51 protein-coding genes and 2 pseudogenes (1 of these 53 running past the window's edge) are annotated in these 55,709 nt (G+C 74.0%); 31 read left to right on the forward strand and 22 right to left on the reverse strand.

Annotation, left to right across the window (positions count from 1 at the left end):
• The 3 genes from IF09_RS0116225 to IF09_RS0116235 all read left to right on the forward strand — a co-directional run.
• The coding region (locus IF09_RS0116225; protein WP_030296270.1) for an RICIN domain-containing protein at positions 1 to 838 on the forward strand (838 nt) is incomplete at its 5' end.
• A 119-nt stretch (positions 839 to 957) separates the two neighbouring features.
• Positions 958 to 1,608, forward strand: coding sequence for a hypothetical protein (locus IF09_RS45655; protein WP_030296271.1), 651 nt, complete (start codon positions 958 to 960; stop codon positions 1,606 to 1,608).
• Between the two features lie 107 nt (positions 1,609 to 1,715).
• On the forward strand, positions 1,716 to 2,615 hold the full coding sequence (locus IF09_RS0116235) for a pirin family protein (RefSeq protein ID WP_051832531.1): 900 nt from the start codon (positions 1,716 to 1,718) through the stop codon (positions 2,613 to 2,615).
• Positions 2,616 to 2,669: 54 nt separating this feature from the next.
• Here the strand turns inward: IF09_RS0116235 and IF09_RS45660 are convergent, their stop codons facing one another.
• Complete coding sequence (locus IF09_RS45660) at positions 2,670 to 2,816, reverse strand: hypothetical protein (RefSeq protein ID WP_158709990.1); 147 nt, start codon at positions 2,814 to 2,816, stop codon at positions 2,670 to 2,672.
• A gap of 324 nt (positions 2,817 to 3,140) precedes the next feature.
• Here IF09_RS45660 and IF09_RS0116245 point away from each other — a divergent pair, with 324 nt between their 5' ends.
• Entirely contained in the window at positions 3,141 to 3,500 is a 360-nt protein-coding gene (locus IF09_RS0116245; RefSeq protein ID WP_030296275.1) for a DUF6204 family protein, read from the forward strand.
• Between the two features lie 4 nt (positions 3,501 to 3,504).
• Here the strand turns inward: IF09_RS0116245 and IF09_RS0116250 are convergent, their stop codons facing one another.
• Entirely contained in the window at positions 3,505 to 3,789 is a 285-nt protein-coding gene (locus IF09_RS0116250; RefSeq protein ID WP_030296276.1) for a hypothetical protein, read from the reverse strand.
• Here IF09_RS0116250 and IF09_RS41780 point away from each other — a divergent pair, their 5' ends adjacent.
• Positions 3,790 to 4,548: a hypothetical protein gene (locus IF09_RS41780; RefSeq protein WP_030296278.1), complete on the forward strand. Its 759-nt coding sequence runs from the start codon at positions 3,790 to 3,792 to the stop codon at positions 4,546 to 4,548.
• A 65-nt stretch (positions 4,549 to 4,613) separates the two neighbouring features.
• Here the strand turns inward: IF09_RS41780 and IF09_RS0116260 are convergent, their stop codons facing one another.
• Entirely contained in the window at positions 4,614 to 6,122 is a 1,509-nt protein-coding gene (locus tag IF09_RS0116260) for an MFS transporter (protein ID WP_030296279.1), read from the reverse strand.
• Between the two features lie 137 nt (positions 6,123 to 6,259).
• Here IF09_RS0116260 and IF09_RS0116265 point away from each other — a divergent pair, with 137 nt between their 5' ends.
• The 8 genes from IF09_RS0116265 (at position 6,260) to IF09_RS0116305 (ending at position 15,698) form a co-directional block, all read left to right on the forward strand.
• On the forward strand, positions 6,260 to 6,700 hold the full coding sequence (locus tag IF09_RS0116265; protein WP_030296281.1) for a MarR family winged helix-turn-helix transcriptional regulator: 441 nt from the start codon (positions 6,260 to 6,262) through the stop codon (positions 6,698 to 6,700).
• A gap of 403 nt (positions 6,701 to 7,103) precedes the next feature.
• Positions 7,104 to 8,501: a glycoside hydrolase family 16 protein gene (locus IF09_RS0116275; protein ID WP_030296283.1), complete on the forward strand. Its 1,398-nt coding sequence runs from the start codon at positions 7,104 to 7,106 to the stop codon at positions 8,499 to 8,501.
• A gap of 28 nt (positions 8,502 to 8,529) precedes the next feature.
• A complete protein-coding gene (locus IF09_RS0116280; protein ID WP_051832532.1) occupies positions 8,530 to 9,744 on the forward strand; it encodes a glycoside hydrolase family 64 protein in 1,215 nt (404 codons plus the stop codon).
• A gap of 114 nt (positions 9,745 to 9,858) precedes the next feature.
• Positions 9,859 to 10,902, forward strand: coding sequence for a LacI family DNA-binding transcriptional regulator (locus IF09_RS0116285; protein ID WP_106975076.1), 1,044 nt, complete (start codon positions 9,859 to 9,861; stop codon positions 10,900 to 10,902).
• A gap of 236 nt (positions 10,903 to 11,138) precedes the next feature.
• Positions 11,139 to 12,452, forward strand: coding sequence for an extracellular solute-binding protein (locus tag IF09_RS0116290; RefSeq protein ID WP_030296288.1), 1,314 nt, complete (start codon positions 11,139 to 11,141; stop codon positions 12,450 to 12,452).
• Positions 12,439 to 13,407 carry a carbohydrate ABC transporter permease gene (locus tag IF09_RS0116295; RefSeq protein WP_030296289.1) on the forward strand — a complete coding sequence of 323 codons (969 nt, stop codon included), beginning with the start codon at positions 12,439 to 12,441 and terminating at the stop codon, positions 13,405 to 13,407. The genes IF09_RS0116290 and IF09_RS0116295 overlap by 14 nt, the downstream gene beginning before the upstream one ends.
• Entirely contained in the window at positions 13,404 to 14,237 is an 834-nt protein-coding gene (locus IF09_RS0116300; protein ID WP_030296291.1) for a carbohydrate ABC transporter permease, read from the forward strand. The genes IF09_RS0116295 and IF09_RS0116300 overlap by 4 nt, the downstream gene beginning before the upstream one ends.
• A gap of 42 nt (positions 14,238 to 14,279) precedes the next feature.
• Entirely contained in the window at positions 14,280 to 15,698 is a 1,419-nt protein-coding gene (locus tag IF09_RS0116305; protein WP_030296293.1) for a GH1 family beta-glucosidase, read from the forward strand.
• On the opposite strand, the gene IF09_RS0116310 is transcribed toward IF09_RS0116305, so the two are convergent.
• The 3 genes from IF09_RS0116310 to IF09_RS0116320 all read right to left on the reverse strand — a co-directional run bounded on the left by IF09_RS0116310 (position 15,670) and on the right by IF09_RS0116320 (position 18,262).
• Positions 15,670 to 16,278 carry a HutD family protein gene (locus tag IF09_RS0116310; RefSeq protein ID WP_030296296.1) on the reverse strand — a complete coding sequence of 203 codons (609 nt, stop codon included), beginning with the start codon at positions 16,276 to 16,278 and terminating at the stop codon, positions 15,670 to 15,672. The genes IF09_RS0116305 and IF09_RS0116310 overlap by 29 nt on opposite strands.
• 399 nt (positions 16,279 to 16,677) lie before the next feature.
• On the reverse strand, positions 16,678 to 17,241 hold the full coding sequence (locus IF09_RS0116315) for a hypothetical protein (RefSeq protein ID WP_158709991.1): 564 nt from the start codon (positions 17,239 to 17,241) through the stop codon (positions 16,678 to 16,680).
• A gap of 358 nt (positions 17,242 to 17,599) precedes the next feature.
• On the reverse strand, positions 17,600 to 18,262 hold the full coding sequence (locus IF09_RS0116320) for an NAD(P)-binding domain-containing protein (protein ID WP_030296300.1): 663 nt from the start codon (positions 18,260 to 18,262) through the stop codon (positions 17,600 to 17,602).
• Positions 18,263 to 18,694: 432 nt separating this feature from the next.
• Here IF09_RS0116320 and IF09_RS0116325 point away from each other — a divergent pair, with 432 nt between their 5' ends.
• Positions 18,695 to 19,165, forward strand: coding sequence for a hypothetical protein (locus IF09_RS0116325; protein WP_030296303.1), 471 nt, complete (start codon positions 18,695 to 18,697; stop codon positions 19,163 to 19,165).
• An 84-nt stretch (positions 19,166 to 19,249) separates the two neighbouring features.
• On the opposite strand, the gene IF09_RS0116330 is transcribed toward IF09_RS0116325, so the two are convergent.
• Positions 19,250 to 20,611: an FAD-dependent oxidoreductase gene (locus IF09_RS0116330; protein WP_030296305.1), complete on the reverse strand. Its 1,362-nt coding sequence runs from the start codon at positions 20,609 to 20,611 to the stop codon at positions 19,250 to 19,252.
• 183 nt (positions 20,612 to 20,794) lie between these two features.
• Between IF09_RS0116330 and IF09_RS0116335 the strand changes: the two genes are divergently transcribed.
• The gene (locus IF09_RS0116335; protein ID WP_030296307.1) at positions 20,795 to 21,847 is read left to right on the forward strand and encodes a PHP domain-containing protein; all 1,053 of its coding nucleotides are present in this window, start codon (positions 20,795 to 20,797) and stop codon (positions 21,845 to 21,847) included.
• A 25-nt stretch (positions 21,848 to 21,872) separates the two neighbouring features.
• Here IF09_RS0116335 and IF09_RS0116340 read toward each other — a convergent pair whose 3' ends face one another.
• Complete coding sequence (locus tag IF09_RS0116340) at positions 21,873 to 22,649, reverse strand: UbiA family prenyltransferase (protein WP_234321024.1); 777 nt, start codon at positions 22,647 to 22,649, stop codon at positions 21,873 to 21,875.
• 253 nt (positions 22,650 to 22,902) lie between these two features.
• On the opposite strand from IF09_RS0116340, the gene IF09_RS0116345 reads away from it, so the two are divergent.
• From IF09_RS0116345 to IF09_RS0116355, 3 genes are read left to right on the forward strand one after another with little or no spacing between them, the layout of a single operon-like run.
• Positions 22,903 to 23,964: a type III polyketide synthase gene (locus tag IF09_RS0116345; protein ID WP_030296311.1), complete on the forward strand. Its 1,062-nt coding sequence runs from the start codon at positions 22,903 to 22,905 to the stop codon at positions 23,962 to 23,964.
• Between the two features lie 28 nt (positions 23,965 to 23,992).
• The gene (locus IF09_RS0116350; RefSeq protein ID WP_051832572.1) at positions 23,993 to 24,544 is read left to right on the forward strand and encodes an isoprenylcysteine carboxyl methyltransferase family protein; all 552 of its coding nucleotides are present in this window, start codon (positions 23,993 to 23,995) and stop codon (positions 24,542 to 24,544) included.
• Positions 24,541 to 25,569, forward strand: coding sequence for an NAD(P)/FAD-dependent oxidoreductase (locus IF09_RS0116355; protein ID WP_030296315.1), 1,029 nt, complete (start codon positions 24,541 to 24,543; stop codon positions 25,567 to 25,569). Before IF09_RS0116350 ends, IF09_RS0116355 begins: the two co-directional genes overlap by 4 nt.
• Positions 25,570 to 25,813: 244 nt before the next feature.
• On the opposite strand, the gene IF09_RS0116360 is transcribed toward IF09_RS0116355, so the two are convergent.
• Positions 25,814 to 26,227, reverse strand: coding sequence for a hypothetical protein (locus IF09_RS0116360; RefSeq protein WP_030296317.1), 414 nt, complete (start codon positions 26,225 to 26,227; stop codon positions 25,814 to 25,816).
• A 233-nt stretch (positions 26,228 to 26,460) separates the two neighbouring features.
• On the opposite strand from IF09_RS0116360, the gene IF09_RS0116365 reads away from it, so the two are divergent.
• From IF09_RS0116365 to IF09_RS0116375, 3 genes are all read left to right on the forward strand, one after another.
• A complete protein-coding gene (locus IF09_RS0116365) occupies positions 26,461 to 26,649 on the forward strand; it encodes a DUF6381 family protein (RefSeq protein WP_106975077.1) in 189 nt (62 codons plus the stop codon).
• Positions 26,650 to 26,768: 119 nt separating this feature from the next.
• A complete protein-coding gene (locus tag IF09_RS0116370; RefSeq protein WP_030296320.1) occupies positions 26,769 to 27,278 on the forward strand; it encodes a mycothiol transferase in 510 nt (169 codons plus the stop codon).
• Positions 27,279 to 27,372: 94 nt separating this feature from the next.
• A complete protein-coding gene (locus IF09_RS0116375; protein ID WP_234321025.1) occupies positions 27,373 to 29,001 on the forward strand; it encodes a carboxylesterase/lipase family protein in 1,629 nt (542 codons plus the stop codon).
• A 1-nt stretch (position 29,002) separates the two neighbouring features.
• Here IF09_RS0116375 and IF09_RS41785 read toward each other — a convergent pair whose 3' ends face one another.
• Positions 29,003 to 29,731: a hypothetical protein gene (locus IF09_RS41785; protein WP_158709992.1), complete on the reverse strand. Its 729-nt coding sequence runs from the start codon at positions 29,729 to 29,731 to the stop codon at positions 29,003 to 29,005.
• Between the two features lie 76 nt (positions 29,732 to 29,807).
• Between IF09_RS41785 and IF09_RS0116385 the strand changes: the two genes are divergently transcribed.
• Together IF09_RS0116385 and IF09_RS46360 are read left to right on the forward strand one after the other, a co-directional pair.
• Positions 29,808 to 30,332, forward strand: coding sequence for a hypothetical protein (locus tag IF09_RS0116385; RefSeq protein ID WP_030296326.1), 525 nt, complete (start codon positions 29,808 to 29,810; stop codon positions 30,330 to 30,332).
• 81 nt (positions 30,333 to 30,413) lie between these two features.
• Entirely contained in the window at positions 30,414 to 30,800 is a 387-nt protein-coding gene (locus IF09_RS46360) for a hypothetical protein (RefSeq protein WP_051832536.1), read from the forward strand.
• Positions 30,801 to 31,009: 209 nt separating this feature from the next.
• On the opposite strand, the gene IF09_RS0116395 is transcribed toward IF09_RS46360, so the two are convergent.
• From IF09_RS0116395 to IF09_RS0116415, 5 genes are all read right to left on the reverse strand, one after another.
• Positions 31,010 to 32,956 carry an SWIM zinc finger family protein gene (locus IF09_RS0116395; protein WP_051832538.1) on the reverse strand — a complete coding sequence of 649 codons (1,947 nt, stop codon included), beginning with the start codon at positions 32,954 to 32,956 and terminating at the stop codon, positions 31,010 to 31,012.
• Positions 32,953 to 36,876 carry a DUF5682 family protein gene (locus IF09_RS0116400; protein WP_078613291.1) on the reverse strand — a complete coding sequence of 1,308 codons (3,924 nt, stop codon included), beginning with the start codon at positions 36,874 to 36,876 and terminating at the stop codon, positions 32,953 to 32,955. Before IF09_RS0116400 ends, IF09_RS0116395 begins: the two co-directional genes overlap by 4 nt.
• Complete coding sequence (locus IF09_RS0116405) at positions 36,873 to 38,036, reverse strand: ATP-binding protein (protein ID WP_030296333.1); 1,164 nt, start codon at positions 38,034 to 38,036, stop codon at positions 36,873 to 36,875. The genes IF09_RS0116400 and IF09_RS0116405 overlap by 4 nt, the downstream gene beginning before the upstream one ends.
• A gap of 111 nt (positions 38,037 to 38,147) precedes the next feature.
• A complete protein-coding gene (locus IF09_RS0116410) occupies positions 38,148 to 43,109 on the reverse strand; it encodes a hypothetical protein (RefSeq protein ID WP_051832540.1) in 4,962 nt (1,653 codons plus the stop codon).
• Positions 43,106 to 43,975 (reverse strand): DUF4132 domain-containing protein, encoded by an 870-nt coding sequence (locus tag IF09_RS0116415; RefSeq protein ID WP_030296336.1) that lies wholly within the window; start codon positions 43,973 to 43,975, stop codon positions 43,106 to 43,108. The genes IF09_RS0116410 and IF09_RS0116415 overlap by 4 nt, the downstream gene beginning before the upstream one ends.
• A gap of 242 nt (positions 43,976 to 44,217) precedes the next feature.
• On the opposite strand from IF09_RS0116415, the gene IF09_RS0116420 reads away from it, so the two are divergent.
• Both IF09_RS0116420 and IF09_RS0116425 read left to right on the forward strand, forming a co-directional pair.
• On the forward strand, positions 44,218 to 44,952 hold the full coding sequence (locus IF09_RS0116420; protein WP_106975078.1) for an HNH endonuclease family protein: 735 nt from the start codon (positions 44,218 to 44,220) through the stop codon (positions 44,950 to 44,952).
• A complete protein-coding gene (locus tag IF09_RS0116425; RefSeq protein ID WP_030296338.1) occupies positions 44,949 to 45,230 on the forward strand; it encodes a hypothetical protein in 282 nt (93 codons plus the stop codon). The genes IF09_RS0116420 and IF09_RS0116425 overlap by 4 nt, the downstream gene beginning before the upstream one ends.
• 37 nt (positions 45,231 to 45,267) lie before the next feature.
• On the opposite strand, the gene IF09_RS0116430 is transcribed toward IF09_RS0116425, so the two are convergent.
• From IF09_RS0116430 to IF09_RS0116445, 4 genes are all read right to left on the reverse strand, one after another.
• Positions 45,268 to 45,801, reverse strand: a complete 534-nt coding sequence (locus IF09_RS0116430) for a GNAT family N-acetyltransferase (RefSeq protein ID WP_030296340.1) — start codon at positions 45,799 to 45,801, stop codon at positions 45,268 to 45,270.
• Between the two features lie 85 nt (positions 45,802 to 45,886).
• Positions 45,887 to 46,897 (reverse strand): isopenicillin N synthase family dioxygenase, encoded by a 1,011-nt coding sequence (locus IF09_RS0116435; protein ID WP_051832542.1) that lies wholly within the window; start codon positions 46,895 to 46,897, stop codon positions 45,887 to 45,889.
• A gap of 158 nt (positions 46,898 to 47,055) precedes the next feature.
• The gene (locus tag IF09_RS0116440; protein ID WP_030296344.1) at positions 47,056 to 48,129 is read right to left on the reverse strand and encodes a GNAT family N-acetyltransferase; all 1,074 of its coding nucleotides are present in this window, start codon (positions 48,127 to 48,129) and stop codon (positions 47,056 to 47,058) included.
• A gap of 64 nt (positions 48,130 to 48,193) precedes the next feature.
• Complete coding sequence (locus IF09_RS0116445; protein WP_030296346.1) at positions 48,194 to 48,406, reverse strand: hypothetical protein; 213 nt, start codon at positions 48,404 to 48,406, stop codon at positions 48,194 to 48,196.
• A 185-nt stretch (positions 48,407 to 48,591) separates the two neighbouring features.
• Here IF09_RS0116445 and IF09_RS0116450 point away from each other — a divergent pair, with 185 nt between their 5' ends.
• Positions 48,592 to 49,155, forward strand: a complete 564-nt coding sequence (locus IF09_RS0116450; protein ID WP_030296348.1) for an HPP family protein — start codon at positions 48,592 to 48,594, stop codon at positions 49,153 to 49,155.
• A gap of 124 nt (positions 49,156 to 49,279) precedes the next feature.
• Positions 49,280 to 50,431, forward strand: a complete 1,152-nt coding sequence (locus IF09_RS0116455) for a serine hydrolase domain-containing protein (protein ID WP_030296350.1) — start codon at positions 49,280 to 49,282, stop codon at positions 50,429 to 50,431.
• 19 nt (positions 50,432 to 50,450) lie between these two features.
• Here IF09_RS0116455 and IF09_RS0116460 read toward each other — a convergent pair whose 3' ends face one another.
• Positions 50,451 to 51,818 carry a M64 family metallopeptidase gene (locus IF09_RS0116460; protein ID WP_030296353.1) on the reverse strand — a complete coding sequence of 456 codons (1,368 nt, stop codon included), beginning with the start codon at positions 51,816 to 51,818 and terminating at the stop codon, positions 50,451 to 50,453.
• 151 nt (positions 51,819 to 51,969) lie between these two features.
• Between IF09_RS0116460 and IF09_RS0116465 the strand changes: the two genes are divergently transcribed.
• Together IF09_RS0116465 and IF09_RS46365 are read left to right on the forward strand one after the other, a co-directional pair.
• A complete protein-coding gene (locus IF09_RS0116465) occupies positions 51,970 to 53,304 on the forward strand; it encodes a helix-turn-helix domain-containing protein (protein ID WP_030296355.1) in 1,335 nt (444 codons plus the stop codon).
• A 436-nt stretch (positions 53,305 to 53,740) separates the two neighbouring features.
• Entirely contained in the window at positions 53,741 to 53,905 is a 165-nt protein-coding gene (locus IF09_RS46365) for a DUF6126 family protein (protein ID WP_168724203.1), read from the forward strand.
• A gap of 58 nt (positions 53,906 to 53,963) precedes the next feature.
• Here the strand turns inward: IF09_RS46365 and IF09_RS0116475 are convergent, their stop codons facing one another.
• Positions 53,964 to 54,206, reverse strand: coding sequence for a DUF6158 family protein (locus IF09_RS0116475; RefSeq protein WP_030296356.1), 243 nt, complete (start codon positions 54,204 to 54,206; stop codon positions 53,964 to 53,966).
• 93 nt (positions 54,207 to 54,299) lie between these two features.
• Between IF09_RS0116475 and IF09_RS0116480 the strand changes: the two genes are divergently transcribed.
• Entirely contained in the window at positions 54,300 to 55,418 is a 1,119-nt protein-coding gene (locus IF09_RS0116480) for a M20 family metallopeptidase (RefSeq protein ID WP_030296358.1), read from the forward strand.
• Positions 55,419 to 55,426: 8 nt separating this feature from the next.
• Here the strand turns inward: IF09_RS0116480 and IF09_RS0116485 are convergent.
• Positions 55,427 to 55,693: pseudogene (locus IF09_RS0116485) on the reverse strand (TetR/AcrR family transcriptional regulator); the annotation flags it as partial.
• A gap of 2 nt (positions 55,694 to 55,695) precedes the next feature.
• On the opposite strand from IF09_RS0116485, the pseudogene IF09_RS48490 reads away from it, so the two are divergent.
• A pseudogene (locus tag IF09_RS48490) lies at positions 55,696 to 55,709 on the forward strand (hypothetical protein); its annotated part runs 390 nt beyond the window's last position; the annotation flags it as partial.

Raw genomic sequence — 55,709 nt, forward strand, 5'->3', positions numbered from 1 at the left:
CGGAAGCTACCTCGCCACGCACTGGAACATCGCCGACAACCAGTTCCTGATGAAGGGCAAGGGCGGCAACCCGAACCCCGACCCCAACCCCAAGCCCACGCCGAGCCCCACGCAGAAGCCCACCCCGACGCCGACCAAGAAGCCCACGGGCGGCCCCAAGGTGACGGCCGCGCAGATCCAGTCGAACTCCGTCGTGGTGAGCTGGCCGAAGGTCGACGGCGCCGCCTGGTACCAGGTCCAGCTGAACGGCAAGCACCTGACCTGGGTCCAGTCCCAGGCCCTGCGCATCTACAACCTCCAGCCCGGTACGGAGTACAAGGTCGCGGTCTCGGTCCGCGACGGCTCCGGCCGTGACAGCGGAGCCGGCCCGACCACGGCCTTCCGTACGACCGGTGCCGGCGGCGGCACCACCACGCCCGGCACCCGCTACACGCTCGGCAACGGCAGCACCGGCATGGCCGCCGAGCTGTGGGGCGGCCGCAGCGCCGACGGCACGGTGCTCGTCGGAGGCCGCTCCAACGGCTACGCCCAGCAGCAGTGGCTCTTCGACGACGCGGGCGGCGGCCTCGTCCGCATCAAGTCCGCGGTCTCCGGCAAGTGCCTGCAGACGGGCGGCGCCCCGGCCGCCGGCATGTGGATCGCGCAGCAGCCGTGCGGCAACAACGCCGCGCAGCAGTGGAAGCTGTCGTCCCGCGGCGGCGGTGTGACCGTCACGGACTCCAGCGGCGGCTACGCCCTGACCGTGAGCAACCGCCCGTACTACGGCGCCTGGCTGCTCGACCTCCAGCGCGCGGACGGCCGCGCGTCGCAGGTGTGGACGGTCCAGAAGGTCGGCTGACCTTCCGGATCCGATCCCGCCTCCCGCCGGTGGGCGGCCGCCCCGTGCGGCCGCCCACCGGCCCCCTCATCTCCCGCACCACAGCTCATCGCATCCCACCGCACCAGGAGCACCCCACGATGCGTACACGCCCCGCCTTCCCGGTCCGCACCGGACTCGGCTTCCTGTTCCTGTTCCTCGCCCAAGCCCTGGCCGTACCCACGGCCGCCCACGCCCACGGCGACACCGTCAAGGTCGTGGTCACCGGGCAGCGGGAAGGCCATGTCACCACCGAGATCACCTGGGAGAACGACGGGGACGCCATCGAGGAGGCGGTCGCCGCCACGGTGAACTCGACCAGCCCCGACGGCTCCCGCACCATGGGCCCCTGGCGGCTGGTCCGTGACGCGGGCACGCGCACCGGCTGGACCACCGCCGAGGTGCTGCCGCCCGGCAACTGGAAGGTCACCGTCGACGTGGGGTTCCCGTCCCTCGGCCACGGGGAGAAGGAGATCGCCGTGCCGGTCGTCGACCCGGCGCCGTCCGCGGCCACGCCGAGTGCAGCCGCGCCGTCCGCGCCCTCCACTGCCTCGGTCCCGCCGGTGTCGTCCGCGACGCCGAGCCCCGGGCAGGCGCAGAGCCCGTCGCCCGCGAGCGGCCCGTCCGCGGCCCCGGCCGGCGAGGACGAGGACAGCACCGTCTGGTGGACCACGGCGGGTGTGGCGGTGATCGCCCTGGCCGGCGCCGCCGCCGGTGTACTGCTGCGGCGCGCCCGGGCCCGCAGGCGCTGAGTCCGGCGGAGGAAGGCAGGCGGAAGAGGGGGCCGGGAGACGGATCGGCTGATGCCGTCGGTACGACCTGACAACCAAACAGGTCCGCGTTGACAGTGGAATTCGCCGTGCCGTTCATTCGGTACATGGACATCACCACCGCCGCCGTGCGCTCCACCACCCGCGTCGTCCGCCCCTTCCACACCTTCGAGGGCGAGGGGTTCCCGGTCCGTCGCCCCTTCCCGCAGCCGGAACTTCCCCTGGTCGACCCCTTCCTGATGGTCGACCAGGTCGGCCCGCACGTGCTCGGCCCGGGCGAGGCCAAGGGCGCGCCGCCGCACCCGCACCGCGGATTCGAGACCATCCAGTACGTCATCGAAGGCGCGATGGAGGACATCGACTCCGAGGGGCACAAGCGCGTCATGAACCCCGGCGAGGTGCAGTGGCTCACCGCCGGGTCGGGGCTCGTCCACCTCGCCCGCCCCACCCCCGGACTGCTCGCCGACGGCGGCCCGCAGCACCTGCTGCAGATCTGGGTCAACCTGCCGGCCCGCCTCAAGGCGACGCCCCCGCGCGTCCAGTACGGCTCCGCCCCCGGCGACATCCCCACGGTCGCCACCGAGGACGGCGGCGCGGAGCTCACCGTGATCACCGGGACCACGCACGGAGTGAGCGGTCCGTTCGAGACCCACACCCCGGTGCTCGTCGTACACGCCCGCCTCCGGGCCGGCGGCCGCGCCGAGTTCACCGTCCCGGCCGGCCACAACGCCATGCTGTACGTGCTGTCCGGCACCGCCGCGACTCCCGACGCCCAGCTCCCCGACGGGCACCTCGCGATCCTCGGCCGGGACGCGGAGCGCTTCACGGTCGAGGCTCCCGGCGATGCGGCCGAGGTGCTGGTCCTGGCCGGCGAGCCGATCGGCGAGCCGGTGGCGCGCAGCGGCCCGTTCGTCATGAACACCGCCGCCGAGATCCGCCAGGCGCAGCTGGACTACCAGCACGGCCTGATGGGGCACATCGACATCTGAGACGGGACGGGGCCGCCCCGGGCGGGGCGGCCCCGTCCTGCCGTGGTCAGCGGCTCACGGCTGCCGGCACTGGCCGGAGCGCGGGCCCTCCACCGTGGTGCCGCCCTGCTGCGGAGCCGGGACGTTGGCGTCGCAGCGCAGCGGGCCGACGACCGTGTTGGCCGAGAACACGACGCCTCCGCTGTTGCCGTACAGACTCACCGGCCCCGGATCGTGTTGCCCGCGCAGCCCGCGGCGCCATCGTCCGAACCGATCAGCACGGAGCCGGTGGTCCGGCCGACGGTGACCGGGCCAGTGAGCTACGACCCGCAGAACGCGAAGGCCGGCGCGCCGTCGCCGGAAACGGGGGCCGGTGATCTCGGCGCCCGGCACGGCCGGGCCGTCTGCGGTGTCCGGCGACCTCCGACGCGGGGGTGCGGGGGCACACACGGAGACGCGCGTGTCCCCGTTCACTCCGGCGCATGTGCCCCCCGGCCCGCAGAAATGCCGGTGCGCCGGCCGGTCCGTCGTGCCTAGGCTTCCGGGATGAGCACTCGCACCTTCCGGATCACCGTCCGCGGCTCCTTCGACGCCCTCACCGCCGACCAGCACGCCGAGCTGCTCGCCGCCGCGCCGGAGCACGACGTCCTGCACGCGGCCCACACCGCCGAGGGCCACCTCGCGTACGACCTGTCCTTCGGCCCGTTCTTCACCTTCCGCTTCCTCGACTCTGGCGAGGCCGAGGAGGACATCCTCGACGCGACGGCCCGTGCCGAGCTGGCGGCCGAGAGCTGGCTCACCGAGCGGGGTTACGGCTTCAAGCGCCTCACCTCCCGGGCCCAGGACCTCTCGCTGGCTCCGCTGAGCAAGCGCCAGCGTCAGGCGGCCGCCCGCGGCAACGCGTGAGCCGTCAGGGGATGTTCTTCTCGCCCCCGCGGGCGACGGAGCGGAGGATCGAGCGGTCCTCCGCTCCGTCGCCCGCGGGGGCGAACAGGTCGGCGGTCATGCCCTTGGCCCGGTCGCCCGGCGACTGCAGCATCACCATCGCCTCGCGCAGCCTGCCGTCCGCATCGATGCGGCGCAGGGCGTCGACGTGGTGGAGGACCGGCTCGGGCGGGAGCTGCGGCCCCGCCCGGTATACCGCCGCGGCCTGCGATAATCGCGTTTTCCACACGAGCTCGGGGGACGGCGGCACATGTACGGGGTGGGGAACGAGCAGCGGTTCCGGCGCGCGGCAGGGGCCGTCATCGGCGCCGCCGCACTGCTGGCGGGTTCGACGGGATGCAGTGGTTCCGGGACCGGGGAAGCCGCGGCCGGTGCGCCGACCGGCAGCGCCGTCGCGGGCCCGGGCGGTACGCCGGGGCCGGGAGTCGATCGGCTCAAGGAGCTCGTCGTCGCAGAGGGCGAGAAGTTCGGCCCGTACGAGGTCACGGATCCGCTGCTCGACGAACCGATGAGCGAGCTCTACGAGGCGCAGCCGACGGCCTGCCAGCCGCTGACCAGTCTCGGCAAGGCGGGCCACACGGCCCAGGCGTACGCCAAGGCGGGCGTCCCGGGGCAGTTCCAGGCGGTGGGCACGGAGATCCTGCTGCGCTCGTACCCGGACGCTGGCGCCGCGGCCGGCGCCGTGAAGTCGCTGGCGGACGCGGGCGGCCGGTGCGCCGGCGGCTATACGGAGGACCGTGCGCTCGCCGAGGCGAAGGTGCTCAGGGTGGAGCCGGTCCCGGCTCCGGCACTGGGCGACGAGGCGCGCGCGTACCGCATCGTGACGCAGGACGTGAAGGACCCCGCCATCTCGCTGTACAAGTACCTGACGCTGGTCCGTTCCGGGTCGGTCACGCTCGCGTTCCGGTCCGACGTCATCGACACCAAGGACTTCGGCGGGGTGCCGCAGGAGATCCTGACGGGGCAGTGGGAGCGGTTCGCCGGGGGAACCGCCGCGTCCCCCTCGTAGGGCTCGCCCAGACGCGCGCGAGGGGACGGCATCCGCGAGCGGTGCCGTCCCCTCGAAGGGCCGGGTCAGACGGCGTCGGCCGGCTCCGGCTCCTTCTCCGGCGCCTTCACGGCGGCGGGCGTGCTCACCTCGACGGTGCGCGGTCCGTGCGCTCCGCGCAGGCCGATCCAGCTGATCACCGCGACCAGGGCGAAGGCGACGGCCCCGATCCAGAAGGTGAGGGTGAATCCGGACTCGGCGGGCAGCGCCGGGACGCCGGCGGGCAGGTGCTCGATGGTCTTCGACGCCAGGATCGTGGTGACGATGGCGCTGCCGATCGCGCTGCCGGTGGAGCGGGAGATCGAGTTGATGCCGTTGGCGATGCCGCTCTGGTGGTGCGGGACGCTGGCCATGATGACGGCGGGCATGGCCGCGTAGCCGAAGCTGACGGCCGCGCCGACGACCAGGCCCGCGCCGATCACCGAGAGGCTGTGCTGGTGGTCGAGCGCGAGCCAGCCGAAGCCGACGGCGCCGAGTGCTGCGGCCAGGCCGAGGGCCACGCGCGGGCCGCGGTGGCGGACCAGCTGGCCGCCGACGGGCGAGGCGAGCAGCGAGACGATCGCGCCGGGCAGCAGGAACTGCACGGAGGCACGCAGGATGGACGCGTCGAACCCGTAGCCGGTGAGCTTCTCCGGCATCTGGACGAGGTACGAGACGCCGAGGAAGTTCGCGAACATGCCGAAGCCGACGAGGATGCCGGCCAGGTTGGCCATGAGCACCGGGCGGTGGACGAACATCCGCATGTCCACGAGCGGCTCGCGCACCTTGAGCTCCGTGAAGACCCAGACGGCGGTCATGACGACGGCGCCGGCGAAGCTGCCGAGCGTACGGCCGGAGGTCCAGCCCCACTCGTGGCCCTGCGAGATGGGCAACAGGAGCAGCAGGAGGGTGATGCCGAGGGTCAGCGCGCCCAGGAAGTCGGTGCGGCCGCCGGTCTTGTGCCGGGTCGCGGGGACCAGGAAGGCGACGGCGAGCAGGGCGAGGGTCGCGAAGCCGGTCGCCATCCAGAACGCGTTGCGGTAGTCGGCGCCGGAGCCGGAGGTGAGCAGGCCGGTGGCGACGAGCGCCAGGCCGCTTCCGAACGCGAGGGTGCCGCTGACCAGGGCCATCGCGCCGGGCAGCTTCTGCGGACGGACTTCCTCGCGCAGCACCGAGAGGGCGAGCGGGAAGATCGCGGTGGCGGCGCCCTGCAGGACGCGGCCCAGGATCAGCAGCGGGAGCGAGGTCGCGACGGCGGCGATGACGGAGCCGACGACCATGACGCCGAGCACGGCCACCAGCGTGGGCTTCTTGCCGTGCTGGTCGCCGAAGCGGCCGAGCAGGGGGGTGAAGACGGCGGCGGACAGCAGCGTGGCGGTGGTCACCCAGCTCACGTTGGCGGTCGAGGTGCCCAGGTCGGTGCGAATGAGGCCCAGGATCGGGACCGGCAGGGTCTGCATCATCGACACGACCATGGCGGCAAGGCTCAGGGCGAAGACGATGACCGTCTCGTTCCCGGTCTTGGCCTCGGCGGGTATGGGGGCGGCGGTGCTCATGGCTGGCAGGACCTTCTTAGTGCTTCAGATCGCTGATGTTTGATGTCATCAAGTAACTCCGTAGACGGTAGACGTCAATAGTTAAGGAGGTCAAGTAAACAATTGACAATGTCAAGCACCCGAGTACGCTCGACGGCATGAGCGCCACCACCCCCCGCACCCCCACCAAGCTCCAGCTCCTGGAGCTGCTCGCCGCCATCGGAACCGCCCAGTGGCGCGACTTCGCGGCCGCCGCGGCCCACTACGGGCTCACCTCCACGCAGGCCCGCGTCCTCGCCCAGCTCGACGGCCCGCTGCCGATGCGCGGCCTCGCCACCCTCCTGGTGTGCGACGCATCGAACGTCACAGGGATCGTGGACCGGCTGGAGGCCCGCGAGCTGGTGCGCCGCGAGCCCGACCCCGCCGACCGCCGCGTCAAGAACGTCGTGGCCACGGACGCGGGCCGCGAGATCATCCGCCGCGTGCGCGAGGAGATGCAGGCGACCCACGGCGCCCTGGACACCCTCGACGAAACCGAGAGCGCGACGCTCTACGCCCTGCTGGAGCGGCTGCGCCCGACCATGGAGAAGGACGCGTAAGGACGCCGCGCACCGGGAGGCGGCCGTCAGGCCCCGCGCAGTGCCGCGGCCGCGCGCTCGGGTGCGAAGTCGTTGATGAACCGGCCCCTCCCGGACTCGGTCCCGCCCGGGTGCTTGAGCCTGCCGGCGGCCCGCCGGGTGGTGAACGGCTCCAGGTGGAGGGCCCTCGGCGGCTGCCTCCTGGCGGCCGGCAAGGGCGGGGTCGGGGGCCGGCAGGAAGGGCGGCGGCGCGCTCGCCCGCCGCATCCTCGCACCACCCTTCAAGGAGTGAACCCCCGCTCCACATATGCCCGTTGCCGGTTCGAAGTCTTGACGCCCATGGACGCTGGGAGCACAGTGGCCAGCGGCTCCGCTTGAGAGCGCTCTCACACAGCGGGCCCTTCCCCCCAGAGAGGGCACACCCATGCGTCACACATCCGGTAGAAAACCGTCGACCGTCCGCCGGGCCGTCGTCGCCGCGCTCAGCGCGATGGGCGTGGCCGCGGCGGCCGCCGCCGTGGTCACCCTGCCCGCCAACGCCGCCGCTCCCCCGCCTCCGGCGGGCTGGTCGCAGGTGTTCCTGGACGACTTCAACGGGGCCGCGGGCTCCGGCGTGAACACCGCCGACTGGCAGTACACCACCGGGACCAGCTACCCCGGCGGGCCCGCCAACTTCGGTACGGGCGAGGTCGAGACGATGACCTCGAGCACCGCCAACGTCTCCCTCGACGGCACCGGGAACCTGCGGATCACCCCGCGCCGGGACGCCGCCGGCAACTGGACCTCCGGCCGCATCGAGACCCGGCGCGCCGATTTCCAGCCCCCAGCGGGCGGGAAGCTGCGCACCGAGGCCCGGATACAGATGCCGAACGTCACGGGAGCGGCGGCGAAGGGCTACTGGCCGGCGTTCTGGATGCTGGGCGCGCCCTACCGCGGCAACTGGTGGAACTGGCCGGGCATCGGTGAGATCGACATCATGGAGAACGTCCAGGGCATCAACAACGTCTGGGCCACCCTGCACTGCGGCACCAGCCCCGGCGGCCCGTGCAACGAGACCTCCGGCATCGGCGGCCAGCGCGTCTGCCCGGGCACCAGCTGCCAGGGCGGCTTCCACACGTACGCCGTGGAGTGGGACCGGTCCACCGCCGTCGAGGAGATGCGTTTCTCCGTCGACGGGAACACCTTCCACACCGTACGGGCGAACCAGGTCGACGCGACCACCTGGGCCAACGCCACGAACCACGGTTACTTCATCATCCTGAACGTCGCCATGGGCGGCGGCTTCCCGGACGCCTTCGGCGGCGGACCCGACGCGGGCACCCAGCCCGGCTACTCGATGGCCGTCGACTACGTGTCCGTACTCCGCTCTGCGGGCAGCACGACCCCCCCCACCACACCCCCGTCCGGCCACCGCGACGCGTACACCGCCATCGAGGCCGAGTCGTACGACGACCAGGCCGGGCTGGCCAAGGAGAGCACCACCGACACCGGCGGCGGCCAGAACCTGAGCATGATCGCCCACGGCGACTGGGCCCTGTACAAGGGCGTCGACTTCGGCTCCAGCGCGGCGAGGCAGTTCTACGGGCGGGTCGCCGGCGGTGCGGCCGGCGGGGGCAGCGGGCTCGTCGAGGTCCGGCTGGACAGTCGTACCAGCCCGCCGATCGGCAGTTTCTCGGTCGCGAACACCGGCGGCTGGCAGAGCTGGAGGACCGTCCCGGCGAACATCAGCCCCGTCACCGGCACGCACGACGTCTACCTCACCTTCACGAGCGGCCAGAGCGGCGACTACGTGAACGTCAACTGGTTCGACTTCGGCCACTGACCGGACCGAGCGAACGGAGGAGACGCCCATGAACACCCGACGACGGTTCCCGCTGACCGTGGCGGCCGCGATGATCGCCCTGCTGGGGTTCGCCCTGCCGGCCCCGAGCCGCGCCGCGGCGCAGTCCGCGCAGGGCGGGGCCGGTAGCTTCCCGATCACCTTCCAGAACAACACCCGGGGCACGTACGCCGATTCCCAGATCTTTGTCACCGTGCTCGGTCAGGTGACCCCGGGCCAGTGGTCGTACATGAAGCCCGACGGTTCCATGGCCCACATCGACCACCTCGACGCCACCGCGCCCGGCCACCTGGTCAAGAAGGGCGTCAACTACCCCAACATGTCCTTCACGCTCGCCCGGGTGGGCGGCACGGTGCCCTCCCCGGCATCGATCCGCGGGGGCCGGATCTACATCTCCCTCGGCTCGCCCCTCTACCTCCCGGTCTCCCCCGACGACCAGGGGTGGGGCGGCCCCGACCTGCGCAATCCCAATGACCCGAACAGCGACGTGTACTACGACTGGTACGAGTACACGTACGTGCAGGGCCAGGTCGCGTTCGGCGGGAACACCACCCAGGTCGACCAGTTCGGCTTCCCGCTGACCTCGCGGCTGCGCCAGACCTCCAGTGGCCACGACAGCACCCGGGGCATCACGCTGACCCGCGCCGAGGTCATGCAGCAGTACGCGGCCTCCGTCGGGGCCGCCTTCAAGCCGCTGCAGAACGGCTACCGCATCGTGGCGCCGCGCTCCTCGCACCTGTTCCTCGAGGGCGGCGCGCAGCAACGGCACCTCACCACCGCCATCGACCAGGCCTGGGCCCAGTACACCGCCCACCCGTTCACCCTGACCCGGTTCGGCGAGACCTTCTCCGGGCGGGTCTCCGGCTCCGTCCTGACCTTCAGCAAGAACGGCGCGGGCCCCTTCACCCTCCGCAAGCCGACCTCGCCGGACGTCATGGCCTGTGCAGGGGCGCTGGCTTCGGGCAACGACACCGAGAAGCAGCTCGGCGCGGAGTTCTGCGCCGCGTTCAACCGGGGTGTCGCCCTCGACACCACCGCCTGGTACTCCCCGGCGGCGTACTACGGCGGGACGGCGAAGAACGACTACGCCGGCTTCTTCCACACCGTCGGCCTGGACGAGCGGGCCTACGGATTCCCCTACGACGACGTCAACGACCAGTCCTCCGTCCAGATCCTCGGCAACACACAGCCGCCGACCGGGCTGACCCTCGGCATCGGCTGGTGACATCGGGGGCGCCTTGTGCATCACGCCGCCGGGAGCGCTCTCACGCTCCCGGCGGTACGCGTTACCCTGCTGTTCCGCGAGTCAACAGCCCCCGGACACGCAGGAGGAATGCCCGTGCCCGAACAGCTTCCCGGTCACCGGCCCACCCTCGAGGCCGTGGCGGAGCGCGCCGGGGTGTCCCGGGCCACCGCGTCCCGCGTCGTCAACGGCGGCGAGGGCGTCCGCGCCCATCTGGTGGAGAAGGTCCGCGAAGCCGTACGGGAGCTCGGGTACGTGCCGAATCCCGCGGCCCGCACCCTCGTCACGCGGCGCACCGGGGCCGTCGCGGTGATCATCGCCGAGCCGGAGATCCGGATCTTCTCGGACCCCTTCTTCTCCCGCCAGATCCGCGGCATCAGCAAGGAACTGACCGCACACGACACGCAGTTGGTCCTGCTGTTGGTGGAGGACCGGGGCGACTACGACCGTATCGAGCGGTACCTGGCGGGCGGCCACGTCGACGGGGCGCTCGCCTTCTCGCTGCACACCGACGACCCGCTGCCCGCGATCACCCGCCGCATCGGCATGCCCACGGTCTACGGCGGCCGCCCGGGATGGACCGCCGGGGCCGGGGAGCACGGCGGTGTCGCGTACGTCGACGCCGACAACCGCGGGGGCGCCCGCGAGGCCGTACGGTACCTGCTGGACCAAGGCCGGCGGCGGATCGCGCACATCGCGGGCCCGCTGGACCAGACCTCGGCGGTGGACCGGCTCGACGGCTACCGGGACGTGCTGCTCGATGCGGATCCGGCGCTGATCGCGGAGGGGGATTTCACCCCGGCGGGCGGGGCCCGCGCGATGGCCGGGCTGCTGGAGCGCTGCCCGGACCTCGACGCGGTGTTCGCGGCGAACGACCTGATGGCGACGGGCGCCCTGCAGGTGCTGCGGGAGCGCGGCCTCGCCGTGCCCGGGGACGTGGCGCTGGTCGGCTTCGACGATGCCGAACTGGTGGCGGAGACCGCCGATCCGCCGCTGACGACCGTGCGCCAGGACATCGAGGGCATGGGGTGCCTGATGGCGCGGCTGCTGCTGCGCACCCTGAACAAGGTCCAGGGCGAGCGCAGCGTACCCGCCTCGGTGGTCACTCCGACGGCCCTGGTGCGCCGTACCTCCGCGTGACGCGCGCGATCCGCGCGATCGGGCGGTCCGCGTGATCCACCCGGTCCGCCGGATCGGCGCGGCGTGAACTCGTCGTGCAGGAGGGGTGATTGTGGACGAACGCGTGCTGGTGTGCGTACAACTCTTGACGGGGCCGGGGCTGGGGGTGCACGCTCCAGACGCGCTCTGAGAGCGCTCTCAAAACTGGCGCACTCCCACCCCCGCACCCTGCCCGTCCAGGCCAAGGAGGCTGCCCCATGTCCATCCCCCGAACCACCCCCAGAGCCGTGGTCCGAATCGGCGCCGTCGCGCTCACGGGCGTGCTCCTGGCCGCCTGCGGATCCGGGTCCGGGTCGGACGGTGCGTCCTCCGGCGACGCCGCAGGCGGCGATGTCACGCTCACCGTCGACCTGTTCGGCTCGTTCGGCTACCAGGAGGCCGGGCTCTACGCCGAATACGAGCAGCTCCACCCCGGCGTCAAGATCAAGCAGACCGACACCGAGGACGAGCAGGACTACTGGAAGTCGCTGCAGACCCGCCTCGCGGGCGGCGGCGGCCTGGCCGACGTCCAGGCCATCGAGGTCGGCCGCATCGCCTCGGTCACCCAGCAGCAGGCCGGCAAGTTCGTGGACCTGAACCAGTACGGGGCCGGGGCGCTCAAGGCCGAGTTCGCCCCCGCCAAGTGGTCCGCCGCGGCCACCAAGGACGGCAAGGTGCTGGGCCTGGGCACCGATGTCGGCCCCGAGGCCATGTGTTACCGCCGCGACCTGTTCCAGGCCGCCGGACTGCCCACCGACCGCACCGAGCTGGCGGCGCGGTGGGCCACCTGGGACGGATACCTGGACCTCGGCCGCCAGTACAAGGAGAAGGCGCCGGCCGGCAGCGCCTGGATCGACACCGTGGGCAGCCTGAACGCGATCATGGTCGGCCAGCAGAAGGAGCGCTACTACGACGCCTCGGGCGCCCTCATTTACGAGAACAGCCCCGCAGTGAAGGCCGCCTGGGACGTCTCGGTCAAGGCCGCGGGCGAGGGGCTCAGCGCCCAGCTGGACCAGTGGTCGCCGCCGTGGAACCAGGCGTTCGCCTCCGGCTCCTTCGCCACCCTGCCCTGCCCCGCCTGGATGCTCGGCTACATCAAGGGCCAGGCCGGGGACGCGGGCCAGGGCAAGTGGGACGTCGCGAAGCTGCCCGGCGGCGCGGGCAACTGGGGCGGCTCCTACCTGGCGGTCCCGAGCGTGGCCAAGCACAGGAAGGAGGCGTACGAGCTGATCAAGTGGCTGACCGCGCCCGAGCAGCAGACCAAGGTCTTCCGCAAGCAGGGCAACTTCCCCTCGGCCACCCGGTCCATCAGCCAGATCGCCGACGCCGAGGACCCCTACTTCTCCGGCGCGCCGATCGGCCAGATCTTCGGAGACGCCGCCGAACAAGCGCCCGTCCAGGTGCTCGGCCTGCACGACAAGGACATCGCCGACCAGATCAACAACGCGCTCAGCGAGGTCGAACGGAAGGGCACGGCTCCCGAGACGGCCTGGTCGAACGCGAAGAAGGCCGTCAAGAATGCCCTCGGCTGAGCCGCTGGCACCGCCGGCGCCACCGACCGCCCCGGCGCCGCCGGCTACGCCGCCCCGGCGGCGCGGCCGGCCGGCGGGGCTGTCCCCGTACGCCTTCCTCGCCCCCTTCTTCACCCTGTTCGCCGCGTTCGGGATCTTCCCGTTGCTCTACACGGCGTACGTCTCCCTCTACCGCGCCGAACTGCAGACCCCCGGCGAGCTGGAGTGGCGCGGCCTCGGCAACTACGCGGCACTGTTCACCGACCCGTTCTTCTGGACGGCGCTGCGCAACACGTTCACCATCGGCGTGCTGTCCACGGTGCCCCAGCTGCTGACGGCACTGGGCCTGGCCCACCTGCTCAACTACCGGCTCCGCGCCCGCACGTTCTTCCGCACGGCGCTGCTGCTGCCGTACGCGACCTCGGTCGCCGCCGCATCGCTGATCTTCTCCCAGCTCTTCGGGCACGATTTCGGGCTCGTAAACCGTCTGTTGGACCTCGTGGGCATCCACCCGGTCGACTGGCAGAACGGTACGGCGGCCTCCCAGATCGCCGTCTCGTCCATCGTGGTCTGGCGCTGGACCGGCTACAACGCACTGATCTACCTGGCGGGCATGCAGACGATCCCGTCCGAGCTGTACGAGGCGGCCGAGGTCGACGGGGCCTCTCGCCTGCGGCAGTTCCTGCACGTGACGCTGCCGGGGCTGCGCCCCACGATCGTCTTCACCTCGATCGTCTCGACGATCGGCGCCACCCAGCTCTTCGGCGAGCCGCTGCTGTTCGAGGGGTCGATGTCCGGCGGCATCTCGCACCAGTACCAGACCCTCGGCCTGTACATGTACGAGCAGGGCTGGGGCTTCTTCCACCTGGGCCGGGCGGCGGCCATCGCCTGGGTGATGTTCCTGCTGATCGTGGTGCTGGTGGGGGTCAACGCCCTGGCTGCGCGCCGCCGTTCCGGTAAGGAGGCCGGCCGATGAGCGCGCACGCATCCGTCCGGCGCGGCGGAAGGCTCACGTACGCCGTCCTGATCTGCGCGGTGCTGGTATCGGCCTTCCCGCTGTACTGGACCCTCGTCGCCGCGAGCCGTTCCAACGCCGAACTGGCCCGGCCCATACCGGCGTTGCTGCCGGGTCCGCGTCTCCTGGACAACCTGCAGGCCGTCCTCGACGAGGCGGCGATCGGCACGGCGCTGCTCAACTCGCTCATCGTCTCGGGGGCGATCACCGTCGGCACTGTGCTGTGCTCCACGCTGGCGGGGTTCGCCTTCGCCAAACTCCGTTTCCGCGGCCGCGGGGCGCTGCTCGGCGCCGTCGTCGCCTCGATGATGATCCCGCCACAGCTCGGGGTGATCCCGCTGTTCATGCTGATCGTCAAGCTGCACTGGGTGAACCAGCTGCAGGCCGTCGTACTGCCCGGGCTGGTCTCGGCGTTCGGCGTGTTCTTCATGCGGCAGTTCCTGGTGCAGTCGCTGCCGGACGAGCTGATCGAGGCGGCCCGGGTGGACGGTGCCTCGCACGCCCGGATCTTCTGGTCGATCGTCGTGCCGATCGCCCGCCCGGCGATGGCGGTCCTGGGACTGCTCACCTTCATGACGGCCTGGAACGACTTCTTCTGGCCGATCGTCGCGCTGTCCTCGCAGGAGCCGACCGTCCAGGTCGCGCTGCGCCAGCTGGGCGGCGGATACGTCCACGACCAGTCCGTGATCATGGCCGGCACCCTGCTCGGCACGCTGCCCGTGCTGCTGGTCTTCGGACTGCTCGGCCGGCAGATCGTCGGCGGCATCATGCAGGGCGCGGTCAAGGGCTGACGCAGCCGCCCCGGCCTTCCCCCACCTTCCTGGAGTCTTTCCATGACCACGCTCGACGCGTCTCCCGTCACCAAGACGGGCCTCTCCTTCCCGGCCGGCTTTCGATGGGGCACGGCCACCGCCGCGTACCAGATCGAGGGCGCGGCCGCCCTGTACGGCCGGACGCCCTCCATCTGGGACACCTTCAGCCGCACCCCCGGCAAGGTCCTCAACGGCGACACCGGGGACACGGCCGCGGACCACTACCACCGCATGACCGAGGACGTGGCCCTGCTCCGACGGCTCGGCGTCACCGACTACCGCTTCTCGGTGGCCTGGCCGCGGGTGCAGCCCACCGGGCGGGGGCCCGCCGTCCAGCAGGGTCTGGACTTCTACCGGCGGCTCGTCGACGAGCTGTCGGCCGCCGGAATCCGTCCGGTCGCCACCCTGTACCACTGGGACCTGCCGCAGGAGCTCGAAGACCTGGGGGGCTGGCCGCGGCGGGAGACCGCCGAGCTGTTCGCCGAGTACGCGGGGCTCGTGGCCGGGGCGCTCGGCGACCGGGTGGCGAGCTGGACCACGTTCAACGAGCCCTGGTGCGCGGCCTTCCTCGGTTACGCGTCCGGGGTGCACGCCCCGGGCCGCACGGAGCCGGCGGCCGCGCTGCAGGCCGCGCACCACTTCAACCTGGCCCACGGGCTGGGCGTGGCGGCGCTGCGCTCGGCCCTCCCCCGTTCGGCCGAGGTCTCGCTGACGCTGAACCTGCACGCGCTGCGGCCGCTGACCCGCTCCGCCGCCGATCTGGACGCGGTGCGCCGCATCGACGCGGTGGGCAACAGGATCTTCCTCGACCCGGTCTTCCACGGGCGCCTGCCGCAGGACCTGGTCCGCGACACCGCCGGGGTGACGGACTGGTCCTTCGTCAGGGACGGCGATCTGGCCGCCGCCGCGGCGCCGATCGACTGGCTGGGCCTCAACTACTACTCCCCGACGGTGGTCGAGGCGGCCGAGCCGGGGGACGGCGTCGCGGCCGCCGGGCCCTCGCCGTGGGTGGGCGCCGAGGAGTACGTGCGCTTCCGGCCCGCGCCGGGGCCCGTGACGGCCATGGACTGGCCCGTCGACGCGGGCGGTCTGCACGAGCTGCTGGTCCGGCTGCGCGACGAACTGCCCGGCGTACCGGTGCTGATCACGGAGAACGGCGCGGCGTACGGGGACTATGCCGACCCGGAGGGCGATGTGCACGACCCGGAGCGGATCGACTACCTGTCCGGCCATCTGGCCGCGGTACACCGGGCGATCGCGGACGGGGCCGATGTACGCGGCTATTTCGTGTGGTCGCTGCTGGACAACTTCGAGTGGGCGTACGGCTACAGCAAGCGGTTCGGCCTCGTCCACGTCGACTTCGCGACCCAGCGGCGCACGCTGAAGGACAGTGCCCGCTGGTACGCCGACGTCATCGCCCGGGGCGGTCTGCCAGCCTGACCACGGCCGCGCGCCCCTGCGTACGCAGTCGGCAGGTGTGGGCGCCGGTGATCCGGACCGCGTCGTACGGGCCGAGGGCGACGGGGCCGGCTGCGGCACCGGCCCCGGTTCCGCCTTCGAGTTCGGCCGGCCCCCCGAGCGCGACCACCAGCAGGGTCTCCCCCGGCGCGGCGGTGAGGGCGAGGGCGCCCCGTACGACCGCGGTCTGCGCGTCCACGCGGTTGCGGCGGTACATCACGTTGAAGTTCACGACGGGCCCGTCGAGGAGCCGGCACTCGGTGGGGGCGTCGCCGGGGAAGTCCTGCGGCGCGTAGCGCTCGTCGACGAGGCGGCGGGCGCCGGCCACCGTGAGGTCCATGCCCGCCCCCTCGGCCAGGGTGAGGGTGCGGTCGACGCCGGGGAAGGCCGAGAAGGGGCCGTCCGCGGCCACCTCTGCGAGGCTGACCCGCCATCCGAAGTCCGTCATGCCGGCGCCCTCGGGCCAGGCAGCGATCTCCCGGGTCACCCCGCCGCCGTTCTTCCACGCGACGGCGGCGCGGTCGCCCGCGCGCAGGATCCGGACCTCGTCGCCGCCGGTCATGGCGCTGCTCCTTCTCTCGGGTAGGCACCGCCCCTGCGGCCGGGCCGAGCCTATCCGCCCCCGGCCGGGAGGGCGTCCCCGCAGGCAGACGGCGACCGTCCCGGAACCACCGGACTGCGACCGCCGAGCAGTCGCTGCGGTCGGCCGGCACCACGCTCCTCGACCGGCCCGCGCGGCCGGGGCGGTGCGGTCCCGGCCTCGCGCCGGCGGACCTCGTCCCGCTCATGTGCGGCATCGCCTACGCGGTGCAGGTCCACGGCAGCACTGCCGATGACCGGATCGACACGGCCCACCGCTGCCTGGCCACCCTGCTCGGGGGCCTGCGGGCGACGCCACCGAACGCCTGGAGGGGCCGGACCTCTGCGGTCGCCGCGGTGGGTACGGGAGCGGGAACGGGAGCTACAGGATGCGCCGGGTGGTGTGCGGCAGGGAGGAGTACCCCGGGCGTCCCGCGTCGGGCGGGGCGCCCTCGGCGGCGTCCGTGTCGAGGGCGTACACCATGAGCGGGCTGCTGCCGCTGGGGCCCGTGGCGGTGGCGCGCAGCCGGTAGCGCTCGGTGCGGACGGCATCGCGGGCGAGGGGGGAGCCGCCCTCGTAGAGGTGGGCCGGCTTGGCGTCGGTGGCCATCCGCAGCTCCACGCCGCGCCAGGTGCCGGTGGCGGGGTCGCGCCGTTCCAGTACGTACGGGGACGCGGGTCCGGGCAGGTCGCCGGGCTCGCCGGTGAGGGGCTCCATCTGGAAGGCGATCAGCAGGTGCCGGTAGGCCTGGGCGTTGCCGTTGCGGACGGTGACGGTGAACTCCTGTGCGGGGCCGCCGCGGACCAGGTTCAGCCTGCCGCCCGGGGCGGCCGCGGTCAGGGACAGCCGGGTCGCGGGGGCGGGGGCCGACGGCGCGGTCGGCGTCCTGGCGGGCGCCGCCGGGGACGTGGGGGTGGAGGGGGGCGTGGCGGCCGGTGCGGACACGGCCGGGCTCGCGGACACGGCCGGTGTCGGCGATACCGAGTCCGAGTGAGAGGCGCCCGACGGCCGGGGGGGGGGGGGGGGGGGGGGGGGCCGGGGCCCGCCGCCAGCACCGCCGGCGCGATCAGCAGACGGGGTCTGACGTGCAACGTGCCCTCCTACGGCTCCTGTGACGGCAGGACGGTAGCAAGGGCGGCCCGCCGGCGCAGGGGCCCGGCGCATGACGCTTCGGTCACGGTTGCCGACCGGGGCCGGCGGCCGGAGCGGGGGCCCGGACCGACGCCGGAGTCAGGGCCGACCCCTGAGCCCTGGCCCGGTCTGGCCCGCAGCCCCGTACTCCTGCGCCCGGCCGTGCGGGCCGTCAGCCCTTGAACTCCGCCGTCCGGACCGGGGAGGCCTCGGCGAGGGCCTTCACCACGGCGTCGGTGCCCGCCCGCAGCCCGTACACGGGCGTGCCCGGCTGCTGGCGCCAGGAGTCGTCGAGGCCGCCCGCGTCGACGGAGTCGAAGCCGAGTTCGTCGATGAGCGCCCGGACGGTCTGCTTCGCCGCCTCGTCGTCGCCCGCGACCGGGAGGGCCATCCGGTCCGGATCCCCGGCCGGGCGGTGCCGGTCCAGGATGTCCTCGGCGTACGTACCGTTGAAGGCCTTGACCACCGGGTGGCCGATGTGGCGCTCGCTCCAGCGGCTCTCGGTCAGGCCCTCGTCCTCGATCTCGGCGATGCGGCCGTCGCGCTGCTTCGGGTAGTAGTTCCCGGTCTCGATGACGACGACGTCCTTCGCCGCCCGGTCGAAGAGCCCGGCGGGCAGCTCGGGCACGTTCTTCAGGGGGATGGTGACCACGACGACCTCGGCCCCGCGGGCCGCCTCCGCCACCGTGACCGGCGTGGCCCCGGTCTCCTTCGCGAGGTCGGACAGGGTCTCTGGGCCACGGGAGTTCGCCACGGACACCTCATGTCCGAGCGCGGTCAGACGGCGCGTCAGGTTGCCGCCGATGTTGCCTGCGCCGATGATGCCGATCTTCATGAGCTCTCCAGTGCGTGCAAGTGGTCGGGTGATGCGTGGAGTCCGAACCACCGGCAGCCGCCGCGCATTCCGGGTACGGCCTCCCGTCTGCGGATCCTCCGTTCGAGTGGCCGGTTCCAAGCCGCACGGAATCGGCCATGGATTACAGCCAGGCCGACCTGAAATCACCGTCGGTTGCCACGCGATGATCCGGACAGGGAAATTCGTTCATTCCCTGAACATTTCCATGGGCCAGCGGCAACTCGCCCGCGGGGGGCCCTGCGGGCGATGGCTCCGACCTGCCTGGGTTCGCCCCGATAGGCGGCTGTACGCCATCTGCGTCGCATTCAGGCCATTTCGCGCGTTCTGAGAACCATCCGCCGGGGTGGCCGCGTCGGTGGATTCAGCTACTCGGCGACTCGGCACATCAGCACGGCGAAAGGTCCGAAAACGATGTTCAGGCTTCCGGCCAAGCGCACCGCTTCCCTCGCCCTCGCGGCCACCGCCGCGACGGCCGCACTCACCCTCGCCTTCGTCACCACCGCCTCCGCGACCGGCGCTGCCGGCGCGGCGACACCTTCCGTGTCCGGCAGCCCGGAGGGCGCGTTCTCCCGGATCGCCACCTTCTACGGCGCGTACATCGACGCGGTGTACGACAACGACGGCACGCGCGCGGAGCAGCTGCGGGCCGCCTACCTCTCCGTACCGCTCCAGCGCGAGCTGGCGAAGTGGGAGGAGGCCAACCATGCGGACGGCGTCCTGCGCGCCCAGAACGTGCCGCTGGAGTGGAAGGTCACCTACGTCGACAGCGGCATGGGCAAGACGAATGCCACCGTCGCCCTGACCTGGAGCGGCAGTGACACCACTTGGCTCCACGTCCAAGCCGATCTGAAGACGCGGAAGATCCTCTCCGTCCAGGACTGACGACGCTCCGGACATGCGGATGCTCCGGACATGCGGATGGGGGCCGCCGGCGGCGGCCCCCACCCGGTCAGGACGGCGCGGCGGTTACGCCCCGCTCGCCTTCAGCATGTCCTCGCGCTCGACGATCTTCACGCGCTCGCGGCCCTGCGGCTCGCCCAGCGCCTTCTCGGCCGCGTCGAGCTCGTACCAGCCCTCCCACGTCGTGAACCGGACGTTCCGCTCGGCCAGGAACGCCTCGACGGCCTCCGGCGCGGGCGCTGCGGGGGTCTGCAGGCGGCCGCCCGCGTGGTCTTCCAGGAGGTTCGCGACCGTCTCGTTCGCGTCGCCCTTGGTGTGGCCGATGAGGCCGATGGGTCCGCGCCGGATCCAGCCGGTGACGTACGTCGACTGCAGGTGCGCGCCGGCTTCGATGACGCGGCCGCCCTCGTCCGGGACCGTGCCGCTGTCGACGTCCCACGGCAGCTTGGGCAGTTCGTCGGAGAGGTAGCCCACTGCGCGGTAGACGGACTGGACGTCCCAGTCGGTGAACCGGCCGGTGCCCTTGACGTTGCCCGTGCCGTCGAGCTCGGTGCGCTCGGTGCGCAGGCCGACGACCTTGCCGTCCTCGCCGAGGATCTCGGCGGGCGACTCGAAGAAGTGCAGGAAGAGCTTGTGCGGGCGCTCGCCGATGTCGCGGATCGCCCAGTTCTCGAGGGTCTTGGCGACCATGTCCGCCTGCTTGTTGGAGCGGCGGGTGGCGATGGAACCCTCGTCGTAGTCGATGTCCTCGGGGTTGACGATGACCTCGATGTTCGGCGAGTGGTCGAGCTCGCGCAGCTCCATCGGGCTGAACTTGGCCTGCGCCGGTCCGCGGCGGCCGAAGACGTGCACCTCGAGCGCCTTGTTGGCCTTGAGGCCGTCGTAGACGTTCGCCGGGATCTCGGTCGGCAGCAGCTCGTCCGCGGTCTTCGCCAGGATGCGCGCCACGTCGAGGGCGACGTTGCCGACGCCGAGGACGGCGACCTTCTCGGCCTCCAGCGGCCAGGTGCGCGGGACGTCGGGGTGGCCGTCGTACCAGGAGACGAAGTCGGCGGCGCCGTACGAGCCGTCGAGCTCGACGCCCGGTATGGCGAGCGCACGGTCGGCGGTCGCGCCGGTGGAGAAGATCACGGCGTCGTAGAACGAGTGGAGTTCGTCGAGGCTGATGTCGTTCGGGTAGTCCACGTTGCCGAACAGGCGGACCTGCGGCTTGTCGAGCACCTGGTGGAGGGCGGTGATGATGCCCTTGATCCGCGGGTGGTCGGGGGCGACGCCGTACCGGATCAGGCCGAAGGGGGCGGGCATCCGCTCGAACAGGTCGATGGAGACACCCGGCTCGGCGGCCGCCTCGGACTTCAGCAGCGCATCGGCGGCGTAGATTCCGGCGGGGCCGGCACCGACGATTGCTACCCGCAGGGGGCGAGGCATGACAGGTTCCCTTCGACCGACAAAAAACTGGATCAAGGGAACCCTAAACTAAGGCGACCCTAACCCGGCACCCACCCCCCGGTTATGACCCTATAAACAAGCCTTATGACCTTCCCAAGACATCCTTGGGGTTGCCCGTCACACTGGAACCAGCCCATCACACGGGGACCAGGAGGTACGCCCATGGATCCGGTCGCGGCGCTGGAGCGGATCGCCTTCCTGCTGGAACGGGGGCAGGCGCCCACCTACCGGGTGCAGGCCTTCCGGCGGGCCGCCGCCGCCCTCACCCTGATGGGTGAACGCGAAGTACGGGAGCGGGCCGGGGCCGGAACCCTCGAAGCGGTCAAGGGCATCGGGCCGAAGACCGCCCAGGTGGTGCGGGAGGCGGTCGGCGGGGCGATCCCCGCGTACCTGCAGAAACTCGAGGACGAGATCGCGGCGCACCCCGAAGGCCCCCCGGCGAGCCCGGCCGCCCGCGCGCTGCGCGCGGCCCTGCGCGGGGACTGCCATCTGCACTCCGAGTGGTCCGACGGCGGTAGCCCGATCGAGGCCATGGGGCGGACGGCGGTCGAGCTGGGTCACGAGTGGGCCGTGCTCACCGACCATTCTCCGAGCCTGACCGTCGCCCGGGGCCTCTCGCCGGAGCGACTGCGCGAGCAGCTGGACGTGGTGGCGGAGCTCAACGAGTCGTGGGCGCCCTTCCGGCTGCTCACCGGCATCGAGTGCGACATCCTGCTGGACGGCTCGCTGGACCAGGAGCCGGAGCTGCTGGACCGGCTGGACGTGGTCGTCGGGTCCGTCCACTCCAAGCTGCGGATGGAGTCGCCCGCGATGACGCGGCGCCTGCTGGCGGCCGTACGCAACCCCCTGATGGACGTCCTGGGGCACTGCACGGGACGGCTGGTGACGGGCCGGACCCGCCCCGAGTCGCAGTTCGACGCCGAGGCGGTCTTCGCCGCGTGCGCGGAGTCCGGGACCGCCGTGGAGATCAACAGCCGGCCCGAACGGCTGGACCCCCCGCGCCGGCTGCTGCGGCTGGCCGTTGAGGCCGGCACGCTGTTCGCGATCGACACGGACGCCCACGCCCCGGGCCAGCTGGACTGGCAGCTGCTCGGCTGCGAACGGGCCGTGGAGTGCGGGGTTCCGGCCGAGCGCGTCGTGAACACCTGGCCGCGGGAGCAACTGCTGGAGTGGACCCGGACCCGCCGCCCGCCGACCGCGGCGGCCGCGGCCTGAGCCGAGGCCCGGCGCCCGGGCCGCGTCAGCCGAGCCCCGCCAGGTCCGCCCCGCGTACCAGCAGCAGCACGACATCGGCCCCGGCGACCCCCATCGTGGCCAGGAACGGGATCCGGCTCCGGCCGGTCGGCCGACCGGCCCCGAGGAGTACCGCCACCGCCGTCGCCCCGAGCAGCCCCCAGCCGTACGGGGGCACCCGACCCGGCGGTCCGGCAACCAGGGCCACGGCCGAGCCGAGGACCAGGAGCCCCCCGACGGCCGCCGCGCGCCGGGCGCCGAGCCGGTGCGGCAGGCCCACCACGCCCGTGGCCAGGTCGTCGTCGAGGTCCGGCAGCACATTGGCGAAATGCGCGCCCGCGCCCAGCAGGGCCGCGGCGGCCGTCAGCCACCACGGCGGCCAGGGCGCACCGGGCAGCCCGAGGGTGACGAAGGCGGGGAGCAGCCCGAAGGCGAGGGCGTAGGGGAGCCAGGAGACGGCGGTGCGCTTCAGCCGCAGGTTGTAAGCCCAGGCGGCGGCCACCCCGCACAGGTGCGCGCAGCCGGCGAGCCATCCCCCGGCCAGTGACAGCGGGACGCAGAGCAGCAGGGCCGTGAGTGCCGCGGCCGTCACCGCGGCGGGCCGCAACGCTCCGGAGACCAGGGGTTTGTCGCGGCGGCCGGTCGCCAGGTCCCGGCCGAGGTCCACCCGGTCGTTGCACCAGCCCACCGAGAGCTGGCCCGCGGCCACCGCGGCCACGGCGAGCGCCGCCCCCGGGAGGCTGCGCCCCACGGCCGCGGCGAGGGCGGCGGCGAACAGTGTCACGGCGGCCGCGGGCACCGGATGGCAGGCCCCCAGCAGCCCGAACAGGACGGATCGACCGGGTGGACCGGATCGACCGGGTGGACCGGGTGGACCGGAGGCGGCGGGCACGGGCCGGCCCGTCTGCGGGGCTGCGGCGGGCGTCGGCGGAGTTCCGTCTGCGGCTCGGGCGGGGGGCACGCGATCACACTATGCCGCGCCGCGCCCGGCATGCAGGATTCCTCACGAAATGTCAGTTGTTCCCTATGTTGAATCAATGACGCGCGTTCTGGCAGTGAGCAGTGTGTTCCCGCCCCACCGCTATCGCCAGTCCGAGATCACGGCGGCGCTCGCCCGCTTCCTGCCCCCGGGAGCCGACACCGCCCTGCTCCACCGGCTGCACGCCTCGGTGGGCGTGGAGTCCCGCCACCTCGCGCTCCCGCTGGAGCGCTACGGTCCGTCGAACGACTTCGGCGGGACGAACGCCCTCTTCGTGCAGACGGCCGAGGAGCTCGGCGCCCACGCCGTCGAAGCCGCCCTGAAAGCGGGCCACCTGACGGCGCGCGAGGTGGACCTGGTCATGTCGACCACGGTGACCGGGCTGGCGACGCCCTCGCTGGAGGCCCGCCTCGCCACCCGTACCGGTCTGCGCCCCGGCGTGAGGCGGCTGCCGCTCTTCGGCCTCGGCTGCGCGGCCGGCGCCGCCGGACTCGGCCACCTCCACGACTACCTGGCGGGCCGCCCGGACCACGCGGCCCTGCTGCTGTCCACCGAGCTCTGCTCCCTCACCCTGCAGCCCTCGGACACCTCGGTGGCGAACCTGGTGGCCGGCGCCCTCTTCGGCGACGGGGCCGGGGCGCTGCTCGCCGTGGGCCGCGGCCATCCGCTGCACGGGACGCGGCCGGGGCCTTCGGTGGTGGCCGCGCGCAGCCGCCTGTACCCCGGCACCGAGGGGCTGCTCGGCTGGGACATCGGCCACTGGGGTTTCCGGATGGTGCTGGGCCGTGAACTGCCCGCCCTGGTCAGGCTGCACGTGGCCGAGGAGATCGAGACGTTCCTCGCCGGGCACGACCTCAAGCCGCCGGACGTGGACGCGTGGATCGTCCATCCCGGTGGGCCGAAGGTCCTCGACGTGCTGGCCGACGCGCTGGCACTGCCGGACTCCGCCTTCGCGGCGAGCCGGCGTTCGCTGGCGGACGCGGGCAACCTCTCCTCGGCCTCGGTCCTGCACGTCCTCAGCGCGGTCCAGGCCGCCGGGCCGCCCGCACCGGGCTCGGTCGGGCTGATGATCGCCTTCGGACCGGGCTTCGCCTCCGAACTCGTCCTCCTGCGCTGGTGACCTCATGCCCCTGAACCCGATCGATACGATGGACCTGTACCTGCTGCTCATGGCTCTCGTCGTGGCCGAGCGGCTCGCCGAACTCGCCGTCGCGCGCCGCAATGCGCGCTGGAGCCTGTCCCGCGGCGCCATCGAGTACGGCCGTGGCCACTATCCCGCCATGGTCGCCCTCCACACCGCGCTGCTGGTGGGCTGCGTGGTGGAACCGCTCCTCGCCGACCGCCCGTTCCTGCCCGCACCGGGCTGGTCCGCCCTCGTGCTCGTACTGGCGGCCCAGGGCCTGCGCTGGTGGTGCATCGGCACCCTCGGCCCGCGGTGGAACACCCGGGTGCTGGTGGTCCCGGGGCTGCCGCTGGTGGCGGCGGGGCCGTACCGGCTGCTGCGCCACCCGAACTACGTCGCGGTCGTCGTGGAGGGTGCGGCGCTGCCGTTGGTGCACACCGCCTGGATGACTGCGGCCGGCTTCACCGTGCTGAACCTCCTGCTGCTCGGCGTGCGCATCCGCTGCGAGGAGGACGCACTGGCCCATGCCGCGCCGGTGTACCGCAGTGCCGTACCGGCGGAGGGCAGGGCCCGGTGATCGACCTGCTCGTCGCGGGCGGCGGGCCGGCCGGGCTGGCCACGGCCATCCACGGGGCGCTGGCCGGGATGGAGGTCGTGGTCCTGGAGCCGCGCCCCACCCCGATCGACAAGGCCTGCGGCGAGGGCCTGATGCCGGGGGCCGTCCGCCGTCTCCAGGAGCTCGGCGTCCGCGTGCCGGGCAGCCCGTTCCGCGGCATCCGCTACCTGGACGGGGTGAGCGGCCTGCACGCGGAGGGGCTCTTCCGCACCGGGGCGGGTCTCGGCACCCGCCGGACCGTCCTCCATACGGCGCTGGCCGAACGCGCCGACCGGCTGGGCGTACGGGTGCTCGCGCGGCGCGTCGGCGAGGTCCGCCAGGACGAGGACCGGGTCGGCGCGGCCGGCCTGACGGCCCGCCACCTCGTGGCGGCGGACGGCCTGCACTCCCCCGTCCGGCGCGGCCTGGGCCTCGCGGCGCCGCCCGCCCCCGGCCGGCCGCCCCGCTACGGGCTGCGCCGCCATTACGCCGTGGAGCCCTGGAGCGACCTGGTCGAGGTCCACTGGTCGGCGCACTGCGAGGCGTACGTGACCCCGCTGGGGCCCGGCCGGGTGGGCGTGGCGGTCCTCACCACCGAACGCGCCCCCTTCGACGTGCAACTGGCCCGGTTCCCGCTGCTGTGCTCGCGGCTGGCCGGGTGCTCCGGTTCGGCGGTGCGCGGCGCCGGGCCGCTGCGCCAGCAGGCCCGGGTACGGGTCGCGGGGCGGGTGCTGTTCGTCGGGGACGCCGCGGGGTACGTGGACGCACTGACCGGCGAGGGGCTGACGTTGGCCGTGACGGCCGCGGGCGCACTCGTCCGCTGTGTACGGGAGGGCCGGCCGCAGGCGTACGAGCGGGCCTGGCGGGAGCTGTCGCGCAGCTACCGGACGCTCACGGCGTCGTTGCTCTGGGCACGCCAACAGCCGCGGCTCGCGGGGCGGATCGTCCCGTTGGCGGCCCGGCTGCCGAGGGTGTTCACGCACGGGGTCAACCTGCTCGCCTCCTAAGGGCTGTCCCGTAATCCCCGGTGGATCAGCGCGCGGCGTCGGATGCGGTGCATCGCAAGACGGAGGAGCGTCCGCATACTGGGCGCATTCGGGCGTTCCGACAATGCGGCGAGGCGGCGTAGCCGGCGTCGTGCGCCCGCCGGGGATTGCGGGACAGCCCTTAGGACGGCGGTACCGGCCGTACGCACGCATGCCACGGGGGCGGGACCGGCACGTACGTGCCGGTCCCGCCCCCGTCCTGCGGTCAGCCGCCGGCGCCCGCCCGGGCCTGCGGCGACCGGTTCAGGAGCGCCAGGCCGGCCAGGACGGCGGCGGCCGCGGCGCAGAGCACCGCCGTGACGCCCGCCCAGGCCAGGGAGGCGCTCGCCGCGCCCTCCAGCGGGTCGAACCCCGCGACTGCGCCGACCACGTGCAGGGCGACGACGGCGACGGCCCCCGCCGCGCCGGCCCGCCACGCTGCGGCGGTGTCGCGCACGGCCAGCAGGGCGCCGAGGCCCGGGCACAGCCCGGTGGCGAGGAGCGGGAGGAGGGCCGTCGGGGTCTGCGACGCCAGGGCCGTCAGGTCGCCCGGCAGGTGCTTGGTCGCTGCGCCGGTGGTGTCGGGGAGCTCGCGGCGGTCGTCGTCCTGTGTCGCCGCAAGCGTGATGGGGTCAGTCATGGAAAGCTCCGTTCGCCGACGCGCGGGTCTGCACATCGCGCCGGTCAACGTGCGTCATGGGAATCGCACGCTCAGTCACATTCAGCGGAACCCCGCTCCGCTGCGCCATTCGGGGCGGGCAAACGGGGGAGCCGCCCTCCCGGCGGTCACCGGAGCAGTCGGTTCGAGATGCGCCCGCCCGGTGCTGCTGCTTCGCTGAATCCGGCCTCCTTACCCCCCACACCCGAGGAGTGATCATGAGCGCTGGCGAAACCCACGGCCGGGTCCGGCAACTGCGCGAGAAGGCGCAGGAGCTGAGCAATGCGGCCGAACGCTCCACCGATCCGGAAGAACGCCGAAGGCTCCAGGAGAAGGCCCGCCGGCTCCGGGAGCAGAGCGAGAAGGAAGGCAAGATCGACGACCGGGGCATGGATCCCATGTAGCCCCGCGTCGCCTCGCACATCGGCCGGTGGCCACGGGCACCGGCCGATGCCGTACGTCACGTCACGTCACGTCATTTCGGTGGTTTCGGCGGTTTCGCGGACACGTCTGGGGACGGTGCATGAAGGCTACGGAGGTTCTGGCCGATGCGTACGGACGCATCCGGGAGGTGGTGCACGACGTGGTCGAGGGGCTCTCGGCCGAGGAGTTGAACGCGCGGGTCGACCCCAAGGCGAACTCGATCACCTGGCTGGTGTGGCATCTGACCCGGGTGCAGGACGACCACGTGGCGGACGCGTCGGGCCTGGAGCAGGTCTGGACGGCACAGGACTGGTTCACCCGCTTCGCCCTGCCGGTGCCCGCCGAGGCCACCGGCTTCGGGCAGACCGCTGCGCAGGTCGGGAAGATCGTGGTCGAGTCGGGCGAACTGCTGCTGGGGTACTACGACGCCGTCCACGAGCAGAGCACCGCTTTCCTCCGCGGACTCGCCGCAGCCGACCTGGAACGGGTCATCGACGAGCGCTGGGACCCGCCGGTCACCCTGGGGGTGCGGCTGGTCAGCGTCATCGCCGACGACCTCCAGCACGCCGGCCAGGCGGCCTACGTACGGGGCGCCCTGCAGCGGCGCTAGGCGATGTCGCCGAACACCCTGGTTGGGCCCGCAAGTTGACCGGATTTCGAGCCTGCTCCGGGGAATGCATGGCAGAGACGAAAGGCGGTCGCCCGTGTCCCGTGCCCGTTGCCCACGACGCCGGAACGCCGTGTGGTGCGCCGTGTGGTGCGCCTTCCTCCTGCTCGCCACGGCGGCCGCCGGACCGGCGTCCGCCGCGGCGGGTGCGCCTGCCACGGACCGGCCCGTGGTGGACACCGACCGGGGGCCGGTACGCGGCCGGGCGCACGGCACGTACCGCACCTTCGAGGGGATCCCGTTCGCGGCGCCGCCGACCGGCCCGCTCCGCTGGCGCCTTCCGCAGCCCGCTGCGCGCTGGACGGGCGTACGCGACGCCGGGGCCCCGGGGGCGCGCTGCGTGCAGCTCCCGCCGGTGGGGCCGGGCGGCCCGAGCGGCTCCGAGGACTGCCTGTACCTGAATGTCACGTCGCCGAACGCACCGCCCTCGGGCGGGCAGCGGCGGCCCGTCATGGTCTGGTTCCACGGCGGCGGCTTCGTCAACGGGGCCGGGGACCTGTACCGGCCCGGGCAACTGGCCGTCCAGGGCGGTGCGGTCGTCGTCACCGTCAACTACCGGCTCGGGATCTTCGGCCTCTTCGGGCATCCGGCGCTCGGCGGCGCCCCCGGCGTCGCCATCGCCGACCAGCAGGCGGCGCTGCGCTGGGTGCGGGCCAACGCCGCGCGCTTCGGCGGCGACCCGTCCAACGTGACGCTGTTCGGGGAGTCGGCCGGCGGCCTCAGCGTCTGCGCGCACCTCACCTCACCGGCTTCGGGCGGCCTGTTCCAGCGGGCGATCCTGCAGAGCGGCTCCTGCTCCACCACCATGCCGGCGCGCTCGCTGCTGCCCACCCTGGGCCGGTACGAGCCCTTCGTGTCCGAGCAGCGCACCGTCGCGGACGGGGTCGCGGCGGCGGCCTCGCTCGGCTGCGACCGGCCGGAGCCGGGCGCCGTAGTGGACTGCCTGCGCGGGAGGGACGCGGCGACGCTCGCGACCCCGGAGCTGATGCAGCGGTTCTCGCTCGTCTCGTACGGAAACCGCCTGCTGCCCGAGGAACCCCGCCGGGCCCTGGAGGGCGGCCGCTTCCACCGTGTGCCGGTGGTCGAGGGCAGCACCCGGGACGAGATGCGGATCTTCCTGGCGCAGAGCCTCGCGGCGTACCCAGTCCCCGACGCAGGTGCCTACCGGGCCCGGGTGGAGCAGTCGTTCGGCGCGGCTGCCGTCCCGGCCGTCGAGGCGCAGTACCCGGCTGCGGCGTACCCGACGCCGGCGCTGGCCTTGGCCGCCGTGCTGTCGGACGCCTCGTTCACCTGCCCGGCGCTGCGGGACAGCAGGGCGGTGGCCCGGCACGTGCCGGTGTACGCGTACCGGTTCAGCGACCGGGACGCGCCGAACTTCACCGGCCTGCCGGAGGTGGAGGGGTTCCCGTACGGCGCTTCGCACGGCTTCGAACTGCCCTACCTGTTCACGATGGATGCCGCCCTGACCGCGCCGCAGCGCGAGCTGTCGCAGCGGATGACCGGCGACTGGACGGCGTTCGCCCGGACGGGCAGGCCCCTCACCGCATGGCCGCGGTTCGGCTCCCCCGGATCCGTACTGTCCCTCGCGCCGGGGCCGGACGGGATCCGTGTGGTGAACGGGCCTGCGGAGCACCACTGCGCGTTCTGGGACGCGCAGTGGCCGTGACTCACCAGGGCGTGGTGGTGACGACGTCCCCGTCGGGCGTCCGCACGGACACCGTGCCGTGGTCCCCGTACACCTGCTGCCGCCACGACACGAACACCTGCGCCACCCGGCGGCCGTCCTCCGCGAGGCCCTTGCCGACGGCCCGGGTGGTGAAGGTGACGATCGCCTCGCCGGCATCCCGCCCCTTGCGGACCCGGGCCTCCTTGACGGCCTGCTCGGGCAGGAACTGGTCCACCCTGCTGCGCCGCTCGGCGTAGTAGGCGTTGAAGTCCCGGGTCATGTCGAACCACCCGGCACCCCCGCAGGGACCGGCCCCGTTGGTGATGTCCCCATCGGTGGGCGGATCCGGCGCCCCGGTGTCCTGATCGGTGGGCGGCCCTGCATACCCACCGGTCTCCTGATCGGTGGGCGGCCCGGCGCCACCCGTCTCCTGATCGGTCGGGGGACCGGCGTGACCACCGGTCTCCTCATCCGTGGGCGGCCCGGCGTAACTCCCCGTCTCCTGATCCGTCGGCGGACCGGCGTAGCCGCCGCCCTGCTCCTCCGTCGGCGGATCCGGCAGACCCGTTCCGCCACCGCCCGTCGTCCGGTCGAGGCCGCAGGTCTCCTGCACGGGCGCGGGCGGCGCGGCTGCCTCCCCGGCATGCCGCGTGCCGCAGGCCGCCAGCACGGCGCACAGGAGCCCCGCCACCGCCGCTCTCCCGGCCATGGACACAGCTGTCCTCGTCATGGTCGTCCCCCCTTGCCCAGGGAGAGGCGATCACGCCGCCCGCGGTTCCACGCCGGGGGGCGGTTATCGTGCCGCCATGACCGGCCCCGGGCAGCGCCCCCTCCTCTTCCTCGACGTCGACGGCCCGCTCATCCCGTTCGGGGCCACGCCCGACGAGCTGCCGGACGGCTATCCGGCGTACGGGGCGCGGCCCGACGCGAACCCCCTCCTCGCCAGGCTCGACCCCACTCTCGGGCCCAGCCTCCTGGCGCTGCCGTGCGAACTGGTCTGGGCGACGACCTGGATGGACGACGCGAACGAGTGGGTCGCGCCGCGCATCGGACTGCCGGAACTGCCGGTGGTGGACTGGCCGGACCCGTACGAGGAGGAGGGCGGCCGGGAACGGATCCACTGGAAGACCCGCGCCCTCGTGCATTGCGCCGCCGGCCGCCCGTTCGCCTGGGTCGACGACGAGATCACCGAAGCCGACCGGGCCTGGGTGGCCGCACACCACCCGGGCCCGGCCCTGCTCCACCACGTGGACCCCCGCTTCGGCCTCAGACCCGCTGACTTCGCCACACTGGCCGCCTGGCTGGGCGGGCCCGCCCGTGCCCGGCCGTGAGCATGGCCGCGGGACGGCGAAAGGCCGCAGGACGGGGCCGTGCCCCTCGACGGCAACACATCGACCCCAGGAGGTCCGGGCATGAAGCGTGTCCCCGCCCTGCCCGCGCAGTCCACCTGGCACGACGCGGGCACGAGTGTCTTCCCCTGGGTGACCCGGGCAGAAGGACGCTGGTGGGTCCTACGGCTCAACCACTTTCCCGAACATCCCCTCTACACCTTGTTCATCGACGCACAGGTCGTCGGCGACGTCGATGACGTCCCGGACACCTGGCGGTTGCGGCCCAGCGCCGCGCTTCCCGCTCTCACCGCGCCGGAACGTGCCGAGGTGCTCGCCCTCATGACCGGCCTCGGCCCCTACGGAGCGGAGGCCGGCACCCCGTGCGAAGGCGACTGGTGCACCTGCAGCATCCTCACCGACGCATACGCCGCCCGGCTCAACCTCCCTCCACGAACCTCTGCGGAGTAGCACGAGGGGGGCGCCGAAGTAGCGTCGTCCGCCCGTCAGGGCGGGGCCGGCGGGGTGGTCTGGTGCGTGCGGTCGCAAGGCGGAGGAGGTCAGCGAGGCTCGCGTCGCCGACCGACGACAACGCGGCGAGCGCGCGTGCCGGGCCCCGCCGGCCTGGGGGCACCTCCCCGCGGCAGCCGGGGGAGGGAGGAGGGGCTTTGACGACACCCCTAGGACCAGGACGCGGCCACCAGGGAGCGTTCCGCCGCGGCCAGGTGGGTGGATGCGGCGAGCCAGGCCCGGGCGTACGCGTCGGGTGACGGGTCCTTCAGGCGGCCGAAGGGGTCGCGGGGGCGGCGGTCCGCCTCCGCGGCGAGGGCCGTGGCGAGTTCCGCCGCCGTGGTGAAGCCGGCCCGGCGCAGCGGGCCGTACGCGGTGACGGGCCCGGCGGTGCGTGCCGCCTCTGCGACGGCGCGTCGGCCGCCCGCGACCCCGGATTCCAGCAGCCGGCGTACCCGCCAGAGCGGTGCGTCGGCCAGCAGGTCCGGACCCCCGGCAGCAGGGGCTGCGGGGGCCGCGGCCGTCCCGGGCGGGAAGTGGCTGCCCTGGAGCAGGTCGTAGCCGAGGTCGGCGCGCCCCAGCCACTCCTCGGGCAGGCGCAGCGTGTACTCCGCGCCGGGCACCGGTCCGACGGCGAGCGGCCGCAGGGTGGCGGCGCGGTCCAGGTCGGGCCGGCCCAGGACACGGAGCACCAGCCCCGGATGGGCGGCGATACGGCGCAGGTTGGCCGTGTGCGGCAGCTCCGGATGCGGGTGGGCGGCGCGCAGCCGCAGCAGGGGCGCGTCCGCTCGTACCTCGCGGACCAGCAGGTCCTCGCCGGCCGCCCCGACGACGGTGACCTCGCAGCCGAGGAGGGCGGGCGCGGCTCCGTCCGGGTCGGTGTCCCGGTCGGCGAGCTGGGCTGCCACGGCCTCGGCCGCCGGGCGGGCGAAGAGCGCGGCGGCGGGCTCCTCGGTCCACGGGACTCCGCGCAGCGGGGTGGCCTGGACCCCGCGTCCGGCTCCGAGGCGGCCGTCGGCGGAGACCGTGGCCCCGGCGATGCGCAGGCCCCCGCGCGCGAGCCCCGCATGGTCGAGGGCGGCTCCGCCGAGGGCCACGGAGGCGGAGCCGGCGCCGCGGGCGCGGGCCAGGCCGCCGGGGCGGACATCGGAGACCGAGTGGCGGGCGCCGTCGGGGGCGAGCAGGTGGGTGACCACTCCCCCGTACCCGGTGGCCGAGAGGACCGGCTCCCGGCACAGGCCGTACACCCGAAGGCTGCCACCCGGCTGGTAGGCGCGGCGAACGGTGCCGGTGAGCCCCGGCCCGGCCGTGCCGGAGGCCAGCAGTCCGGCGATGTGCAGGAGTTCCCGGAAGGCGCCGGTGAGGTCGCCGAGCCGGTGGGCGCCGCTGCGCTCCCGGGCGGCGCGCAGGCCCCGTACGACGCGCAGGGTGGCGGCCTCGGCCCGCGGCAGCCCGGCGAGGCGCGCGGTGTGGGCGGCCCGCAGCAGCTCGGCCTGGACCACGGCGCCGCCGGCCGTGACGCCGGCCGCGAGGGCCTCGGCGGCGGCCTGCCAGAGAGCAGCGGCGGCCCGTAGCCGGGCAGCCGTGAGGGCCTCGGCGGCGGGCTCGGGGCCGCCCGAAGAGGCCCCCGGCCCGGCCCCCGAGACTCGCCCGGCACTCGAACGGCCAACGGCAGCAGCTCCCGCCTGCGCCTCGGCCCGGGCATCGGGCGGGGGCGCGGAACCGGCCTCGGCCCCGGCCCCGGCCGCTGCATCGGCATCGGGGGGCGGTGGTTGCTCCGAGTCGGCCAGGGGTGCTGCGCCCAGTACCGCGGCCCGGTGCAGGCAGCGTGGCGCGAGCAGGCAGGTGCAGACGGCCTGTTCGGCTGCGGTGACCGTACCGGCGGGGCCCGGCCGGAGGGTGACGAGGGCGTCCTCGCCGAAGCGGACGGTGACGCTCCCGTCGTCCGCCCGGGCGGCGCCCGCGGCGCAGCCCTCGATGGCGGCGTCGAGCTTCTTGCGCAGCCGGCCGGTCAGGTTCTCGACGGCCTCGGCGAGGACCTCGGGGGCGACGGGCGGCAGGGGCGCTGCGTTCGACTCGGCACCCGGCTCGGTGTCGGTGTTCGTCTCGGTGCTCAACGGGGTTCTCCACGGAGGCGGTCGCCCACCCAGCGGGCGAGGGCGAGCGGGCTGAGGGCGGCCACCGGCATGCCGGCCGCGACGAGCTGCCGGGCGACGGGGACCGAGTACCGGGGTGCGCCGGCGTCGTCGAGCGCGGCGCAGCCCAGCAGATGGGCTCCGGACGCGGCCAGCGCGCGGACCTCCCCGAGGAGTCCGCCGACCGGCGCGCCCTCCTCGAAGTCACTGACCACGACGACGAGGGTGCGGCTCGGCACGGTGATCAGGGACCGTGCGTGGGCCAGGCCCGCCGCGATGTGCGTGCCGCCGCCGACGCGGACCTCCAGGAGCAGCGACAGCGGGTCCTCGACGCGGTCGGTGAGGTCAACGACCTGGGTGGAGAAGGCCAGGAAGTGGGTGGACAGGGTCGGTACACCGCCGAGGACGGCGGCCGTGAGGGCCGACCAGATGACCGAGGCCTCCATGGAGCCGGAGACGTCGACCAGGAGGATCAGCCGCCAGTCGGCCTCGCGGCCGGCCCGGGTACTGAAGACGGGCCGTTCCGGCACGACGACCACCCGGCCGTCGTCGAGGCGGCGGGTGTGCGCGAGGTTGGCGCGCAGGGTCCGGGCCAGGTCGAGCCTGCCGCCGGGGCGGCGGGTGGGACGCGGGGTGGCGAGGCCGGAGAGCGCCGGGCGCAGCCGGGTGGCGAGCTCCTTGGCGAGCTCGTCGACGAGCCGCCTGACCAGGGGGCGCAGCCGGGCGAGTTGGGCCTCGGGCATGCCGCCGGCCAGCGACAGGACCGAGCTGAGCAGTTCCACGGAAGGGCGGACGGCCGCCGGGTCGAGCTGGCTCAGCACGTCGGTGCGGCCCGCGTCGGCCGCCTCGGCGAGCACTTCCTCGCGTACGTCGGCGCCGAAGAGCGATTCGAGTTCTTGCGACCATTCGCGGGCCGTGGGGAACGAGGGCTCCCGGCCGCCGCCGTTGCCGCCGCTGCCCCGGCCGCCTTCGAGGTCGGCCGCCCCTTCGCCGCGGCCGTTGCCGTACAGCTCGTCGAGGGCGTGCGCGTAGCGGCGGGCGCCGGCGGGGAGCCGGTCGCGCTGGCGGCCGAGCAGCAGGCGCCAGCGGTCGGCGGGGGCCAGCCGGTGGTCCCCGCGCAGGGGCGCCGGTACGGGCGGTACGGGTACCTCCGGAGCGGGGCCGGGCTCGGGAGCCGTTGCCGCCTGGACCGGCAGCGGAAGGGCCTTGAGGGCCTCGGCGCCGGCGGCGTCCGCGGCGGCCCACAGGGCGAGCAGGGCGGGCGGTGCCTCGAGGGACAGGTCGAGGCGGTCGCCGAGCCGCTCGGTGACGGTGTCCAGCAGCCGGTCGCGGGCGGCCGGGGCCAGTACGTCGAAGCCGCCGCGCAGGGCCGGGAGCCGGTCCAGGAACTCCTGGTCGGCGAGGCCGTCGATCCGGTCGAGGACCGGGGTGAGGGCGGCCGCGGAGGAGTCGAGCAGCGGTCCGGCGGCGGCCAGGACGCCGCCGAGGCGGCGGGCGAGGGAGCGGCGGCCGCCGGGGGTGCCGGCGCCGTCGATCCATCCGGCGGCGCGGTCGCCGAGGCCGGCGGCCGGATCGAGATCGAGGAGGACCCGTACGGCCAGTGCGGCGCCCTGCATCAACGGGGATGCGGTGGCGGTCAGTTCCGCCAGGGCGGTGTCCATCCGCAGGCCCAGGTGCAGGGTGGCGGCCCGGTCGGCGAGGGCCACGAGGGCGCGCGCGTCGGCGTGGTCCTCGCTGCCTGCGAGACCGGGCAGGGACCGTACGGCGGCTTCGAGCAGCCGGCCGGTGAGCGTGGCCGCGGCGGTGCGGGAGCCGTCGGAGGTACCGGGGAAGTGCCCGCGGGAGAGCCCTTCCAACAGGTCCAGCGATGCGAGGAGTTCGGCCAGGGTCGCGGTCTTCGGAAGGACCTCGGCAGCCTCGTCCAGCCGTACGCCGACCAGCTCGGGCAGATCGCAGCGCGCGGCGGCGGCCAGGCCGGTGAGGATCTGGGCCGGGGTCGGACCGCCGTCGGCGGCGGCCCGGCGGGCGGTGTCGCGCAGGGTCCCTGCTGCGGCCTGGGCGGCGGTGACGCCGCGGACGCCGGCCAGGTCGAGGCGGGCGGGGACGGAAGGCGTCCAGGTCAGCCGCCACTTGGTGCCGAGCGCGGTGCCGTCGCCGGTGGCGGCCACGTCGAGGGGTTCCCCGTACGAGGCCCCGCAGACGGCCAGCCGCTGGAGCAGCACCTCGCGGCGCCGGTCGAGCGGGGAGCGGAGCGGGTCGAGGCGGACTTCGCGGGAGGCGGGCTCCTCGGGGCCGGGCAGCCGCAGCTCCGCCAGCTCGGCCTCGACGGAGGGGCCGAGGCCGGAGCGCGGGGCGTGCGGGGTGATCCGGCCGCGGCCGGTGCCGACGAGCACGGTCTCCAGCGCACGGGCCAACGCCCGGCCCCGGCCCAGGGGTTCGCCCTGGCCGAGCACGGTGGTGACGGCCTCGAGGAGTTCGCCCCGGCCGGGGGCGGGAAGCCCGCGCAGGACGGCCAGGTCGCAGGCGAGCCGCAGCGTCTCGGCGGCCTCACCGGTCCCGGCAGTGTGCCCGGCGCGGCGCAGCTCCCGGCAGATGCCGGTGACGGCGACGGAGGCGGCATCCCGCACCCGCGCCGCATCCCCGCCGGCTTGCAGCACGGCCTGCTGCCACAGCGGATCCCGGATCCCGGCGGGGTACCCGGAGCGGGAGTCGAGCAGATCGAAGGAGTACGGCACGAACGAGGTGACGGCCCCCTCACCGGCGTCCGTCCCGGGCACGCGAGCCGGCCCGGCGGCCGATCCACGGACGGCCGCGGGTTCCGTGCCTGCCGCACGGCCGGCCTCCGCCCCGGCGTCTGCCCGGTCTGCGTGCTCCGGGTCGGAGGCGTCACCGTCCGGGGCCGGGCCGGTCGCGAGCAGGGCCGGGGCGTGGAAGGCGCCGATGAGGGCGGCGACCTTCCGGCCCCCCGAGGCGGCGGCGTTGATGACGCTGCGCATGTGGGCTTCGCGGGCCAGGTCCGTCGCGGGGACGGGGCCGTCCTGGCGCAGGGCCCAGCCGACGCCGAGCGCGGCCCGCCGGACCGCTTCCGGGGCGCAGCCGGGAGCCAGCACTTCCACGGCCCTGTCCCACAGGTCGTCACCGTCGCGCCCGGTCCCGGAAGCGGTCAGCGCCTCCGCGAAGGACCGCCGGCCAGGGGACCGGCCCGAGGTACCGGCCGGGGCCCGGTCCGCCTCGCGGGACGCGGCCCGGCTCAACTCCGCACCAGAGCCCGCGGACCCGCCCTGCCCGGCGGCAGGTGCCGTCGCCGGCCTGCAGTCGACGGCTCCGCCCCGGGTCGCTTCCTGGTCCGGGAACTGCACGGTCCAGCCGGGGTCTGTCAGGGGGAGGTCGCAGCAGCGGACCTCCGCGCCGCGCGCACGCGCCCAGCGGATCGCGGCCAGCTCCGGGGAGAAGTCCGCGAACGGGTAGAACGCCAGCCCGCCGTCCCGGCCCGTGCCGGCCAGGGCGACGGGGGCCGTGGTCTCGGGGTCCGCCAAGTGCTCGAGCCACGGCTGGAAGTCGGTCGGCAGCTCGACGCAGACCACCTCCGCCCCCGAGGCGTCCAGCAGCGCCGGGACCGCTGCCGCCAGCGCGGGGCTGTGGTGGCGCACACCCAGCAGGTACGGCGCGCGGGACGCGGCGAGCGCGGCCACGGCGTCCCGCGGATCGGCAGGCGCGGTCCGCCCGCCGGCCGCCGACGCGGCCGCGCCGCTGTGCCGCCCGGCCGCGCTGTCCGGTTCCGGCGGCAGATCGGCGTACACCGGCGGCGTGGTCCCACCGCTGCGCAGGCCGGCCGCGATGGCGGTGTCCGGCGCCGGATCGGCGTGCGCCGCCGGCTGCGGGGCCGTCCTCGGCGCGGTCATCGGAGGTTTCCGCGGAGGTCCCAGAGGCGGCGCCACATCGCCGAGCCGTCTTCGGCGCGGCGGCGGACCGGGCCGTCCCAGTAGCCCAGCAGGCGGCCGTGGTCGGCCGGGTCGTCCTTGCGGACCACGCCGAGCAGGTGGCCCGGGAGCAGGTCCAGGACGTCGCCGCCCGGCAGGTACGCCGCGGCGACGCCCAGCGAGGCCGCCACCTGGACCGCTTCGGCGGTGGACATGACCGTCCCGGGGCGTTCCACGTCCCAGCCCTCCGCCGAGCGCCCGGAGCGCAGGTCCCGGAAGACCGTGACCAGCGCGTCCAGCACCGCGTCGTCCACCCCGAACGCCGCGCCCGCCCGCTGCACCGCGGCCACCGCCTGGCGGCGGATCAGCGTTGCCTCCGCGTCCGCGTCCGCGATCGGCGCGACCGTCTCGAAGTTGAAGCGCCGCTTGAGCGCGGCGGACATCTCGGAGACCCCGCGGTCCCGGAGGTTGGCGGTGGCGATGACCGTGAACCCGGGGGCCGCGGAGACCACCGCGTCCTCGGTGGCGGTCAGTTCGGGCACGCTCACCCGCCGGTCGGACAGGATCGACACCAGCGCGTCCTGCACCTCGGGCAGGCAGCGGGTGATCTCCTCGACGCGCGCCACCCGCCCGGTCCGCATTGCGGAGAGCACCGGGGAGTCGACGAGCGCCTGCGAGGTGGGACCCTGGGCGAGCAGCAGCGCGTAGTTCCAGCCGTAGCGGAAGGCGTCCTCCGTCGTGCCGGCGGTGCCCTGCACGGTCAGCGCGCTGGTACCGCAGACGGCGGCGGCCAGCAGCTCGGACAGCATCGACTTCGCGGTGCCGGGCTCGCCGGTGAGGAGCAGGCCGCGTTCCCCGGCGAGCGTGACGACGCACCGCTCCACCAGGGCCCGTTCTCCGACGAACTTCGGCGCGATGGCCAGCTTGGCCGGGAGCCCGGCGCGGCGGCGGCCCGCCAGGGCCAGTTCCACGCCCTCGCTGCCGCACACGAAGGTGACGACGGCGCGCGGCGTGAGCGCCCAGCCCGGCGGGCGGGGGCCGGTGTCCTGGGCGGCGAGGAAGGCGAGTTCGGCGGCGTACCGCTCCTCGGCGGGCAGCGCTTGCCGCGCAGGAGTCTCAACGGGTGTGCCGGTCACGGTCATGGCGTGGGGTGTCCTTCGCAAGATACGGGCTCATGGGGTTGCGGGGTGCCGGGCGGCGCAGCAGCGCGCCGCCCGGCCGGGGGTCAGCAGTCAGCGGTCAGCGGGTCGGCCTCAGCGGCGGCGCGTGCGCGTGCGCTTGACCTTCAGTGCCTCGAAGCGCGGTACGTCGCCCTCGCGGACCCGCTGCCAGGCCCGCCGGTAGAGGTCCGCGGCCGGCTCGTCCGGCACCAGGACGCCCAGCACCGGCCGCCCGCCCGGGACCAGCCCGTACATCGGGAGCTTCCACCGCTCCAGAGGCAGCACCGGCGAGGACATCTCCGCCCAGCCGCCGGGCAGGAACAGCGAGCGCCCCGCCCGGGTCCGGGAGGCCGTCACCACGAGCTCGGTGGCGGCCAGCTCGGCGCGGGCGGCCTTCAGCCGGGCCGGCTTCCAGCCCGTCCAGCGCGCCACGTTCCGGTCGGTGGGGTCGGGCATGGCGAGCAGCGCCAGGTACACGGCGGCCGCGTCCGCGCCCAGGCCGTGGGCCTCGGAGACCTCCGCCACCAGCTCGGGCACCGAGCGGCTCGGGTCCTGCGGCCACCACGTGCCGTCCTTGTCGACGGCGCCGACGCCCGCCGCCGGGGCGCCCGGGTCGGCGAGCAGGGCGGCGAAGCGCGGGTCGTGGGCGGCCCGCAGCGCCGTCTCCACCGAAGACGGCTGCTGGTCGTCGCCGCGCAGCGCCGGCAGGTACGGGTCGGAGCCGGTGGAGTCGAGCAGGGCCGTCCGCAGTGCGGGCTTGGGCCGGTCGTCCTGGGTGGCCATGACCACCGCGCCGTACCGCTCGTAGCCCTCGCCCGTCTCGGTCGGCGTGCCCGCCGCCTTCCGGAAGTCCGGAAGACTGGTGAAGTGCCCGATGGTGAGCAGCAGTCCGGGCGCGGCGAGCCGCTGCCGGACGGCCGTGAGCGCGGGCGGCAGGGCGGCCCGTACCGGATCGCCCGCGGGCAGCCGGTGGGCCAGCCAGGCCGTCAGGGTCAGCGCGCCGGTCAGGACGGACGCGGTGAAGGGCTGGGTGGCCGGCTCGCGGGGCTCGGCGTGGTCGCCCTTCACCTCCCAGGCCACGTCGACGCCGAGCGACGGGGACGCCGCGGGGTCGAGGATCGCGGCCAGCGCGCGGTGCAGGGGCCACGACGTGTTCGCGGCCCGCGTGGCCTCGGTGAACAGCCACTCGGGCACGGGCTTGCGACGGCCCACGCGCCGGTTCCACAGCTCCGCGGCGGCGGCCACGTCCGGGCCCTCGGTCCACAGCCGCGCCGGGTCGGCGGGCAGCAGCGCAGCCACCAGCTCGCGCCGCAGCTCGATTTCGAGGCTCTTGAGTTCGGTGCGGGCGTTCTTCGCGTCGGCCACCTTGACGCCCAGGGCGGTGCGCAGTTCGGCCGGCAGGAAATCGTGCTCGTAGCTGTCGATGTTCGGCAGGCCGGCCAGCAGCAGCCGCGCCAGGGCGGCGGACACACCGGTGAGGCGGACGAACTCCTCTGCGGCTTCGGGGAAGAAGGGCGCCGGGCCGCGGTCTGCGGCCTCGGCCAGGAAGGCCGTCAGCCAGCCGGCGCCGCGCGCGCGGTCGCCGAGCGGGGCCTCGCCGCGCAGGGTGTACGGGCCGGGCACGGCGAAGCGGCCGGCGGGGTCGTACAGCAGCGCCCCGAACTCGTGGCCGTCGGATACGGACACGTTGTGCTCGGTGAACCCGAGGACGACTCCGCCGCCGAGCGGGAGCAGGCTGCGGTACGAGGTGTTCCGCTCGATGCCGTCAGGGGTGCGCAGGTGGCGCTGGTCGAGGTGGACCAGGACCCGGCGCCAGCGGTCGGCGGAGCCCTCGGCCGAGTCCAGCCCGAGCGCGTCAACCCGGCCGAGCAGGGTGCACAGGGCGGTCCGCTGCCCGTCGGTGGTGCCGACGGCGACGGCCCGGTACGCGATCGCCGCGGGCTGGTCCAGCAGCGACGTGAACGGGAGCGCCGAGTACGGCAGTTCGGGCAGGTCGAAGTGGAGCCGGCCGGGGACGGGTCCGGCACCGGTGTCGGCGGCCGCCCGGACCAGCCCGTCGAGGTAGCGGTAGGCGACGTCGCTCTGGGCGCCCCAGCGGTAGTACCCGGTGTTGCCGAGCCCGGACAGCGCTTCGGCGATCAGCTCGTCGGTCGGGCCTTCCGGCTCCCGGTCGGCGGCCGCACCCGTGTCGGGGTCCAGCCGGGCCGCGACCTCGTCCAGCGCCTTCTGCTGGACGAGGGCGAAGCGGAGCACCTCGATGATGCCCCCGATCAACTTCGGGGCGGTGACCTGCGGCAGCGCGGCGCGCACCACGTCGGGCAGGTCGGTGACGGCCTCGGCCGCGGCGGCCGCCTGGAGCAGGGCGCCGATCGTGCCCCGGTCGGCCGCGCGCAGGGCGGCCGAGGCCTCCGGGTCGCGCGGGCGCAGCGCGTACCAGAAGGGCAGCGGCGGCAGGTCCACGCTGCCGGTGGCGAACGCGACGTTGCGGTAGTCGCTGCGCGACTGGGCGGTGACCACGCCGTCCGGGTCGCTGATGCTCAGCTCGCGCCAGCGGTGCGTCAGGGCACGCGGCCGCTCGTCGCCGGGGAAGGCGAGTGCGGCGACGGGCATCTCGCTGCCCTCGGGCACGCTGACGGTGCGTCCGGCGGTGTCGGAGCCCTCCCAGCCCTGCCCGGGCAGGCGTACGGTGCGCCAGCCGAGCAGACCGTCCACGGGTGCGCCGAGGACCGAGCCCTCGACGGTGGGCGCGGGCCGCAGCCAGCAGGACTGGGCGGGCACGGTGGCGTCCGCGGGGTGCGCGCCCGGTCGATGGGTGAGGGCGTCGGCGAGGAAGCCGGGCTGCGAGAGCCGCCCGAGGGCGCCGTCCGAGGGGTCGTACTCGCGCCAGCCCCCGTCGTTGTCCTGGTCGCGGTGCTGCCACACCCAGTACGAGGTGCCGTCGTGCAGCAGGGTCCGCTCGTGCGGCAGTCTGGTGTCTCCCGCGTGCAGGACGCCGCCGCCGGTGGTGCGGCCGCCGCCGGGCAGGGGCAGGCTGATCTCGTCGGAGCGCAGGTTCCAGTGGTTGCCGGAGTGGTCCAGGGTGAACACGGTGCCGGGCGCGGTGTGCCAGTAGCCCTCGATGCCCCCGCCGCCCCAGTGGGAGGACCAGAAGACGAGCAGTTCGCCGTCGACGTAGTGGAACCCGTACCGGTGCGAGTTGCTGCCCGGCGCGCGCAGGTCGTGGGTGAGGACGGTGGAGTCGGCGTCGATGACGCGGACCTGGGTGGCGTTGGCGACGATCAGGTACGGCCAGGCCTCGACGACGGTCAGGCCGTGCCCGCCCTGGGCGGGCGTCAGCTCGGCGACCGCGGTCTCCCAGGCGGGCCAGGCGAGTTCCTCGAAGAGGCCGGCGCGCAGGGTGCGGGCGAGGGTCTCGCCGAGGTCGGCGGCGGCCGCCGCGGCCACCTCCTCCCGGGCGAGTTCGAGGGCCTCGGCGGGCAGCCAGGTCAGCCGGCGGATGGCCTCGGGCAGGCCGGGCAGACCGGCGGCGGTGGACGCGCCGGCCACGTCGTGCATCCACTCGGTGAGCATGGGGCGGCCGCCGGGCGAGGCGGCGAGCAGCCGCATGACGTTCACCGAGTCGGCGTCACCGCAGAGGCCGTACGCGGCACGCCGGAAGGCGGGCCGGAAGCGCTCGTCGGCGGCGATGGCGAGGAGGTCCCGGCGCTGGTCGGAGCCGGCCCAGTCGGTCAGGTTCAGCCGGTCGTGGCGCCGGCGGGGCGCGGAGTCGGGCTCGGGGTCGGTGACCGGGATGTCCAGGGAGAGGAGCAGGTCCAGCAGGTCGACGTCCTCGACGCCCACCTGCAGGCCCGCTTCACGGCCGGGATCGGCGAGTTCGGCGCGCAGCCGGCCGGACGCCCGGGTGACCAGGTCGAGCAGGGCGGGCAGGGTGGGGCGCGAGCCCCAGCCGGTGTGACGGGCGGCGTGGAAGCGTTCGAGCCAGCCGGCGGCGCCGTCGGAGCAGCGCTGCTCGGCGGGCAGTTCGTCCTCGATCAGCCCGGCGGTGGCGCCGGATTCCTCGAGCAGGCCCAGCCAGAGGGCGGAGAGTTCGCCGTCGCCGCCGCCGGGCGGCATCAGACCGAGCAGGGTGCCCCGTACGGCGGGCACCCGGCGGGCCAGCGCGACCAGGGCCGTGCGGTGCGCCTTCCACCAGCCGAACGCGGCGCGCAGCGTCGCGGGCAGCGGCAGCAGCTCGGCGAGGTAGTCCTGCTCGGCCTCGGTGCCGGTCAGGCCGGCGGCGCGGGCGAGGCGGCGCAGCTCGGTCGCGGCCTGCGCGGAGGGGGGCAGTCCGCCCGCGGTGCGGCGAACGCACAGGCGGCGGAAGCGCTCGTGGGCCTCGGCGGGGCCGACGCGGCCGGACAGCTCCTTGGCGTAGCCGGTGAGCACCTTCACCGGGAGGGCGCCGGCCAGGGCGAATTCGAGGAAGACGCCGTCGAGGCGGTCCTCGTCGACGGCGAGGCCGTGCTGGGCCTCGCTGGTCCGGGCGCGGCCGAACAGCTGGGCGGCGTACGTGGTGTTCTCGACGGCGAGGAAGATGCGGGCGGCCTGCTCGTAGAAGACGGGCAGGAAGTGCGGGACGGCGGCCGCGAGCCGGCCGGCCAGTTCGTGGCAGGCGTCGAGGGCGGCCTTGGGCTTGGTCTTGGCCTGGCGTGCGAGCCGGTCGAGTTCGGGGACGACGGCGAGGGCGTGGTGGCCGTCCTCCGGGTGGTGCACGAGGACCCATTCGGGGAAGCCGAGGGCCTGGCGCTGCCCGAGGCCGACCACGGGCGGCTCGCCCTCGTCGAGTACGAGTCCCAGGAACCCGGCGGCCAGGTCCTCGGCGGGACCCAGCTCGGCGGCGGCCAGCCGGACGACGACGCGGTCGTCGGCGAGGGCGGGGTGGCGGTAGGTGCGCGCGGTCAGGTCGACGGCCGAAGGGCCCGCGCCCTCGGTGCCGGAGGGCAGCACGGCGCCCGCCTTGAGCAGCAGTTCGGCCTCGGCCGCGGTGTCGGCCGCCTTCATCGTGGTGGTGCTCATCGCGCGTCCCCGCCCTCTTCGATCTTGCGCCCGGCGTACAGCGCCGCGGCCATCCGCATTCCCTCGGACCAGGCGACCGGTCCGACCTCGGTCAGGCGCACCGCCCGGCCGTTCTCGTCGTGCCAGCTCAGCGCGCCGGTGCTCGTCTCGTCCTCGTAGTACGGCTCGCCGATCCAGACCGCGGCTTCCGTGCCCCCGCCCGTGTCGCGGACCTTGCAGGTCGCGTAGCCGCCGGAGACCCGGTAGCCGAGGCCCGTCGCCCGGGCGGCCAGGCCGAACCTGCTCGCGAAGACCCCGCCCGCGTAGTCCCGTACCTCGGTGGCGGTGGCCGTCAGAGCCTGCGGCTTCTCCCAGGTCGGCCGGTGGATCTGCTCGACCCGCTGGACGATGCCGAGTTCGGCCGCGAAGTCCCGTACGTCGTCCAGGTCGGGCAGCAGCACCGGGTGCGGCAGGGTCACGGTGCGCGGGGAAAGCCGTACGGTCTCGCCGTCGAGGTTGACCACCTTCAGCTCGCCGGAGGCGGTGGCGTCCCGCAGGAAGCCCACCTCGTCCGGGTCCTCGCCGACGACGGCCATGTCACGCAGCGCGTTCTGCCAGGCCTCGTCCGGCCACACCTGCGCGAGCAGCGCCGTCGGCACGGGCAGCGAGGACACCATCCAGGTGTCCACCTGGGCGATGCAGGCGACCTCGTGCCGCTCCAGCCATTCGGCGAGCCGGCGCAGCCGGTCCACCTCGGGGTGGTCCCGCAGCGCCTTGGGCAGCGCCTTCAACTGCCGTCCCGCCGCACGGCCGGTGGCGGACCGCGCCGCCACCTTCCCTTCCACCAGGGCGATCTCATACCCCTCGCCCGCCGCCAGCCATGCCATCAGTACGTGCCCCTCCGCCTGCCCGATCCGGATGCGCGCAGCGTGGACCAGGGGGAAAGACCCCCCTGAGCTGCGGTATGCGGCGAGACTAGCGAGAGCCACTGACAACGCCCCACGAGGGGGCCCTGCCCGACTTCGGCGTGGGCGCGGCCGGTTGGGTGTCCGGGGGAACGTCCGGTTGAATGTCCGGTTCTGGGTAGTCTTTCCCGGACAGGGTGCGCAGCCGGCTCGGGGTGGGGTTCATGGGACGTCAGATACGTGTGCGGGGCGCGGCCCTGGCCGCCTCGGTGCTGCTGGCCGTGGCCGGGTGCTCGGGAACCGGCACGACGGACAAGGACGCGAAGCCGTCGGCGCCGCCGGCCTCCGCCGGCACCTCGCCCTCCGTACCGGGGGCGGGCGACGCCAAACCGGCCGCCGGGGACGTGCTGCCCGGCATGGTCGGCGTCCAGGAGGCCCGCACCCGGCTGGCGGCGCTGAAGGTGGCGCAGGCCGGCACCATGGCCGGCTACAGCCGGGCCAAGTTCACGCACTGGGCCGAGCAGGGCAGCAAGTGCGACACCCGCGAGGTCGTCCTCAAGCGCGACGGCAAGGACGTCACCCAGGACTCCGAGTGCAAGGCGGTCTCCGGCACCTGGAAGAGCCTGTACGACGGCGTGGTGGTCACCGAGGCGTCGAAGATGGACATCGACCACATGGTGCCGCTCGCCGAGGGCTGGCGCTCGGGTGCGGCCGGCTGGGACGCCGCCCAGCGCAAGGCCTTCGCGAACGATCTGACCCACCCTCAGCTGCTGTCGGTGACCGCGGCCACGAACCGGTCGAAGGGCGACCAGAGCCCTGACCTGTGGCAGCCGCCGGACAAGTCGAGCTGGTGCCAGTACGGGCGGGCCTGGACCACCGTGAAATCGACGTACGGCCTGACCGTGACGGAACCGGAGAAGAAGATGCTTTCGACGATGCTGGACAGCTGCGCGGCATGACCGGACGGCAGCAGTGGTGCGACGAGGTCCTGGCCGGGCCCGGCGGCGCGATGACCGACGAGGTCGGTGTCATCACGGGCCCGCTGACCGTGCGGACGACCGCGGTGGCGGGCGGCCGCGTCCGGATCGAGATCCAGTACGAGGCCGCGGAGGAGTGGTACACCCTGACCGGCAGCCCGGTCCCCCACCGCGGCGACCCGGCCGCCGTCCACGCCGCCACGCTCGCCGCGGTCCGCGCGGGCCGTGGGGCCGGGGCTCCGGGCGCTGCCCCCGCCTGAGCCGGGCCGGGAGCCCCGGCCGGGAACGAGCCGGTGGTCAGCCCTCGTACTCCGACAGGTCGATGCTGTGGATCTGGAGCAGGTGGCCGTGCTCCGGGTCCGTCGTGTCGAGGTCCAGCGCCATGCCGAGCTTGCGGATCACGTTTTCGGACTCCTCGTGACCCGACCGGTTCACCGCGATCACCCGGTCGAGGCCGCGGTCCTGCAGGGCGAACTCCAGGGTGGCCTGCGCGGCCTCGGAGGCGTAGCCCTGGCCCCAGTACTGCCGGCCGAGCCGCCAGCTGACGGCCACGAAGTCCCGTGCTTCCGCGGGGGACTGCGCCACGGACAGGCCGACCGCCCCGATCAGCTCCCCCGAGGCCAGCAGTTCGACGGCGAAGAGGCCGAAGCCCTCCTCGTCCCACTCTTCCTCCCAGCGCTCGATCTCCTCGGCGGTCTGCTCCAGGTCGAGGGTGGAGCCGTCGCCGATCCAGCGCATCACGTCCGGGTCGGCGTTGATCTCCGACAGGGGGACGAGGTCGTCGTCGGTCCAGCGGCGGAGGAGGAGTCGGGGGGTGCGGATCTCGGTCATGCCCCCATCCTGCCGAACACCGCCGACCAGCGGTAATCGGGGCCTCCGCCCCGGGCCGTGCCGCTTCCCCCTCCGGTGGGAGGCGTCAGGACACGGTGATCGCGTCCAGCTTGCCCCGCAGGTACGCGTGGGAGTCCACGGGGTCGTGCAACACCCGGCCGACCGGCGCCGGGAGGGACTCCACCCGGGTGTGCGGGTCGCATTCGTAGAAGTAGACCAGCGAGATCAGCTCCTCGGCCGGTGCGTCGGCGGGCGGCGGCAGCACCCGGTGGCGGCCCGCGCGCCAGCGGTCCCCGGTCCAGCGGGCCATGAGGTCGCCGATGTTCACGGTGAGCGCGGCCGGATCGTAGGGGGCGTCCTGCCAGCCGTCGGCGTCGGTGTGGATCTGGAGCCCGCCCGAGCCCGGCTCGCGGTCGAGGACCGTGACCGTCCCGAAGTCCGTGTGCGCCCCGACGCGGAACTGGCCGGGCAGGGGCTCGCCGAGCACCTCGGTGCCCGGGTACCAGTTGAGGTTGAACCCCCAGGTGGGGTGCCCGGTGTGGCGGGTGAAACGGTCCGGGGCGAGGCCGAGTGCGGTGGCGAGGAGCTCCAGCAGCTCGTCGGACAGGGCCCGCATCCGGGCGGTGTACTCGACGGCCAGCGGCTGCAGCGCGGGCACCTCGGCCGGCCAGGCGTTCGGGCGGAACCACTCGGCGTCCACGGACGGGTCCCCCGTCGGCTCGTCCGCCGCGCAGGACCAGGACTCCTTGAGGTCGGGCGGCGAGGCCGCCCCCTCCGCGTAGCTGTTGGCCTCGGCGCCCGGGCCGAGCCAGCCGCGGCCGCCGACCGCGACCGCGTACGGCTCCTTCACCTTCGCCGGCAGCCGGAAGAACTCCTTGGCGGCCGCGCGGATCCGCGCGGGCAGCTCCGGGTCCACTCCGTGCCCGGTGATCAGGAGGAACCCGGCGGCCTGCAGGGCCTCGTCGACGCGGGCGGCGATCCGCTCCCGTGCCCCGGGTTCGCCGGACCGCCACGGCCCGAGGTCGATCACGGGGACCTGGGAACGAGCGGAGGCGGAGGGAGTCGGAGAAGGAGGGGAGGTGGGAGAACTCGCCATCGGGACCTACCTTCCGAGCCGGTGTCGGGCGTCCGTCTCCGAGGCTAGCGCCCCGCACACCCGCCCGGCCCCAAGGACGCTCCAGCCCGCTGCACGCGAGTGGAACGACCGCACCTCCTCCCACCAGTGGGTCACCGAGTGCGGCCACCGGGCAGCGGCTACCGGGCTGCGGCCCGCAGGGTGTAGCGGGCTCCGCCGTTCTCGGTGGAGCCCGTCCGCTCGAAGCCCGCCCGGGCGACCACGCCGTGCGAGGGGGCGTTGTCCGCGTCGACCCGGGCGTGCAGCGCGGTCACGCCCGGCTGGGCGAAGGCCCAGCCCGCCAGGCCCTTCAGCGCCTCGGTGGCGTATCCGTTGCCGCGGGCCGACGGTACGAGGTCGTAGCCGACCTCCGCGTTCCCCTCGGCGTCGGGGGCACCGTGGAAGCCGATCCCGCCGATCGCGCGCCGGTCCCGCGTACGGACGACGGCGTACGCACTCCACCCCGGGCGGAACGTTCCCTCTTCCTTCGCCCTGGCCACCATCCCGGCGGCGGCCCGGGTGCCGTCGCCGGGGCCGTCCTCCGCCCAGGCGAAGCCGCCGGTGCCGCCGGCGTGGAGATCGCCGGCGACGAGCGGGGAGATCTCGCAGAGCACGACGCGCTCCGTGGCGATGGGTTCGGCGTACCAGCGCCAGGCCCGGCGGCGGGGCAGGCCCGGGAGTCCGGCCCGGCCGGTCACCCACAGGAGGGTGGGCCAGGGAGCGGCGATGCCGCGCGGAGCCTGCGGGAAGAGCCGGTCGAGGACCTGTTCGCAGAGGTCGGCGTCGGGCTCCCATTCGTGGACGCCGAGGCCGGTCAGGATGTCGTGGGTGTGCAGCAGCGTCTCGACGATGCCCATCGCGGCGAAGCCGTCAGGGCCCGCCATGCCGTACGGGTGCCAGGCCCGGACCCCGGGGTCGGTCACGGCCACGGCGGCGGACAGCAGGCCTCCGGTGGCCTCGATGACCTGGATCAGGCCGGTGGGGGTGGTGCCGGGGTCCGCGCTGATGCCGAAGGGGGCGTACCCGCTGGTCGAGCGCCCGGTCAGCTGGGTGGCGTACCCGGTGAAATCGCTCGCCACGTGGACGGCGGTGTCGTGACAGCTCCACTCGAGGTCGGCGGCCGGGGCGGACCAGTCGAGGTGCGCCACACCTCGGAGCGCCTGTGCGGTGAGGGACACGGATCGGTCTACGGCGTCGGAGCCCATGATCGTCATGGGCGGAACCCTAGGTCGGCGCCCGCGCTCTGGCCAGCGGATATTCGGCACGGCCGCGGAGCGCTCACGGGCCGGAGTCCGGGAGCGGACCGCCGCAGCGGGAGCAGGTCCGGGCGCCCCGTTCGGTCGCGAGCCGTCCGCAGTCGGGGCAGACCAGGTGCAGCAGGCAGGCGGGCTCACCGCCCTCGGCGGGGGCGGGCGGGGGCGCGGGCACCTGGCCGGAGTCGCCGGGCCCCTCGGGGCCGTGCCCCTGGGGGCCGTGCGCGTGCGTCGTCATCTTCCGTCCTTCCCGTACCCGTATCCCTCCCCCGGGGCGGCCCTCGCACACCTGGCGGTTAAGGTCGTAGCCGGTCTGCGTCGGCCGTACCAGGGACAGGCGCGAGGCCGAGGCGGCGGTTGATCACCCTGCCTCCGTGCCGCCTCGACCGCATTCACCCTGTCGTCCTGCCCCGGAAACCGCACATGAGCACCGTCATGCCGTCCCCGTCCGCCACCACCCCCGCCCCTGAATCCGCCCGCGAGCCGGTCCGCTCCCGCATCACCCTCGGCCGGGCTCCCGCCCGCCCCACCCCCGCTGCCGCGTTCCACAGCATCAGCGCCGTGACAGCGGTCCTGCTGGGGCTCGTCGGGATCGGCGCGATGCTCCACGAGCCGGTGCTGATACCGCCACTGGCCGCCAGCGCCGCCCTCGTGCACAGCGCCCCCACCCTGCCCCTGGCCCAGCCGCGCGGTGTGGTCGTCGGCCATCTGCTGGGCATGGCCGTCGGCTACGGCGTCCTCGCCGCCGCCGGCAGCAGCGCCTGGGCCGCGGCCGTCGCGGTCGGTGTCACGCTCGCGCTGCTGATGGCCGCCCGCACCCCGCACTCGCCCGCCTGTGCCACCTCCGTCGTGATCGTTCTCCAGAACCCGGCCCCGGCCCGGTTCGTCCCCCTGCTGTTCGGCGCCACCGTGCTGCTCGTGCTGACCGGGTACGCAGCTTCGCGCATCCGGCGCAGGGCACCGCGCTATCCCGCCTACTGGTGGTGACCCGTCCGGTCGTGCGCCGCGCGTCCGGCCGATGAATTCACGCCGCTGCGGGAGTCTTTGTCTGCGGTGGCCGGTCCGCTCGGCCGGCCCCCGCATCGGGAGAGGCATCGGGAGAGGTGGAGAGATGACCGGCCTGCGCGACATCCTGGAACGGCACGTGAACAGCGGATCGCTGCCCGGGGCAGTGGGCCTGGTGGCCCGTGGCGACCGGGTGGAGGTCGCGGCGGTCGGCACGGCGGACATCGAGGGCACGGCTCCGATGGTCCGGGATTCGATCTTCCGCATCGCCTCGCTCACCAAACCGGTCACGGCCGCGGCCGTCATGATGCTGGTCGAGGAGGGCCGGTTCGCGCTGGAGGAGCCGGTCGAGCCGTGGCTGCCGGAGCTGGCCTCGCGCGTCGTCGTCCGTACGCCCGCGAGCCCGGTCGACGACGTGGTGCCCGCGGCGCGCCCGATCACCGTGTTCGACCTGCTCACGTTCCGCGCCGGCTACGGGTTCCCGTCCGACTTCTCGCTGCCTGCGGTCGGCCTGCTGGTCAGCGAGCTGAAGCAAGGGCCGCCACAGCCGCAGCACATCGCGGACCCGGACGCGTGGATGAAGGCGCTGTCGCGCATCCCCCTGCTGTACCAGCCGGGCGAGGCCTGGCTGTACAACACCTGCTCGGACATCCTGGGCGTGCTGATCGCCCGGGTCTCGGGGCAGTCGCTGCCCGAGTTCCTGGCCGAGCGGGTCTTCGAGCCGCTGGGCATGGCGGACACCGGGTTCGCCGTCCCGCCCGCGGACCTGGGCCGGTTCACGAGCTACTACCGCGGGGACGACGGCGCCCTCGAACTGGCCGACGCCCCCCACGGGCAGTGGAGCAGCGTCCCGGCCTTCCCCTCCGCCACCGGCGGCCTGGTCGGGACCGCCGACGACTGGTACGCGTTCGGCCGGATGCTGCTCGCGCAGGGGGCGCTGGAAGGCGAGCGGGGCCGTCTCCTGTCGGCCCGGTCGGTGCGGCAGATGACCACCGACTGGCTGACCCCGGCCCAGCGCTCCGGCGGCGAGCTGTTCCTGGAGGGCCAGGGCTGGGGGTTCGGCGGCTCGGTGGACGTCACGGCCCGCGATCCGTGGAACGTGCCGGGCCGGTACGGCTGGGTCGGCGGCACCGGGACCGCGGCCCACATCACCCCGGCCACCGGCGCCGTATCCGTCCTGCTCACCCAGCGGGAGATGACCGGACCGACGCCGCCCGCCGTGATGCGCGACTTCTGGACGTACACGGCCGGCGACTGAAACTCGCGCGTGCGGCCCGCTACAGGCGGACGTTCCAGTCGACCGTCGCCGTCAGACTGCGGGCGATCTTCGGGTCGCGGACCGAGGGCGTACGGTCCTCGGCCGTGACCGACAGCTTGTGCGTGCGCAGGTCGAAGAGCCACAGCTCGGACACCGCGACCTCGCTCCGGGCCGCGAACCGCTTCAGCTCCCGCCCGTCGAGGTACCAGCGGACGTCGAGCTGCAGGCCGTCCGCACCGGCCAGCCGGGGTACGGAGACCTTGGCCGTGTTGCGCAGCCGCAGGGTGCGCCCGGTCGGGGTGAGCGCGGCGGCGGGCTTCGCGTGCTGGTAGAAGCCGGCGATCATCGCCTCGGTGCCGGGGAGGTTGAAGGGCTTGCCGAGCACGCGCATGATCGAGTTGTCGGTGGGCCGGTACAGGCCGGTGACGTAGTAGCCACCGCCCTCGTACGCCCCGACCGTGCCGCCGTCGGGCGACGGGGCGCCCAGCCAGCGGTACCACTTGGCCTGCTCGGCGGCCATCCGGTCGGCGGGCAGCGTGGAGGTGTTGGAGTCGGCGGGCTCGGGACCCTCGTACTTCTCGTAGCCCGGGGTGCCGGGGTAGAAGTACTCGTCGGCGAGCTTGCCCAGGGAGTGGCCGGTCTCGTGGATGGCGACCTGGCCTGACTTCGCGTTGCCGGCCGAAGCGGTCGATATCCCCTCGTAGCCGAGGGTGGCGCTGCGCTCGTTGTAGCCGGCGCCGCCGTACTTGGCGCTGTTGGCGAGGACGAGGACCAGGTCGGCCTCGGGCGCCTTCGCCACGTACGCGTCGACCTTCGGCTGGTCGATGCAGAGCAGCCGTTCGATGTCCTCGCACCAGAAGTACGAGCCGAGGGCGGTGTCACGGACGGTGGCCGGCGTGGGGTCGCCGGATACGCCGGAGTCCCGGGAGACGGCGTCGACCGTCCAGACGTTGAAGAGGTTGCGGTACGTGGAGTACGGCTCGACGGCAGCGATCTCGGCCCATTTGGCCTGGGCATCGGCGTGGAACCGGGCCTGCTCGGCGGCGGTGTAGCCGTCGCCGATGACGACGATGTCGAGGCGGTCCGCGGTCGGCCCGTTGTCGACCGTCTTGGTGACCTCGCCGTCCGCCGCCCGCTCGGCCTCGGACAGCTGCGGGGCCTTCCCCGCCTTCCCGGCGAGGGGGACGCGGGTGTGGCCGGACCCGGCGGCCGTGCCGTCCTCCGGTCCGGGAATCTCCACCTCGGTCCCGCTCTTCGCCGGTGCCGGCGAAGGGGTCGGCGGCGGGGCTGCGGCCGCCGTACCGAGGGGGCCTGCACCGAGCAGCAGGGCCGTCGTACAGACCGCGGCGAAGGCGGCGCGCAGCGTCAGGCGAAAGGACGCATCCATGGAGTTCTCCCCCGGGAAGCCGGAAATTGCCGCGAGTTAAGCGGCTTGATAAGTGGGCTGAACCGGTTGCTTAAACTAGGGGGCGCACGGGACGTGCGCAATGGCCTGCCGCCCCTGCACCATGGGGAGTTGGAACGACCAGGGGGTCTTCATGGACGAACCGGCCGAGATCGGCCGCAGGGTTCAGCGCATGCGCGCGGAACTCGGCCTGACACAACGGGCATTGGCGGAGCCCTCGTACACCTCCGCCTACATCTCGACCCTGGAGTCGGGCAAGGTCCGGCCCTCCGAGACGGCGCTGCGCTTCCTCGCCGGGCGGCTCGGCACCTCGTACGAGGAGCTGGCCACCGGGCGGCCGGCCCACCTGGCCACCGAGGTGCGCCTCGCCCTCACCGACGCCCAGCAGACGCTGGCCACCGGCGACGCCACCGAGGCCGCCGTCCGCTACCGCCAGCTCCTCGCGGACGCGGAACGGCTCGGCCTCGCCACCGAGCGGGCGGAGGCGCTGCTCGGCCTCGGCGACTGCGCCATCGAATCGGGAGAACTACCCGAAGCCATCGGCCACTTCGAGGCGGCCGAGCGGCTGCTGGCCGACGAACCGCTCCCCCGCCGCGCCCGCCCGATCCGGGGCCGGGCCGTCGCGCATCTGCTCGCCGGGGAGTTGCGCTACGCCTGCTACCTGCTGGAATCCGCCATCGACGAGCTCAACGCGAGCGGGCTGGCCGATCCGGAGGCGCTGGTGCTGCTCTACGCCGCCGTGATCGGCCCGTACATCGACATGGGCGCACACGCCCGGGCCGCACACGCCGCCGAACTGGCCCTGGCGCTTGCTCCGGAGGTGGCCGACCCGGCGCTGGTGGCGGGGATGCACCGGCAGGTCGCGCGTACCTTCCTCACAGCGGGGCGGCCGGCCGACGCCGATGCCTCGCTCGCCAAGGCGCAGGCGATCTACCGGCAGCTGCAGCTGCGGACCGATCTGGCGCACTGCCACTGGATGCGCGGCTACGTACAGGCGCAGAACGGTGATCTCGTCGCGGCGGAGGCGGAGTTGCGCACGGCCCGGGACATGCTCTCGGCCCGGCGGGCCGCCCTGTTCACGGCGCAGGTCGAGGTGGAGCTCGCCGACGTACTGCGCCGGCTCGGCCGGTGCGAGGAGGCCGCCGGGCTGCTCTCCGCACTGCTGGAGCTGGGCGACAGCCACGGGGCCGTGCATGCGGGCGGCGCGCACCGGCTGCTCGGCCTGATGGCCGAGGAGCGCGGGGAGACCGACTCCGCCGAGGAGCACTACGTCCAGGCGCTGACCCTGCTGGAGCGCAGCGGGGCGAGCGGCGATCTCGCGGACCTGTGCCGGCTGCTGGGCGACCTGCTGCGGCGTACGGGGCGCATCGAGGCCGCACTGGACGCCTACCGTACGGGCCTCGGCCATCGGGCCGCGCCAGGGACCACCACGCTGGGCCCGGCGCCCGCGTCACCGCTGCGGCGGTGACGCGGGCCGCTGAAGGCGCCGCCGGCCTCGTCAGTGGTTCTTGGTGGGCCGGAGGTCGCGCGGGATCATCGTCCCGGTGGTGGCCGCCGCGGCGACCGCGGCGGGATCATCGTCCGGGTGGTGACCGCCGCGGCGACCGCGAGGAGCCCCGCGACGAGGAACGCCGGTGTGATGGCCAGGGTGTAGGCCCGGGAGGCCGCCTCGATCAGGCCCGTCGGCGGGCTGCTGGAGGGGCGCGGGCCGCGGTCACGTGCCGTTCGGGTTGCGTGGCGAGGCGGCGGTCGCATCGCATCAGATCGAGCCTCCCTCGCCTCGAATGAGGCAAATTCGTCTCATTCGAGGCGAAGAAGGCTCACACCTGAGATCCACGTAGGCTGCTTCTTCGACCCGCCCGCTCGCCCCGCCCCCCTCGCCCCGCCCCGAACGGAGATCCGCTGTGCCGGACGACAACACCGAGGACCACGCCTCCGCGGCGGCGAAGCACGAGAAGTGGAAGGAGAAGGGCGTCGCGCTGCGCGCGTTCTTCTACATCTTCGGGACGCACGTGTTCGCCGGCTTCGTGTGGCTGCTGTTCTACCTGGGCGAACACGCCAAGAAGTAAGACCCCTCAGGGACCCCCGGCTTCCCGGGCCCTCAGGGGCTCAAGGCCTCAGGGCCCCTCAGTCCTCGCCGGTCCGGGCGCGGGCGCCCGAGCGGGTCCGCCCCGGCGTCTGGGCACGCTGCGGGTGCCGGCGTACGTACTCGTGCTCCAGCTCGTTCATCCGCTGCGTATGGGTGACCAGCGCTTCGTCCGACCCGTACAGCAGGGTCTCGTGGCGGGTCCGGTGGATGGCCTCCAGCTCCTTGAGCAGCTTGCCCTCGTCCAGATTCCCTGCCGACGGACCGCCGTCATGTTCCGCCATGGCGTTGCACCTCCTCCACTCCATCATCCCCTCCACCGCCGCGTTCGTCCCGGCCGCGGCCCTCGGCCCCGGCGTCCCGGCTACCCTTGCCCCATGACGCTGCGCACGACCGTCGACGTGAGTGTCGACGCGATGATCGAGGACCTCAGGACACTCGTCGAGACCGAGTCTCCCTCGCGCGACGTCGAGGCCCTGACCGCGTCGGCCAAAACCGTCGCCGGCGTCATCGAGAGCCGCCTCGGTGGCCAGGCCGTCCTCGTCGACAGCGAAGCCGGACCGCACGTCCACTGGTCGGCCGGCGGCGACCCCAAAGTGCTGATCCTCGGTCACCACGACACGGTGTTCCCGCTCGGCACCCTCGAACGCCGCCCGTTCGCGGTCGAGGGCGGGCACGCGACCGGCCCCGGCGTCTTCGACATGCTCGGCGGTCTCGTCCAGGCGATCCACGGTCTGGCGGCGCTCGAGGACCGGTCCGGCGTCGAGATCCTGGTGACCGCCGACGAGGAAGTCGGCTCCCACTCCTCCCGGGCCCTCATCGAGGAACGGGCCCTCGCCTGCGGCGCCGTCCTGGTCTTCGAAGGCGCTGCCGACGGCGGGGCCCTGAAGACCGGACGCAAGGGCTGCGGCACCTTCCGGGTCTCCGTCACGGGCCGGGCCTCGCACGCCGGCCTCGAGCCCGAAGCCGGGGTCAACGCCCTGATCGAGGCGGCACACCAGGTGCTGCACATCGCGGCGCTGGGCCGGCCCGAGATCGGCACGACCGTCACCCCGACCGTCGCATCCGCGGGAACCCTGGACAACGTCGTTCCCGCCGAGGCGACCGTCGTCGTCGACGTCCGGGTCGAATCGGCCGACGAGAAGGAACGCATCGAGTCCGCGTTCGCCGCGCTCGCTCCGCATCTCGAAGACGCGCAGATCACGGTCCACGGATCCATCGGCCGTCCCCCGATGCCGGAATCGGCGTCGGCCGGGCTCTTCGCGGTGGCCCGGCAGCTGCTTCCCGGCCTCGAAGGCCGCTCGGTCGGCGGCGGAAGCGACGGCAACTTCACGGCCGCCCTGGGGGTGGCGACCCTTGACGGCCTGGGAGCCGTCGGAGGCGGCGCCCACGCCGACCACGAGTACGTGGTCATCGAAGCCATGGCGGAGCGGGCAGGCCTCGTCGCCGGACTGGTGCTCGCGATCCAGAACGCGCAGGAGAGCGAGAACGCCTAGGCGTCATGTTGGAGGAGACCCGTCAGGGCGTCCTCGGCCGCGTTCGGATCGTCGATGAACGGCTGCGCTGCGAGCGCTTCGTCCGTCAGGGCCAGGGCCGCGTACGCGGTGTACACGACGTGGAACGTCCGGCTGGCCCCGTCCGTGGGCAGTGACTCCATCAGCAGCGCCTCGCTCACCGCGCGCGGCCCCGGGTTCTCCCCCACCGCCCGCAGCCGCTGCGCGACCCGGGCGCCGTGGCCTGCGGCCAAGTGCCGGAGCCCGTACAGGAGCAGGCCGGCCGGAGCGGCT

The organism is Streptomyces katrae (assembly GCF_000717655.1).
Lineage (GTDB): Bacteria > Actinomycetota > Actinomycetes > Streptomycetales > Streptomycetaceae > Streptomyces > Streptomyces katrae_B.

Coding starts and splice junctions, on each gene's coding strand:
- IF09_RS41780 (WP_030296278.1), top strand. CDS start 3,790: ATGTACGGGGTGGGGAACGAGCAGCGGTTCCGGCGCGCGGCAGGGGCC.
- IF09_RS45655 (WP_030296271.1), top strand. CDS start 958: ATGCGTACACGCCCCGCCTTCCCGGTCCGCACCGGACTCGGCTTCCTG.
- IF09_RS0116440 (WP_030296344.1), bottom strand. CDS start 48,129: ATGACGATCATGGGCTCCGACGCCGTAGACCGATCCGTGTCCCTCACC.
- IF09_RS0116425 (WP_030296338.1), top strand. CDS start 44,949: ATGACCGGACGGCAGCAGTGGTGCGACGAGGTCCTGGCCGGGCCCGGC.
- IF09_RS0116335 (WP_030296307.1), top strand. CDS start 20,795: ATGGATCCGGTCGCGGCGCTGGAGCGGATCGCCTTCCTGCTGGAACGG.
- IF09_RS0116275 (WP_030296283.1), top strand. CDS start 7,104: ATGCGTCACACATCCGGTAGAAAACCGTCGACCGTCCGCCGGGCCGTC.
- IF09_RS0116310 (WP_030296296.1), bottom strand. CDS start 16,278: ATGACCGGCGGCGACGAGGTCCGGATCCTGCGCGCGGGCGACCGCGCC.
- IF09_RS0116330 (WP_030296305.1), bottom strand. CDS start 20,611: ATGCCTCGCCCCCTGCGGGTAGCAATCGTCGGTGCCGGCCCCGCCGGA.
- IF09_RS0116280 (WP_051832532.1), top strand. CDS start 8,530: ATGAACACCCGACGACGGTTCCCGCTGACCGTGGCGGCCGCGATGATC.
- IF09_RS0116475 (WP_030296356.1), bottom strand. CDS start 54,206: ATGGCGGAACATGACGGCGGTCCGTCGGCAGGGAATCTGGACGAGGGC.
- IF09_RS46360 (WP_051832536.1), top strand. CDS start 30,414: ATGAAGCGTGTCCCCGCCCTGCCCGCGCAGTCCACCTGGCACGACGCG.
- IF09_RS0116465 (WP_030296355.1), top strand. CDS start 51,970: ATGGACGAACCGGCCGAGATCGGCCGCAGGGTTCAGCGCATGCGCGCG.
- IF09_RS0116370 (WP_030296320.1), top strand. CDS start 26,769: ATGAAGGCTACGGAGGTTCTGGCCGATGCGTACGGACGCATCCGGGAG.
- IF09_RS0116245 (WP_030296275.1), top strand. CDS start 3,141: ATGAGCACTCGCACCTTCCGGATCACCGTCCGCGGCTCCTTCGACGCC.
- IF09_RS0116455 (WP_030296350.1), top strand. CDS start 49,280: ATGACCGGCCTGCGCGACATCCTGGAACGGCACGTGAACAGCGGATCG.
- IF09_RS0116295 (WP_030296289.1), top strand. CDS start 12,439: ATGCCCTCGGCTGAGCCGCTGGCACCGCCGGCGCCACCGACCGCCCCG.
- IF09_RS0116325 (WP_030296303.1), top strand. CDS start 18,695: ATGTTCAGGCTTCCGGCCAAGCGCACCGCTTCCCTCGCCCTCGCGGCC.
- IF09_RS0116415 (WP_030296336.1), bottom strand. CDS start 43,975: ATGGCATGGCTGGCGGCGGGCGAGGGGTATGAGATCGCCCTGGTGGAA.
- IF09_RS0116435 (WP_051832542.1), bottom strand. CDS start 46,897: ATGGCGAGTTCTCCCACCTCCCCTCCTTCTCCGACTCCCTCCGCCTCC.
- IF09_RS0116290 (WP_030296288.1), top strand. CDS start 11,139: ATGTCCATCCCCCGAACCACCCCCAGAGCCGTGGTCCGAATCGGCGCC.
- IF09_RS0116300 (WP_030296291.1), top strand. CDS start 13,404: ATGAGCGCGCACGCATCCGTCCGGCGCGGCGGAAGGCTCACGTACGCC.
- IF09_RS0116400 (WP_078613291.1), bottom strand. CDS start 36,876: ATGACCGCGCCGAGGACGGCCCCGCAGCCGGCGGCGCACGCCGATCCG.
- IF09_RS0116480 (WP_030296358.1), top strand. CDS start 54,300: ATGACGCTGCGCACGACCGTCGACGTGAGTGTCGACGCGATGATCGAG.
- IF09_RS0116460 (WP_030296353.1), bottom strand. CDS start 51,818: ATGGATGCGTCCTTTCGCCTGACGCTGCGCGCCGCCTTCGCCGCGGTC.
- IF09_RS0116350 (WP_051832572.1), top strand. CDS start 23,993: ATGGACCTGTACCTGCTGCTCATGGCTCTCGTCGTGGCCGAGCGGCTC.
- IF09_RS0116260 (WP_030296279.1), bottom strand. CDS start 6,122: ATGAGCACCGCCGCCCCCATACCCGCCGAGGCCAAGACCGGGAACGAG.
- IF09_RS0116360 (WP_030296317.1), bottom strand. CDS start 26,227: ATGACTGACCCCATCACGCTTGCGGCGACACAGGACGACGACCGCCGC.
- IF09_RS0116265 (WP_030296281.1), top strand. CDS start 6,260: ATGAGCGCCACCACCCCCCGCACCCCCACCAAGCTCCAGCTCCTGGAG.
- IF09_RS0116430 (WP_030296340.1), bottom strand. CDS start 45,801: ATGACCGAGATCCGCACCCCCCGACTCCTCCTCCGCCGCTGGACCGAC.
- IF09_RS0116445 (WP_030296346.1), bottom strand. CDS start 48,406: ATGACGACGCACGCGCACGGCCCCCAGGGGCACGGCCCCGAGGGGCCC.
- IF09_RS0116345 (WP_030296311.1), top strand. CDS start 22,903: ATGACGCGCGTTCTGGCAGTGAGCAGTGTGTTCCCGCCCCACCGCTAT.
- IF09_RS0116410 (WP_051832540.1), bottom strand. CDS start 43,109: ATGAGCACCACCACGATGAAGGCGGCCGACACCGCGGCCGAGGCCGAA.
- IF09_RS0116305 (WP_030296293.1), top strand. CDS start 14,280: ATGACCACGCTCGACGCGTCTCCCGTCACCAAGACGGGCCTCTCCTTC.
- IF09_RS0116450 (WP_030296348.1), top strand. CDS start 48,592: ATGAGCACCGTCATGCCGTCCCCGTCCGCCACCACCCCCGCCCCTGAA.
- IF09_RS0116420 (WP_106975078.1), top strand. CDS start 44,218: ATGGGACGTCAGATACGTGTGCGGGGCGCGGCCCTGGCCGCCTCGGTG.
- IF09_RS0116320 (WP_030296300.1), bottom strand. CDS start 18,262: ATGAAGATCGGCATCATCGGCGCAGGCAACATCGGCGGCAACCTGACG.
- IF09_RS0116405 (WP_030296333.1), bottom strand. CDS start 38,036: ATGACCGTGACCGGCACACCCGTTGAGACTCCTGCGCGGCAAGCGCTG.
- IF09_RS0116385 (WP_030296326.1), top strand. CDS start 29,808: ATGACCGGCCCCGGGCAGCGCCCCCTCCTCTTCCTCGACGTCGACGGC.
- IF09_RS41785 (WP_158709992.1), bottom strand. CDS start 29,731: ATGACGAGGACAGCTGTGTCCATGGCCGGGAGAGCGGCGGTGGCGGGG.